This window comes from Achromobacter maghribensis (assembly GCF_057334215.1).
This window is the reverse complement of record NZ_JBHFII010000001.1, coordinates 1-55025: the sequence shown is the minus strand read 5'-3', so window position 1 is coordinate 55025 and position 55025 is coordinate 1. Positions and strand designations below refer to the sequence as shown.

At 65.1% G+C, this 55025-nt stretch carries 55 protein-coding genes and 1 pseudogene (1 of these 56 running past the window's edge); 23 read left to right on the top strand and 33 right to left on the bottom strand.

The window, feature by feature from the left end:
• The 4 genes in view from ACE039_RS00280 to ACE039_RS00265 are tightly spaced (at most 27 nt apart) and all read left to right on the top strand, a layout consistent with a single transcriptional unit that may run on beyond the window.
• Window positions 1-441: the 3' portion of an NAD(P)/FAD-dependent oxidoreductase gene (locus ACE039_RS00280; RefSeq protein WP_485821325.1), read on the top strand. Its footprint begins 744 nt before the window's first position; the window shows 441 of its 1185 coding nt (coding positions 745-1185); the start codon falls outside the window, past its left edge; the stop codon is at window positions 439-441.
• Window positions 442-468: 27 nt separating this feature from the next.
• Entirely contained in the window at window positions 469-795 is a 327-nt protein-coding gene (locus ACE039_RS00275; RefSeq protein WP_485821324.1) for a 2Fe-2S iron-sulfur cluster-binding protein, read from the top strand.
• A gap of 25 nt (window positions 796-820) precedes the next feature.
• Complete coding sequence (locus ACE039_RS00270) at window positions 821-1030, top strand: hypothetical protein (protein ID WP_105556389.1); 210 nt, start codon at window positions 821-823, stop codon at window positions 1028-1030.
• Between the two features lie 17 nt (window positions 1031-1047).
• Window positions 1048-2025, top strand: a complete 978-nt coding sequence (locus ACE039_RS00265) for a 2-hydroxyacid dehydrogenase (RefSeq protein ID WP_485821323.1) — start codon at window positions 1048-1050, stop codon at window positions 2023-2025.
• Between the two features lie 79 nt (window positions 2026-2104).
• Here the strand turns inward: ACE039_RS00265 and ACE039_RS00260 are convergent, their stop codons facing one another.
• Together ACE039_RS00260 and ACE039_RS00255 are read right to left on the bottom strand one after the other, a co-directional pair.
• Window positions 2105-3097, bottom strand: coding sequence for a Bug family tripartite tricarboxylate transporter substrate binding protein (locus tag ACE039_RS00260; RefSeq protein ID WP_310029714.1), 993 nt, complete (start codon window positions 3095-3097; stop codon window positions 2105-2107).
• A 128-nt stretch (window positions 3098-3225) separates the two neighbouring features.
• Window positions 3226-4182 (bottom strand): LysR family transcriptional regulator, encoded by a 957-nt coding sequence (locus ACE039_RS00255; RefSeq protein ID WP_485821322.1) that lies wholly within the window; start codon window positions 4180-4182, stop codon window positions 3226-3228.
• A 137-nt stretch (window positions 4183-4319) separates the two neighbouring features.
• On the opposite strand from ACE039_RS00255, the gene ACE039_RS00250 reads away from it, so the two are divergent.
• Both ACE039_RS00250 and ACE039_RS00245 read left to right on the top strand, forming a co-directional pair.
• The gene (locus ACE039_RS00250; protein ID WP_485821321.1) at window positions 4320-5783 is read left to right on the top strand and encodes an N-acyl-D-glutamate deacylase; all 1464 of its coding nucleotides are present in this window, start codon (window positions 4320-4322) and stop codon (window positions 5781-5783) included.
• Window positions 5784-5819: 36 nt separating this feature from the next.
• Complete coding sequence (locus ACE039_RS00245) at window positions 5820-6779, top strand: tripartite tricarboxylate transporter substrate binding protein BugE (RefSeq protein ID WP_485821380.1); 960 nt, start codon at window positions 5820-5822, stop codon at window positions 6777-6779.
• 7 nt (window positions 6780-6786) lie between these two features.
• Here ACE039_RS00245 and ACE039_RS00240 read toward each other — a convergent pair whose 3' ends face one another.
• The 5 genes from ACE039_RS00240 to ACE039_RS00220 all read right to left on the bottom strand — a co-directional run bounded on the left by ACE039_RS00240 (window position 6787) and on the right by ACE039_RS00220 (window position 11224).
• Window positions 6787-8175 carry a sulfite reductase subunit alpha gene (locus tag ACE039_RS00240; protein ID WP_485821320.1) on the bottom strand — a complete coding sequence of 463 codons (1389 nt, stop codon included), beginning with the start codon at window positions 8173-8175 and terminating at the stop codon, window positions 6787-6789.
• A gap of 4 nt (window positions 8176-8179) precedes the next feature.
• Window positions 8180-9136 (bottom strand): FAD:protein FMN transferase, encoded by a 957-nt coding sequence (locus ACE039_RS00235; protein ID WP_485821379.1) that lies wholly within the window; start codon window positions 9134-9136, stop codon window positions 8180-8182.
• An 83-nt stretch (window positions 9137-9219) separates the two neighbouring features.
• Complete coding sequence (locus ACE039_RS00230) at window positions 9220-10020, bottom strand: DUF4198 domain-containing protein (protein WP_105556383.1); 801 nt, start codon at window positions 10018-10020, stop codon at window positions 9220-9222.
• A gap of 32 nt (window positions 10021-10052) precedes the next feature.
• Window positions 10053-10568, bottom strand: a complete 516-nt coding sequence (locus ACE039_RS00225) for a DUF2271 domain-containing protein (RefSeq protein WP_416029694.1) — start codon at window positions 10566-10568, stop codon at window positions 10053-10055.
• 29 nt (window positions 10569-10597) lie between these two features.
• A complete protein-coding gene (locus ACE039_RS00220) occupies window positions 10598-11224 on the bottom strand; it encodes a PepSY-associated TM helix domain-containing protein (RefSeq protein ID WP_485821319.1) in 627 nt (208 codons plus the stop codon).
• Between the two features lie 188 nt (window positions 11225-11412).
• Here ACE039_RS00220 and ACE039_RS00215 point away from each other — a divergent pair, with 188 nt between their 5' ends.
• Both ACE039_RS00215 and ACE039_RS00210 read left to right on the top strand, forming a co-directional pair.
• Window positions 11413-11964 carry an HdeD family acid-resistance protein gene (locus ACE039_RS00215; RefSeq protein ID WP_485821318.1) on the top strand — a complete coding sequence of 184 codons (552 nt, stop codon included), beginning with the start codon at window positions 11413-11415 and terminating at the stop codon, window positions 11962-11964.
• 5 nt (window positions 11965-11969) lie between these two features.
• Window positions 11970-12362, top strand: coding sequence for a fluoride efflux transporter CrcB (locus tag ACE039_RS00210; RefSeq protein WP_485821317.1), 393 nt, complete (start codon window positions 11970-11972; stop codon window positions 12360-12362).
• 49 nt (window positions 12363-12411) lie between these two features.
• On the opposite strand, the gene hpnE is transcribed toward ACE039_RS00210, so the two are convergent.
• The 3 genes from hpnE to hpnC are packed head-to-tail and all read right to left on the bottom strand — an operon-like array spanning window position 12412 to window position 15465.
• Complete coding sequence (gene hpnE / locus ACE039_RS00205) at window positions 12412-13758, bottom strand: hydroxysqualene dehydroxylase HpnE (protein WP_485821378.1); 1347 nt, start codon at window positions 13756-13758, stop codon at window positions 12412-12414.
• The gene (hpnD, locus tag ACE039_RS00200) at window positions 13755-14618 is read right to left on the bottom strand and encodes a presqualene diphosphate synthase HpnD (protein WP_448708488.1); all 864 of its coding nucleotides are present in this window, start codon (window positions 14616-14618) and stop codon (window positions 13755-13757) included. Before hpnD ends, hpnE begins: the two co-directional genes overlap by 4 nt.
• Window positions 14619-14634: 16 nt before the next feature.
• Window positions 14635-15465, bottom strand: coding sequence for a squalene synthase HpnC (gene hpnC, locus ACE039_RS00195; RefSeq protein ID WP_448708487.1), 831 nt, complete (start codon window positions 15463-15465; stop codon window positions 14635-14637).
• 131 nt (window positions 15466-15596) lie between these two features.
• Between hpnC and alr the strand changes: the two genes are divergently transcribed.
• The 3 genes from alr (at window position 15597) to ACE039_RS00180 (ending at window position 21327) form a co-directional block, all read left to right on the top strand.
• Window positions 15597-16724 (top strand): alanine racemase, encoded by a 1128-nt coding sequence (gene alr, locus ACE039_RS00190; protein ID WP_448708486.1) that lies wholly within the window; start codon window positions 15597-15599, stop codon window positions 16722-16724.
• Window positions 16725-16900: 176 nt separating this feature from the next.
• Window positions 16901-17620: an SDR family oxidoreductase gene (locus ACE039_RS00185; protein ID WP_105556374.1), complete on the top strand. Its 720-nt coding sequence runs from the start codon at window positions 16901-16903 to the stop codon at window positions 17618-17620.
• Between the two features lie 62 nt (window positions 17621-17682).
• Window positions 17683-21327: a transporter substrate-binding domain-containing protein gene (locus ACE039_RS00180; RefSeq protein ID WP_485821316.1), complete on the top strand. Its 3645-nt coding sequence runs from the start codon at window positions 17683-17685 to the stop codon at window positions 21325-21327.
• On the opposite strand, the gene ACE039_RS00175 is transcribed toward ACE039_RS00180, so the two are convergent.
• From ACE039_RS00175 to ACE039_RS00135, 9 genes are all read right to left on the bottom strand, one after another.
• Window positions 21324-22523 carry an EAL domain-containing response regulator gene (locus ACE039_RS00175; protein WP_448708484.1) on the bottom strand — a complete coding sequence of 400 codons (1200 nt, stop codon included), beginning with the start codon at window positions 22521-22523 and terminating at the stop codon, window positions 21324-21326. The genes ACE039_RS00180 and ACE039_RS00175 overlap by 4 nt on opposite strands.
• 27 nt (window positions 22524-22550) lie before the next feature.
• A complete protein-coding gene (locus ACE039_RS00170) occupies window positions 22551-23087 on the bottom strand; it encodes a fimbrial protein (RefSeq protein WP_485821315.1) in 537 nt (178 codons plus the stop codon).
• Between the two features lie 10 nt (window positions 23088-23097).
• Window positions 23098-23607 carry a fimbrial protein gene (locus tag ACE039_RS00165; protein WP_448708482.1) on the bottom strand — a complete coding sequence of 170 codons (510 nt, stop codon included), beginning with the start codon at window positions 23605-23607 and terminating at the stop codon, window positions 23098-23100.
• Window positions 23604-24116 (bottom strand): fimbrial protein, encoded by a 513-nt coding sequence (locus ACE039_RS00160; protein ID WP_448708481.1) that lies wholly within the window; start codon window positions 24114-24116, stop codon window positions 23604-23606. Before ACE039_RS00160 ends, ACE039_RS00165 begins: the two co-directional genes overlap by 4 nt.
• Window positions 24109-24720: a fimbrial protein gene (locus ACE039_RS00155; RefSeq protein WP_485821314.1), complete on the bottom strand. Its 612-nt coding sequence runs from the start codon at window positions 24718-24720 to the stop codon at window positions 24109-24111. Before ACE039_RS00155 ends, ACE039_RS00160 begins: the two co-directional genes overlap by 8 nt.
• 29 nt (window positions 24721-24749) lie before the next feature.
• On the bottom strand, window positions 24750-25499 hold the full coding sequence (locus tag ACE039_RS00150) for a fimbria/pilus periplasmic chaperone (RefSeq protein WP_485821313.1): 750 nt from the start codon (window positions 25497-25499) through the stop codon (window positions 24750-24752).
• A 60-nt stretch (window positions 25500-25559) separates the two neighbouring features.
• A complete protein-coding gene (locus tag ACE039_RS00145) occupies window positions 25560-28022 on the bottom strand; it encodes an outer membrane usher protein (RefSeq protein ID WP_485821312.1) in 2463 nt (820 codons plus the stop codon).
• 41 nt (window positions 28023-28063) lie between these two features.
• The gene (locus tag ACE039_RS00140) at window positions 28064-28501 is read right to left on the bottom strand and encodes a fimbrial protein (protein WP_485821311.1); all 438 of its coding nucleotides are present in this window, start codon (window positions 28499-28501) and stop codon (window positions 28064-28066) included.
• Between the two features lie 193 nt (window positions 28502-28694).
• Window positions 28695-29231 carry a fimbrial protein gene (locus ACE039_RS00135; protein WP_485821310.1) on the bottom strand — a complete coding sequence of 179 codons (537 nt, stop codon included), beginning with the start codon at window positions 29229-29231 and terminating at the stop codon, window positions 28695-28697.
• A 322-nt stretch (window positions 29232-29553) separates the two neighbouring features.
• On the opposite strand from ACE039_RS00135, the gene ACE039_RS00130 reads away from it, so the two are divergent.
• On the top strand, window positions 29554-30195 hold the full coding sequence (locus ACE039_RS00130; RefSeq protein WP_485821309.1) for a response regulator: 642 nt from the start codon (window positions 29554-29556) through the stop codon (window positions 30193-30195).
• Between the two features lie 27 nt (window positions 30196-30222).
• Here the strand turns inward: ACE039_RS00130 and hpaI are convergent, their stop codons facing one another.
• Genes hpaI through ACE039_RS00110 form a run of 4 tightly spaced genes read right to left on the bottom strand, consistent with a single transcriptional unit; the run spans window position 30223 to window position 33672 of the window.
• Window positions 30223-31023 carry a 4-hydroxy-2-oxoheptanedioate aldolase gene (gene hpaI, locus ACE039_RS00125; protein ID WP_310029663.1) on the bottom strand — a complete coding sequence of 267 codons (801 nt, stop codon included), beginning with the start codon at window positions 31021-31023 and terminating at the stop codon, window positions 30223-30225.
• Between the two features lie 15 nt (window positions 31024-31038).
• The gene (hpaH, locus tag ACE039_RS00120; protein ID WP_485821308.1) at window positions 31039-31842 is read right to left on the bottom strand and encodes a 2-oxo-hept-4-ene-1,7-dioate hydratase; all 804 of its coding nucleotides are present in this window, start codon (window positions 31840-31842) and stop codon (window positions 31039-31041) included.
• A 17-nt stretch (window positions 31843-31859) separates the two neighbouring features.
• Window positions 31860-32609 carry a fumarylacetoacetate hydrolase family protein gene (locus ACE039_RS00115; RefSeq protein ID WP_485821307.1) on the bottom strand — a complete coding sequence of 250 codons (750 nt, stop codon included), beginning with the start codon at window positions 32607-32609 and terminating at the stop codon, window positions 31860-31862.
• A 10-nt stretch (window positions 32610-32619) separates the two neighbouring features.
• The gene (locus ACE039_RS00110; protein WP_485821306.1) at window positions 32620-33672 is read right to left on the bottom strand and encodes a fumarylacetoacetate hydrolase family protein; all 1053 of its coding nucleotides are present in this window, start codon (window positions 33670-33672) and stop codon (window positions 32620-32622) included.
• Window positions 33673-33876: 204 nt separating this feature from the next.
• On the opposite strand from ACE039_RS00110, the gene hpaE reads away from it, so the two are divergent.
• Together hpaE and hpaD are read left to right on the top strand one after the other, a co-directional pair.
• Window positions 33877-35343, top strand: coding sequence for a 5-carboxymethyl-2-hydroxymuconate semialdehyde dehydrogenase (hpaE, locus tag ACE039_RS00105; protein ID WP_485810765.1), 1467 nt, complete (start codon window positions 33877-33879; stop codon window positions 35341-35343).
• Window positions 35344-35369: 26 nt separating this feature from the next.
• A complete protein-coding gene (gene hpaD, locus ACE039_RS00100) occupies window positions 35370-36221 on the top strand; it encodes a 3,4-dihydroxyphenylacetate 2,3-dioxygenase (protein ID WP_485821305.1) in 852 nt (283 codons plus the stop codon).
• A 1-nt stretch (window position 36222) separates the two neighbouring features.
• Here the strand turns inward: hpaD and hpaR are convergent, their stop codons facing one another.
• On the bottom strand, window positions 36223-36687 hold the full coding sequence (gene hpaR / locus ACE039_RS00095) for a homoprotocatechuate degradation operon regulator HpaR (protein ID WP_105556358.1): 465 nt from the start codon (window positions 36685-36687) through the stop codon (window positions 36223-36225).
• Between the two features lie 112 nt (window positions 36688-36799).
• Window positions 36800-37432, bottom strand: coding sequence for a hypothetical protein (locus ACE039_RS00090; RefSeq protein WP_448708467.1), 633 nt, complete (start codon window positions 37430-37432; stop codon window positions 36800-36802).
• Window positions 37433-37859: 427 nt separating this feature from the next.
• Here ACE039_RS00090 and radA point away from each other — a divergent pair, with 427 nt between their 5' ends.
• The 3 genes from radA (at window position 37860) to ACE039_RS00075 (ending at window position 40529) form a co-directional block, all read left to right on the top strand.
• Window positions 37860-39221 (top strand): DNA repair protein RadA, encoded by a 1362-nt coding sequence (gene radA / locus ACE039_RS00085; RefSeq protein ID WP_105556356.1) that lies wholly within the window; start codon window positions 37860-37862, stop codon window positions 39219-39221.
• A 97-nt stretch (window positions 39222-39318) separates the two neighbouring features.
• A complete protein-coding gene (locus ACE039_RS00080; RefSeq protein WP_485821304.1) occupies window positions 39319-40098 on the top strand; it encodes a sulfite exporter TauE/SafE family protein in 780 nt (259 codons plus the stop codon).
• A gap of 191 nt (window positions 40099-40289) precedes the next feature.
• The gene (locus tag ACE039_RS00075) at window positions 40290-40529 is read left to right on the top strand and encodes a hypothetical protein (protein ID WP_105556354.1); all 240 of its coding nucleotides are present in this window, start codon (window positions 40290-40292) and stop codon (window positions 40527-40529) included.
• 130 nt (window positions 40530-40659) lie between these two features.
• Here ACE039_RS00075 and ACE039_RS00070 read toward each other — a convergent pair whose 3' ends face one another.
• From ACE039_RS00070 to ACE039_RS00060, 3 genes are all read right to left on the bottom strand, one after another.
• A complete protein-coding gene (locus ACE039_RS00070; protein ID WP_105556603.1) occupies window positions 40660-41616 on the bottom strand; it encodes a 2-hydroxyacid dehydrogenase in 957 nt (318 codons plus the stop codon).
• A 116-nt stretch (window positions 41617-41732) separates the two neighbouring features.
• Entirely contained in the window at window positions 41733-42701 is a 969-nt protein-coding gene (locus tag ACE039_RS00065; RefSeq protein WP_448708465.1) for a Bug family tripartite tricarboxylate transporter substrate binding protein, read from the bottom strand.
• A 74-nt stretch (window positions 42702-42775) separates the two neighbouring features.
• Window positions 42776-43777 carry a Bug family tripartite tricarboxylate transporter substrate binding protein gene (locus ACE039_RS00060; RefSeq protein WP_310029638.1) on the bottom strand — a complete coding sequence of 334 codons (1002 nt, stop codon included), beginning with the start codon at window positions 43775-43777 and terminating at the stop codon, window positions 42776-42778.
• A gap of 220 nt (window positions 43778-43997) precedes the next feature.
• Here ACE039_RS00060 and ACE039_RS00055 point away from each other — a divergent pair, with 220 nt between their 5' ends.
• The 5 genes from ACE039_RS00055 (at window position 43998) to garL (ending at window position 48866) form a co-directional block, all read left to right on the top strand.
• A complete protein-coding gene (locus ACE039_RS00055) occupies window positions 43998-44927 on the top strand; it encodes a dihydrodipicolinate synthase family protein (protein ID WP_310029635.1) in 930 nt (309 codons plus the stop codon).
• Between the two features lie 70 nt (window positions 44928-44997).
• Window positions 44998-45804 carry a FadR/GntR family transcriptional regulator gene (locus ACE039_RS00050; protein WP_369868263.1) on the top strand — a complete coding sequence of 269 codons (807 nt, stop codon included), beginning with the start codon at window positions 44998-45000 and terminating at the stop codon, window positions 45802-45804.
• 24 nt (window positions 45805-45828) lie between these two features.
• Entirely contained in the window at window positions 45829-46941 is a 1113-nt protein-coding gene (locus ACE039_RS00045) for an Ldh family oxidoreductase (RefSeq protein ID WP_105556350.1), read from the top strand.
• Between the two features lie 87 nt (window positions 46942-47028).
• A complete protein-coding gene (locus ACE039_RS00040) occupies window positions 47029-48030 on the top strand; it encodes a tripartite tricarboxylate transporter substrate binding protein (RefSeq protein ID WP_448711440.1) in 1002 nt (333 codons plus the stop codon).
• A gap of 68 nt (window positions 48031-48098) precedes the next feature.
• Entirely contained in the window at window positions 48099-48866 is a 768-nt protein-coding gene (garL, locus tag ACE039_RS00035) for a 2-dehydro-3-deoxyglucarate aldolase (RefSeq protein WP_485821303.1), read from the top strand.
• Window positions 48867-48911: 45 nt separating this feature from the next.
• On the opposite strand, the gene lysA is transcribed toward garL, so the two are convergent.
• A complete protein-coding gene (gene lysA, locus ACE039_RS00030) occupies window positions 48912-50144 on the bottom strand; it encodes a diaminopimelate decarboxylase (RefSeq protein WP_485821302.1) in 1233 nt (410 codons plus the stop codon).
• Window positions 50145-50259: 115 nt separating this feature from the next.
• On the opposite strand from lysA, the gene ACE039_RS00025 reads away from it, so the two are divergent.
• Complete coding sequence (locus ACE039_RS00025) at window positions 50260-51186, top strand: LysR family transcriptional regulator (RefSeq protein WP_485821301.1); 927 nt, start codon at window positions 50260-50262, stop codon at window positions 51184-51186.
• 124 nt (window positions 51187-51310) lie between these two features.
• Here ACE039_RS00025 and rpsT read toward each other — a convergent pair whose 3' ends face one another.
• The 4 genes and pseudogenes from rpsT to ACE039_RS00005 all read right to left on the bottom strand — a co-directional run.
• Window positions 51311-51574: a 30S ribosomal protein S20 gene (gene rpsT / locus ACE039_RS00020; RefSeq protein ID WP_006225453.1), complete on the bottom strand. Its 264-nt coding sequence runs from the start codon at window positions 51572-51574 to the stop codon at window positions 51311-51313.
• Window positions 51575-51883: 309 nt separating this feature from the next.
• Window positions 51884-52846: a FecR domain-containing protein gene (locus ACE039_RS00015; RefSeq protein ID WP_448711450.1), complete on the bottom strand. Its 963-nt coding sequence runs from the start codon at window positions 52844-52846 to the stop codon at window positions 51884-51886.
• 193 nt (window positions 52847-53039) lie between these two features.
• On the bottom strand, window positions 53040-54599 hold the full coding sequence (gene murJ / locus ACE039_RS00010) for a murein biosynthesis integral membrane protein MurJ (protein ID WP_485821300.1): 1560 nt from the start codon (window positions 54597-54599) through the stop codon (window positions 53040-53042).
• A gap of 263 nt (window positions 54600-54862) precedes the next feature.
• Window positions 54863-55025 (bottom strand): annotated as a pseudogene (locus ACE039_RS00005) (3-hydroxyacyl-CoA dehydrogenase); the annotation flags it as partial.

The window sequence follows — 55025 nt, the reverse complement described above, 5'->3', positions numbered from 1 at the left end:
ACCGCGCTGGCCGAGGCGGCAGGCCTGATCTGCCTGGATGGGGTGGTGGTGGACGAGTGCTGTCGGACGTCGGCGCCCGATGTCTACGCCATTGGCGACTGCGCCAGCGCGTTTCGCGGCGAATTGCAGCGCCATGCGCGCATCGAGAGCGTGCAGAACGCGCTGATGCAGGCACGCACGGCGGCCGCTGCCATCGCCGGCAAGAGTCCGCCGGCGCCGCGTCCGCCTACGTTCTGGTCAGAGCAGCAGGGCCGGCGCTTGCAGATGGCGGGCCTGGTCAATCCCGCCGAGGCGTGTCGCGACGTACTACTGCCCACCGCCAAGGGGTGGTTGGTGGAGCGCTATCAACAGGGTCGGCTGGCCGCCATCGAAGCGGTCGACAGCCCGGTGGAATTCATCAAGAGCGTGCCGCGCATCGGCTCGCCCGAATCCGTGTCATGAATCGTAGTGAAGCCACAGGGAGGCATCATGCCCTTTGCCATATTTGAGTTGCCCGACGGCGCCGAACAGGTGCTGGAGGTTCCCGATGATTGGTCGCTGATGGAGGCGGCCCGCCGCGACGGCCTGGATGGCATCGTCGCCGACTGCGGCGGCGGTGCCATCTGCGGTACCTGTCATGTGCAGGTGGACGCCGCCTGGCATGCGCGGCTAGAACCGCCGGGCATGGCAGAGGAAGCCCTGCTTGAGGTGGTGCCGGAGCGTTGCGCCACCAGCCGCCTGTCCTGTCAGGTGATCATGACGCCAGCGCTGGACGGCATTCGCGTGCGCGTGCCGTCTTCGCAGCTGGAACTGTAACGGTGGCGCGACGGAGCAAACCGCCATGGCCGACAACAAATCCATCAACCTTGTCGATCTCCAGGCAGGCGTGCGCGTGCGCATGGCCGGCGGCGCGCTGGCCGAGATCGTAGAGAACCCGCAGGACGGGTTCTGGCTGATTGTCCGATACCTGGAACATCCGGCCGAACCCGCGCTGGTCGACGCCGGTGAGCAGCAGGTGTTCGCCACCGACGTCGAAGCAATCGAACCTTGACCTTACCGGAGCCGTAAATGAATCAAAAGCCCAAAGTCATCGTGTCCGCGCCGCTGCCGGCGGATCTGCGCGAACGCCTCGCCGCACGGTGCGAAATCGTCGATGTGCCCACCGGGCAGAATCCTGCCGAGACCGTGCCGGCGGCGTTGCGCGAGCAAATCGTCGGCATGGTCTGCACCATGCGCACCAAAGTCGATCAGGCGCTGCTGGACGCCTTTCCCGCCCTGACCGTCAGTTCGAATTTTGCGGTGGGCTTCGACAACGTCGACCTGGCCGCCGCTACCCGGCGCAAGGTGCTGATCTGCAACACGCCCGGGGTGCTTGACGGCGCGGTGGCCGACGTGACCATCGGCCTCATGCTGTGCCTGGCCCGCAACCTGGTGGCGGGCGATGCGTTCGTGCGTAGCGGCGAATGGACCAAGGGGGCTTTTCCCCTGACGCGCGACATCCGCGGCAAGACACTGGGGCTGCTGGGCATGGGCCGCATCGGCCGTGTGGTGGCGCGCGCGGCGCACGCGTTCGACATGAACGTGGTCTATCACAACCGCCGCCAGGATCCTCAAGCCGACGGTTTGGCCACCTACGTCGAACGCGACGACCTATTCAAGGTGTCGGATGTGCTGAGCGTGCATATTCCGCTGTCCGCCGAAACGCGCCACTCCGTCGGTCAGCGCGAGCTGGCGCTGATGAAGCCGTCCGCCTACCTGATCAATACGGCGCGCGGCCCGGTCATCGACGAAGCGGCGCTGATCGAGGCGCTGCGCGCCGGAACCATCGCGGGCGCAGGCCTGGATGTGATGGAGCAAGAGCCGCTGCCGGCCGCCAGCCCGCTGTGCCAGTTGCCCAACGTGGTGCTGCAGGCACACGTGGGCAGCGCCACGCACGAGACGCGGCGCGCCATGATAGACCTGGCCGTCGCCAATCTGATGGATGCGCTGGGCAACAAGACGCCGCAGGCCATGGTCAATCCGGAGGTGTGGCAAGCGCGCGCCTGACGGCTTCCCGGGCCGTCGCGCCATGCCGGCGCGGGGTCGCTCCGGCACGGGCCGCCCACGCCGGGGCGGCCCGTGCCGTTTACTTGGCGCCGTAGTCCACGACAACGCCCGCCTGCTTGGCCACCTCGCTCCAGCGCTTGAACTCCGCAGCCGAGAAGGCCTGGAATTCGGCCGAGTTGCGCAGCTTGGGCTCGAAACCGGCGTTGATGATGCGAGCCTGGAATTCAGGCGTCGCAAGCCCGGTCACGATGGTGTCCGACAACTGCGCGACGATGGCGCGATCGATCTGGGACGGCGCGTACATGCCCAGCCAACTGGTCACGTCGAAGTCCGCCATGCCTTGTTCCTGCATCGTCGGCACCTTGGGCAGTTGCCGCGCGCGATAGGCGCTGGTTACCGCCAGGGCCTTCAGGCGCTTGCCTTCCACCATGGGCAGGGTGGGCGGCAGATTCATGAAACAGAGATCCAGGTCGCCGTTGGCCGTGCCTACCAGGGCGTCGGCCGCGCCCTTGTAGGGCACGTGGTCGAACTTCAGGCCGGTACGCATGGCGAAGAGTTCCGCTGTCATCTGCGACGAACTGCCCACGCCATTGCTGCCGTACAGCGGCTTGCGCTTGCTGGCCCGCAGATGTTCGATCAGCTCGGACACCGTATTGGCGGGGTGGTCCGCGCGCACGACCAGCGCATTGACGAATTCCGCGACCTGGGCGATGGGCAGCAGCGCGGTGGGGATGTCGATAGGCAGTCCGCGCAGCGTCGCCGGCGGCAGGACGTTGTGACCGAGGCCGCCGGTGGTCAGGGTGTAGCCGTCTGGCTTGGCGGCCGCTGCGGCCTGCATGCCGATGACGCCGCCGGCGCCGGCGCGGTTTTCGATCACCACGCTCTGGCCATATTTGGCGTAGAGCAGGTCTCCGACCAGCCTCCCCGCAAGATCGGTGGCGCTTCCGGGTGTGGACGAGACGATGATCCTGATGACTCGGGACGGATAAGGTCCGCTCTGCGCCCAGCCCCTGCCTGTCAGGCTCAGGCCGGCTGCGGTTCCGATCAGCTTTAACGCACTGCGACGTTTCATGACGACTTCCCCTTGGGTTAGACCTACTGCTTCACGTGCTGCTCCAATCGATGTGCCTCGGACTTTGTACGATAAACATATTTATCTACGGTACGAGGCAGACGCGAACACGCAAATTGCGGCTAACCCTAGGGAAGCGGCGGCAGGCGCTTGCAGCCGGCCGGCAGCGGCGCATCCCGCAGGTAGTCATGGATGGCGCGGATCAGCGCCTGCGCGGCCGGGCTTAGCGGATATTCCTTGTGCCGGATGATGCAGACCGTGCGCACAACGGTCGGCCGCGTCAGCAGCGCGTAGGCCAAGCCGGGTTCCAGCACGCGTTCGGCGGCCAGCGCCGGCAGTAGCGCCACGCCCAGGCCGGCTTTCACCAACGCGGCCTGCGACGTCGTGCTGGACGCTTCGTAGAACGGCGCGCCCGCCTCGATGGGCAAGTCCGCACGGGCGCGCAGCAGCGCCATGATTCCAGTTTCGTCGACCACGCCCACCAGTTTGCGTTGCGCCAGGTCCGACCAGCGCATGGTGCCGTCGCGCCCCGGCCGCAGGCTGTCGTCGTCGGCGCGGTACAGCACCCCAAACCGGTCTTCCAGTACCGGGTCGAAGCGCAGTCCCGGCGCATCGGCCCAGCGGCTGGTCAACCCGAAGTCCACCTCGCGCATGGCGACCTTGCGCTGGATGCGGCCGGAATTGTCATCGCTCAGGTACAGGCGCACGGCGGGATACTGGGCGGAGAAGCCGGCCGCCGCCGGCGCGATGATCTGCGTGATGGCCGAGGGCGCCGCCGCCACGCCCACGCGCCCGCGCTCCAGTGCGCCATAACGCACCACGTCTTCGATCACGCCGTCGAAATCCGCCAGCAGCCGCATCACCCGGGGTAGAAATTCTTCGCCCGCCGCGGTCAGCAGCACGCGGCGGCTGGTGCGCGCAAAAAGCTGGGTCGCCAGCGCGTCCTCTAGCTGGCGCACCAGGCTGGTCACCGACGATTGCGTCTGGAACAGGCGCTTGGCGGCATGCGTGAAACTGGATTCCTGCGCCACCGCGACAAAGGCGGTCAGGTGCTTCAAGGTGACGTGCTTGGGCAGGCGATTCATTGCAAACCACGATAGATGGATCAGTAAAAACAATTTTCCCAGATTGATCGCGCCGACGATACTAGCGCCTGTTCACACGGCCCGTGAGCGGCTTTTCTCGTGTCAACAGGCCCAGGGCTTCATCTGGCAGGACGATCATGCGGCAGGAAACGATGGATCTGATTATTGAAGGCGGCTGGGTTATCGACGGGCTGGGCGGGCCGCGGCGACGCGCCGACATTGGCGTAGCGGACGAGCGCATCGCGGCCATCGGCGACTTGTCCGGCGTCGCCGCTGTCCGGCGGCTGGATGCCCGCGGCAAGATCGTGGCGCCGGGTTTCATCGATGTGCATGGCCATGACGACTTGATGTTCGTCGAGAAGCCGGGCCTGGAATGGAAGACCAGCCAGGGCATCACGTCCGTCGTGGTGGGCAATTGCGGCGTCAGCGGCGCGCCCGCGCCGTTGCCCGGCAACACCGCCGCAGCCTTGGCGCTGCTGGGCGAAACGCCGTTGTTTGCCGACATGCAGGCCTACTTCGACGAAGTGCGCGTGCAGCGCCCGATGATCAACGTCGCGGCCCTCGTCGGCCACGCGAATCTGCGCCTGGCGGCCATGCGAGACCCGACGGCAGCCCCCACCCCGGAAGAGCAGGCGGCCATGCAACGAATGCTGGCCGACGCGCTTGCCGCCGGCGCAGTGGGGTTCAGCACCGGTCTGGCGTACCAGCCCGGCGGCGTGGCGGAATCCGCCGAACTGGAGGGGCTGGCCCGCGTGGCGGCGGCCCACGGCGCGCTGCATACCAGCCATATCCGCAATGAAGGCGACGAGGTCGAAGCCGCCGTGGACGAAGTGTTGGCCGTCGGCCGCCAGACGGGCTGCGCCACGGTGCTGTCGCATCACAAATGCATGATGCCGCGCAACTGGGGCAAAAGCCGCGCCACCCTGGCCAATATCGACCGCGCCCGCGCCGAAGGCGTGGACGTGGCGTTGGACATCTATCCGTACCCGGGCAGTTCGACCATCCTCATCCCGGAGCGGGCCGAGAGCATCGACGATATCCGCATCACCTGGTCCACGCCGCATCCGGAATGTAGCGGCGAGTCGCTGGCCGACATCGCCGCACGCTGGGGCTGCGACAAGACCACCGCGGCCCGCAAGCTGTGTCCGGCGGGCGCCATCTACTTCGCCATGGACGAAGCCGAAGTGCGGCGCATCTTCCAGCACGAATGCTGCATGGTGGGCTCGGACGGCCTGCCGAACGACGCGCATCCGCATCCTCGCCTGTGGGGCAGTTTCACGCGCGTGCTGGGCCGCTATGTGCGCGAGGCCGAACTGCTGACGCTGGAGGCCGCGGTCGCCAAGATGACGGCGTTGCCGGCGCGCGTATTTGGCCTGGCCGGGCGCGGACAACTCAGCGTGGGGGCATGGGCGGACATCACGGTGTTCGATGCCGACACGGTGGTGGACCGCGCGACATGGGAATCTCCCACGCTGGCGTCCGCTGGCGTCGAGCACGTGCTGGTCAACGGGCATCCGGTGTTTCCGGCGGCAGGCGGCACGGCGCGGCCCGGCAAGATACTGCGGCGGGAACCTGCCGTGCGCGGCCAAGATACTGAATAACAACAGCAACCACCCTTCAGGAGATTCCCCATCATGATGATGCGCAAGACTTGTATGGCCCTGCTGCTGGCCGCCGTGCTGCCCGCCGCCCACGCCGCCTTCCCCGATCATCCCATTACGCTGATCGTGCCGTTCCCGGCCGGTGGCCCCACGGATATCGTCGGCCGCGTGGCGGCAGCGAAAGCGGGCGAGATCCTGGGCCAGCAGATCGTGGTGGAAAACCGCACTGGCGCCTCGGGCACCATCGGCATGGTCGCCACCGCGCGCGCCAAGCCGGACGGCTACACCGTGGGCCTGGCCACCGTCAGCACGCACGGCACCGCGCCGCACCTGTTCCCCAACCTGGCTTACGACCCGGTGAAGGATTTCACGCCCATCAGCAACCTGGTCACCAGCCCCAACATCCTGAGCGTGAACCCGAAGTTCCCCGCGCAGACGCTGGCCGACTTCGTGACGCACGTGCGCGCCAATCCGAACAAGGACGGTTACGCCAATGCCGGTGCGGGCGGCGTGAATGACCTGGGCATGATCTGGTTCCTGCAAATCATCGGCGGCAAGATGAACAGCATTTCGTATCGCGGGTCGGCGCCTGCGCTGACCGACACCGTGGGCGGCGTGGTCCCGGTGATTTTCGACAACTTCCCGTCGTCGCTGCCTTACGTGAAAAGCGGTCACCTGCGCGCGCTGGCCATTACGGGCACCGCGCGCAACCCGCGCCTGCCCGACGTGCCGACGTTCGCCGAGCAAGGCTACAAAGACTACGACGTCACTGCCTGGTACGGCGTGGTGGGACCGGCCGGAATGCCGGCCGATGTGCGCGACAAGCTGGCGCAGGCGTTCGCCCAAGCCGTTCGCGACCCCGCGACCGCGGCAAAGATGGAAGAGACGGGCGCGTTCCCGCTGGGCAACACGCCGGCTGAATTCGCCGAGCAGATCCGCAGCGAACGCGACCGCTGGAAGACCGTGATCGATCGCGCGCAGATCAAGCTTCAGTAAGCGCGCGTCAGTACACGTCGCGGCGGTAACGGCCGCCGTGCTGCATGGCTTGCAGGCGGTCGTCGCCCAGGATGTCTTGCAGGGCGGCGTCCACGCCGCTCGCCATGCCTTGCAGGCTGCCGCAGACATAAATCGCGGCGCCGGCTTCCACCCACGACCTGACGGCGTCCGCCTGTTCGCGGAGCAGGTGCTGCACGTACCGGCGCTGGGGCTGGTCGCGCGAGTACACGGCGTCCACGCGCGCCAGCGTGCCTTCCTGCCGCCAGGCGTCGATATCCGTTTGGCAGAAGTTATCGTGCGCGGCATTGCGCTCGCCGAAGATCAGCCAGTTGCGCCGGTGGCCGGCGGCGCGGCGGGCTTTGATCAGGGCCCGCAGACCGGCCAGTCCGGTGCCATTGCCCACCAAGATCAACGGCCGTCCGTCTTCCGGCGCGTGGAAATTGCGGTTGGCGCGCACGCGCAGCGCGATCTCGTCGCCGGTCTGGGCGATATGGGTCAGCCATCCGCTGCCCAACCCCAATCCGCCGTCGGCGCTGCGCATCTGCCGCACCAGCAACTGGATCGCGCCATCCTCCGGCAAGGACGCGATTGAATATTCGCGGTGCGCCTGCACCGGGCCGCCGCGTGCATGCCGGGGGCCGATCTCTGCGATATCGCCCGCCGTCCATGGCGGCATGCCGCCCGGGGGCGGTGTCAGCGTCAGCAGATAGCAAGGGCCGCCCTGACTCTCGGGATTCATCAGGCGGCGGTCCGCCAGGAGCCAGTTGTCGTAGACCGGCGCTTGCCAGTCAGGCAGGTCGCTGCGGCCGGCCAGCAAACCCAGGTGGTGCTGCCAATGGCGCAGCGCCGCCGGGTCGCCGTTGTCCACGTCCACCCGGTCGAACAGCGGCGTCGCGCCCTGCGCGTGCAGCCAATCGTCAAGCCGGTGGCCAAATCCGCAGAACTGGGTGTATTCGCTGTCGCCCAGCGCCAGCACGGCGTATTGCAGGCCGGCCAGCGCCGGAGCCGTACCGGGGGCAACGGACGCGGCCTGCATCTGGCCGGCGAATGCCGCAGCGGCGTCGGGCGGGTCGCCTTCGCCATAGGTGCTGGCCACGAACAGGACGCGGCGATAGGAGGACAGGCGCGCCAGGTCCAACTGGTCCAACGCGGCCACCCGGACGGGCAGGCCGCCGGCGCGCAGCGATTCGGCGGTCTGGCCGGCCAGCGTTTCGGCGTAGCCGGTCTGGGTTGCGTAGGCGACCAGCAAAGTGTCTTCGGGTGTGGGCGCGTTCAGGGCCTGGAGGGCTTGCGCGTGCAGCGCCTCGTGCCGTCTGGCGCGGCGCCATGCCCACAGGCAGAGCAGCAGCCAAAGCCCCACCACGCATGCCGCAGCGATCAACCGGGTCAGGCTCATGGGCTTAACGAGGGGTCGCCCGCGCCTGGAATGCCGGCGTGGCGATGACGCGATAGGCGCCGGCGTCGCGCAGGATGAAGAGGGCCGCCAGATCATGGCGGCGGGCATAGTCCAGGCCGTCCGTTTCGCCCAGCACCGTCAGCACGGTGGCCAATGCGTCGGCCTGCATGCAGACCGGATGCAGCACGGAAACGGATGCGACGTTGTTGCGCACGGGCTGGCCGGTGCGCGGGTCGATGGTGTGCGCGTAGCGCGCGTCGCCGCGGCCGGCGTGGCGCCGATAGTCGCCGGACGTGGCGATGCTGAGGTCTTCCAGCGGCAAGGCCAGGGCATGGTCGTCGCTGGCGTCGGGCACCTCGACGGCCACGCGCCAGGGCTGACCGTCAGGCCGGCTGCCGCGCGCGCGCAGTTCGCCGCCGACCTCCACCAGGTATTGCGTGATGCCCAGGGCGTCCAGCGCCATCGCGGCGCGGTCGACGCCATAGCCCTTGGCAATGGATGACAAGTCCAGATACGCGCCGCCCGGCTGATAGGCAGCCTGCGTTTCCGCATCCAGCGCCACGCGCCGCCAGCCGCATCGCAGGCGCGCCGCGTCGACGGCGGCGGGCGAGGGCGGTTCAAAGGCGCGTTGATGCGGACCGAAACCCCACACGTTCACGAGCGGGCCCACGGTCGGGTCATAGGCCCCGGCGGTGTCGTCCGCCAGCGCCATCGCATGGCGCAGCACATGGAAAAACGCGTCGGGCAAGGCGCGCCAGCCCGGACCCGCCTGATTGAACTGGCTGATGTCGGAACCGGCTTCCCAGGTGCTCATTTGCGCCACGACCCCGTCCAGCGCAGCCTGGATCGCCAGCCGCGCCGCGTGGTCGCTGCAACCAGCGGGCAGCGCCATGCGCGCCGACCAGGTGGTGCCCATGGTGGCGCCAGCCAACGCGGCCGGGGTCAGTCGCGCGGCCGGCATGGCGCCATAGGCGACGCGGACGGCAGGCGCCGCCGTGCCGCGCGGCGCATAGGAAGGAGAGGTGACCACGCGCCCGTCGCGTCTTAGGGCTGCAGCACTTCGACCGTGCCGGCGTACGACAAGCGGCGCTTCTTGGCTTGCGGCACGGTGATCTTGGCGTCTTCCATGCCGGCCTCGATCCAGTACAGGCCCGGTTGCGCCCACTTCACGGAGAACTTGCCGTCCTTGTCCGTCTTCAGCTTGATCTCGCCGACTTTGTCGCGATAGCGGCTGCCGCCGGGCACCACGTTCACATCCAGTTCCGCAGCCGGCTTGCCATCCACCAGCATCTGGAAGGTGGCTTCTTCACCCGTGAACAGATCGTTCGGGTGCGTGATGGGCGCCAGTTCCAGGCCCCGGCCCACCGGCTTGATGGCGGTCGGTTTCCCGGCCGTCACGAACGTCTCGACGCGGCCCAGGCTTTGCGACACCTCAAGCTCTTGGGCATTGGCGGGCACGGCCTGCGCCATGCCTTCCACCTTGCCGAAGTAGCGCTTGTTCTTGCCGTCTTCCTTCCAGCGCGCGAACACGCCGTCATTCACGACCGCCACGCGATAGGTGCCGCTTTGCTTCAGTTGCAAGTCGAAGGTGCTGCGCAGCTTGCCGCGGTTCAGGTTTTCGGCCTCGGCGGCGTTGCCGTCCGGGGCGACGATGGCCAGGCCGTCCAGGCGCATCGGCGCATGGTTGAAATAGAACTTGTCATTGCCCACGGCCGCGTCGACCGTGATCCAGCTGTCGGTGCCCGACAGCACGGTGGAGGACGGCACGATCCAGACATCATGCGCGTGCGAGGCAAAGGGCAGGCACAGCGCCAGGGCGGCGGCCAGTTTGGCGGCGGATTTCATGGTTGCGCTCCTTGAAGGCGATTCGATGGGCATCAGGGTTTGAGGTCGAGCGCGATGGCGCCCAGTTCATGTTCGCCGCGCGCCGTCAGTTGCTCGGCTTTCTGCGGTGGCCACTGGAAGGGGATGCGCAGCAGTTCACGGCCGCCGACTTCGCGGGCGGCTTCGACAACCACGGCGTATTGGCCGGGCTTGAGCGTGGACAGGGGCTTGCTGGCCGCGTCGAAGCTCAGCGCGTGCTTGCCCACGGGCTTGGTCGCGCCGCTGACGCCGTCCACCGGAAACTGTTGGTTGCGGCCGCTGCGGCGCCACCATTGGCGCATGTCTTTCAGCCACTCGGCGCCTTCGTTGTTCTTCTTGGCCACGTCGTACCAGACGGCCAGGTCGGCCGCGACGCTCTGGTCGGGGTTTTCGATCCAGATCGCCACGTAGGGACGGTGGTACTCGGCCACGTCCAGGCGCGGCACTTCAATGTTCAGGCCGATATCGGCCGCGTGGGCCGTTCGGGCGATCAGGCCGGCCAAGAGGGCGGGCAAGAGCAGTTTGCGCATGGAATTCTCCAGGGGCGGATCGGATGGAATCAATGGATGAACAGTAGGGCCAGCACCAGGGGGATCACCACGCCCATCCCGACCATGGGCCAGGTCGCGCTGCGGTTGCCTGCGTGCATCTTCAGCAGTACCAGCCCGGTCAGCGAAAAGACCAGACAGGCGACGGCGAAAATATCCAGGAACCAGCTCCAGGCCAGACCGGTGTTGCGGCCCTTGTGCAAGTCGTTCAGGTACGAGATCCAGCCACGGTCGGTGCGTTCGTATTCCACCTCGCCGCTGGCAAGGTCGATGGAAAGCCAGGCATCGCCGCCGGCGCGCGGCAGCGACAAATACACCTCGTCGGCCGACCATTCGGCGGTCTTGCCGGCCGTGGCGGCATCCAGCGATTCATCCAGCCATCGCGCCACGGGAGCCGGCAGCGGCGCCTTCTTTTGCCCGGCGGGCACGGACAATTGCTTCAACACGGGTTCGGGCAATTGCGTCTGCCGGCTGGTCACCACGGCTTTCGATTCGATGTGCGAGGCGTTGTTCAGCGTCAAGCCAGTGACGGCGAACAGCAGCATCCCCAGCAGGCATAGCGCCGAGCTGATCCAGTGCCATTGATGCAGCGTCTTGAGCCAATAGGCCCGGCGCCGTGGGGCGGGTTGACTGTCCATGAGGGATTCGATTTGAAGGCGCGGATTCTAACATTTAATGAGAATTACTCTTATAAAACCCCAGTCCCGGCGAACATGGAAATTTCAATCTGTTTCGCTGGGCGCCATCGATCCGGCCGCCCGCGGCGTGGCGGCTGCGGTTCGGCGGGGATAAGATAGGCCACCGTTACCAACACCGGAGGTGCGTCATGCTGGAACCGCAATGGGGGGATATCGGTCGTCATTGGGGGTGGGTCGCCTTGCGCGGCGTCGTCGCCATCCTGTTCGGATTGATGGCCTTGTTCATGCCGGCCATCACCTTGTCGGCGCTGGTGCTGGTATGGGGGGCGTTTGCGCTGGTGGATGGCGCGCTGGCCCTGATCGCCGGAGTGCGCATCCGCGAGAACGGCAAACCGCTGTGGGCCCTGATCATCGTTGGGCTGCTGGGCGTGGCGGCGGGTATCGTGACCTTCCTGTGGCCCGGGCTGACGGCGTTGCTATTGCTCTACATCATCGCGTTCTGGGCGCTTGCCGCCGGTGTGTTCCAGGTCATCGCCGCCATCCGCTTCCGCAAGGAAATCCGCAACGAATGGCTGCTCGCGTTGTCCGGCGTGGTGTCGATCCTCTTCGGCGCCATGCTGATCGTGCAGCCCGGCGCGGGCGCGCTGGCGCTGGTATGGGTCATCGGCATCTACGCCGTGTTCTTTGGCATACTGCTGCTGGTCTTTTCCCTGCGGCTCAAACAGCACCGCGCCTCTTGACGACCATGTCCGCCTACCAAACCCTGATTCCCCTGAATTTCCTGGCCGTCGGTCTGGGCGCCGTTCTTGGCGCCTGGACGCGTTGGCTTGTCAGCCTGTGGCTGAATGTCGAGTCCTGGCCGTGGGGCACGTTTGCCGTCAACCTGGCGGGCGGATATCTGGTGGGATTGCTGCTGGCGATGGTGGCGGGCCACCCTGAATGGCCGGCCTGGGTGCGCTTGGGCGCCATCACCGGCTTCATGGGCGGCCTGACCACGTTTTCGACGTTCTCGGCCGAAACCGTGGGCATGCTCGAACGCGGCGCCTACGGCAGCGCGTTGGGTTACGCCGGGCTTAGCCTGGCCGGATCGCTGATCCTGACGGCGGCGGGCATCGCCACGGCGCACCTGCTGCGCTAAGCGTCTAAGGCATCGTGGCAAGCGGCGGCGCGCACGATGCGCCGCCGGATCAATCCGCTGCCAGATCCGCAGCCAGGTCCGCGCGCGGATTCAAGACCCGGGCAGCCTGCAGGCCGCTTTGCACCGCGCCTTCCAGTACGCCCGGGTAACCCGTGTCGGTCCAGTCGCCGGCCAGCGCCAAGGTGGACCAAGGCGTCGAATTCAGCGGGCGGGTCAGGCCAGGCACCGCGGCGAAGGTGGCGCGCTTTTCAATCAGCAGTTCGGATGCCGTCACTTCCGGCATGGCGGGCAGCCGCGCGGGATGGCGCGCCGCCTGCTCGGCCACTTGGTCGATCAGGGCCTCGATCACCTGATGGCGGTTGCGCTCGGCGATGCTGGTGGCGGCGCTGGCCACGACAGCCAGTTCGCCCGCCTTGGTGTCGCCCGCCAATTGCGCGCGGTCGAACAGCCATTGCCCGACGTGGCCGCGCGCGGCTTCCTCGCGCAGCATCATCATGGGCTCGGGCAGGCGCCACGGTTCCGCCAAGCGCAGGTTCAGCGTGGCGATGGGCAGATAGGTGAACGCCTTCAGCGCATTCAGCAACCCCGTGGCGCCGGCCTGCCGCAGGGGCGCGTCCAGCAATCGCGCCGCGAAAGCCGGCGGCACTGCAAGCACGGCGGCATCGAAGCGTTCCTGGTTGACGACGATGCCGTCGTCGGAAGGGTCCAGCTGGCGCACGGTGCTGCCGTAGCGCATCGTCACCTGGCGCGCCGCGGCATCGGGCCACAGGGCGGACAAGTCGGTGCAGGGCAGCAGCAAGTCGCTGTCTTCGCGGGTGCCGGCCAGGCTGTCGCGCAGTACGCGGGCAAAAAGCGCCGCGCTGGCCGTGGCGGCTGGCGTGTTCAGGGCGGCCAGGCAAAGTGGTTCCCACACCTGGCGGATCAAGGCGTCCGATTGCGCGTGGTAATGCAGCAGATGCTGCACCGTCCAGTCGCGAGGCGGCATCCATGACATCGTTTTCAGGCCGCGCATCAGGCGCAAGGTCGCGAAACGGTCTGCCCACGACAGGCCGCGCGCCCGCAGGATCGCGATCGCCATGTGCAGCGGCGCGGGCAGGCGCGGGGCGGACAGGCGGAAATGGCCGTCCAGGGTGGCCAGCCGTAGCGGGCGGCGCATCAGTAGCGCATCGGGGTTGCGGCCCACCCGGCGCATCAGCGCCAGCGTCTGCTTGTAGGCGCCCGACAGCAGATGCTGGCCATTGTCCAGCGGCGCGTCGAAATCGCCGTGGAACACGCGGCGGGCACGGCCGCCGGGCGTATGGCCGGCCTCGAACACAGTGACCTTGGCCCCGGCTTCACGCAGGGCGACGCTGGCCGCCAACCCTGCCCAACCGGCGCCGATGACCGCCGCCTTCACCGCGCCAACCGGCGGACCAGTCCGCGTCCGCCGCCCACCCACGTTTTCCATGCCAGCCACAGCTTGCGCAGCGGCGTCAGCGAGATGCGCTGGTGCAGTACCTGCCAGTTGTCCCGCTCGATTTCGTCCAGCAAGGCGTGATAGATGGCAGCCATCATCAGTCCCGGGCGTTGCGAACGGCGGTCAACCTCGGGCAGATTGCGCATCGCTTCCCGGTAGAGCTCGCGTGCGCGGTCGGCCTGGAACTTCATCAGGGCGGTGAAACGTTCCGAGTATTCGCCATTCAGGATGTCCGAGGCCTTGACCTCGAATTGCTGCATCTCGTTGACGGGAATGTAGATGCGGCCGCGGCGCGCGTCGTCGCCCACGTCCCGGATGATGTTGGTCATCTGGAACGCCAGGCCCAATTTTTCGGCATAGACCAGCGTCTTGGGGTCGCTGTAGCCGAAGACGCCGGCGGACAGCTCGCCCACGACGCCTGCGGCGTGCCAGCAGTATTTACGCAGGCCCGGCCAATCCAGGTAGCGGGTCTGGTCCAGGTCCATCTCCATGCCGTCGACCACGGCCAGCAGGCGCTCGCGGGTGATCGAACAGCTTTGCAGATGCGGCTGCAGCGCCCGCGTCACGGGGTGGTCCGGTGTGCCGTCGAACATCTGGTCGACCTGCGTGCGCCACCAGGCCAGCTTGACGCGGGCCAGCGACGGGTCGGTGCATTCATCGACCACATCGTCCACTTCGCGGCAGTACGCGTACAGCGCGGTGATCGCGCGGCGGCGTTCGGGCGGCAGGAACAGGAAAGAATAGTAGAAGCTGGAACCGCTCTTGGCGGCTTTCTCCTGGCAGTATTCGTCAGGGGTCATAGATAGGCAGGGCCTGTTACTTGATAGAGCGCCACAGCATGATGGCCCAGTCTTTGGCGCCCAATTCGGGGCGATTCATGAATACATCGTAGCCGCTCGCCTCGATACGCTCCAGCACGCGCAGCCCGCCTTGCACCACCAGGCGCAACTCCAGGCCGATGCGGCCCGGCAGGCGGCGCGCCAGCGGAGCGCCGAAGTGTAGCAGCGCGCGCGTGCGTTCGACCTGGAAGGCCATCAGTTCGCGCCAGGCCGGCGTCAGCCGGCAGGCGGCCAGGTCGTCTTCAGAGACGCCATGGCGGCGCAGGTCTTCCTGGGGCAGATAGACGCGATGCTTGTGCCAATCCACCCGCACATCCTGCCAGAAGTTCACCAGTTGCAGTCCCGAACAGATGGCGTCGCTTTCCGCCGTGTCCTGGGGGGTGGTGGCGTCGAACAAATGCAGCATCAGCCGGCCGACCGGATTGGCCGAGCGCGTGCAGTAGTCGGCCAGCGCGGCGTAGTCTGCATAGCGCTTGACGGTGATGTCCTGCTCGAAGGCGGACAGCAAGTCGAAGAACGGCGTGATCGGCAACTGGTGCCGGGCGATGGTCCGGGCCAGCGGCGTGAAGATGTCCGCCAGCGGCGGCAGGCCGGGCGGGGGCGTCGTGCCGGGTTCGGCGCCAATGCGGTGCAGTTCCGTGCGGAACGCCGCCAGCTGGGCCAGGCGTTCGTCGTCGGTGGCGCTGCCTTCATCGGCGATATCGTCCGCGGCGCGGGCGAACCGGTAGATATCGGTCACGGCGCCACGCAGCCGGCGCGGCAGCAGCACCGAGGCGACGGGAAAGTTCTCGTAGTGATCGATAGACATAATAAGCAGCTCGGGCGGGGTCCCCGGGGACCCTGTCCGCATCATTTTAGAGTAGTCGTTTCGCCAAGGCACGATGCCGTGCCGGCGGGGGGCGCGATCAGTTAGACTTAAGCGCCACAGGATCTCACATCATGCCGCGCCCAATTTCAGCCACCGTCTCCGTTTCTGCCCTTGCGCACAATCTTGCCGCCGTGCGCCGCCACCTTGAACAGACCGCCGCGGCTGCCTCCGGCCTGCCGCCCTCCATCTGGGCCGTCATCAAGGCCAACGCCTACGGGCATGGCATCGAGCAAGCGGTAACGGGGTTTTCCAAGGCGCAGGGCCTGGCGATGCTGGACCTGGATGAAGCCGTGCGCTGCCGCGAGGCCGGCTGGGGCGGGCCCATCCTGCTGCTTGAAGGCTTCTTCAATCCGTCGGACCTCGACCTGATCGATCGCTATCACCTCAGCACCACGGTTCACAACCGTGAACAACTCGACATGCTGGCCCGCGCGCGCTTCGCACGCCGGGTGGACATCATGCTGAAGCTGAACAGCGGCATGAACCGGCTGGGCTTCAGCCCCGCCGCCTATCCCGCCGCGCACGAACGCGCCTTGCTGCTGCAACAGCAGGGCACGGTGGGCTCGATCGGAAAAATGACCCATTTCGCCTGCGCCGACGGCCCTCAGGGGGTGAACGAGCAATTGGCCGTATTTAATTCGGTGACGCATAAGCTGCCGGGCACGATCAGCGTATGCAACTCCGCGGCCACGCTACGTTTCGCCGACATCGCCATCGGGTCGCCGACGCAGACCCATTGGGTGCGTCCCGGCATCTGCCTGTACGGCGCCTCGCCGTTCGCCGACGCCGACGCCGCGTCGTTCGGCCTGAAGCCGGCCATGTCGCTCAGTTCCGAGATCATCGCGGTGCAAGAGCTCAAGGCGGGCGATTCCGTCGGCTACGGCGCCATCTTCCGCGCCGAACGCGCCATGCGCATCGGCATCGTGGCCTGCGGCTATGCCGACGGCTATCCGCGCCACGCCACCACCGGCACCCCGGTCGTCGTGGCGGGCATCCGTACCCAATTGGTCGGCCGCGTCTCCATGGACATGCTGATCGTCGATCTGGACCCCATCCCGGCGGCGGGCGTCGGTGCACCCGTGATGCTCTGGGGCGAAGATGGCCCGTCCGTCGACGAAGTGGCCCAAGCCGCCGGCACGATCGGCTACGAGCTTCTCTGCGCCTTGGCGCCGCGCGTCCCGGTCACCCGCGACGCCTGATCGCGCGGGTTTTCCGCCCGCCCGCCCGGCAAGACGGCTGCCGTTCGGGAGTGTCCGGCGTGCAAGATTTGCTACGCAATTTACAAGACAGCCGACGCCGGATGGTGTCTACTTGGAACACCGGGCGCTCAAGCGCCCGTTTTTGACCCAGAAAACAGACTGCGAGGTTTCCACCCATGAAGGACAAATGCGTGCTCATTACGGGCGCCACGAAAGGCATCGGCTGGGCGCTTACGCAGCGGCTGTCCGACATGGGCTGTCACGTGGTTGGCATTGCGCGAAACACCACCGACGTCGACTTCCCGGGGTATCTGTATGCCTGTGACCTGGCCGACGCCGGACGCACTGAAGAAGTCCTGCGGGAAATCCGCGAGAAATTCCCCGTCGACGCCGTGGTCAATAACGTCGGCATCGCGTCTCCACAGCCGTTGGGCGAGATCGACCTTGCCACGCTGTACAACGTGCTGGATTTGAACGTCCGCGTCGCGGTGCAAGTCACGCAGGCTTTCGTCGAGTCCATGAAAGTGCGCCGCGCCGGCCGCATCGTCAACGTGGTCAGCCGTGCCATCTACGGCGGCCTGGACCGCACGGCCTATTCCGCCGCCAAGAACGCGCTGGTCGGCTGCACCCGCACCTGGGCACTGGAATTGGCCGAATACGGCGTCACCGCCAACGCGGTCGCGCCAGGCCCGATCGAGACCGAAATGTTCCGCGCCACGCGTCCGGCGGGCAGTGACGGCGAAAAGCGCGCGCTGGCATCGGTGCCCATGAAGCGCCTGGGCACGCCGGCCGAAGTCGCCGCCGCCATCGCTTTCCTGCTGTCGGATGACGCGGGTTTCATCACCGGCCAGGTGCTGGGCGTGGACGGCGGAGGCAGTCTGGGCGGACGCTCGTAAGCCGGCACGGGGACGGCGGCGCTTTTCCCCTCCGCATTGCAATTCGAAGAATGGGATTGCCCATGAGGTCGTTTGTCATCCGGGACTCGACCTTGTGGCGACTCCTGCTCGTGAGCCTGCTATGGATGGCGGCCGCCTTGTTGCCCGCAAGGGCCGCCGAGCCGTCAGGCCTTTCCTTGCTGACGCTGCAAAGCCAAGTGCATTGGCAGCATGCCACCCCCGCGATTTCCGAAAGCGATTGGGTCTGGTTGCGCGAAAAGCGCGAGTTGGTGCTGGGCGTCGTCGACAAGGCGCAAGCGCCTTTCGAAATGGTCTACCGCGACGGCACCTACAAGGGCATCAACGCCGACGTGACCTCGCTGGTGGCGCAACTGCTTGGCTTAAGCGTCCGGCTGGTGGCGTTTCCGGACGACAAGGCGGCGCTGACCGCGTTGGCCGACAAAAAGATCGACCTGCTGGCTGGAGACCTGGAGCCCGCTGCCGCAGCCGGCTTTCTGCCCAGCACGCCCTATGTAACCGACAAGATCGCGTTGTTCCGCCGCACGAGCGAAACCCGGCAATTCCGGGCGGATTTGCGCGGCATGACAGTCGCGGTCGCGGGCGCCGCAACGGCGGCTGAAGCCTCCCGGCGCTATCCCGACGCCAAGATCGTGGAGTACGGCACCGACGATCAAGCCATCGCGGCGCTGGGTTTTGGCCACAGCGACGCCTATCTGGGAGGCGTGCTGACGGCCTATCACCGGGTCAATGGCGCGTTCTACGGCTATGTCCAGTTTGATCGTTTCACGGACATGTCCACGCAATACCGTTACGCGTTGAACGCCGACGACGCGCGCTTGCGCCAGGTGATCAACGAGGCCATCGCGGCAATCGGCGGCGCCTTGCCGGAGATCACCCGCAGTTGGGCGGGAAGCGGTTTTATCCCCGATAGCCGGAATATTGCCCTCACGCCAGACGAACTGCGCTGGATCGCGCAGCATCCCCGTTTGCGCCTGGTGATCAACGATGATCTGGCGCCGATCGCGTTCTTCAACGTCAACGGCCATTTCTCCGGCCTGGCGGCCGACCTGCTTGAAATGGTGTCCTTCCAGACAGGGCTGACGTTCGATGTGGTCAGCCGCCGGGGCAGTTTTCCCGCCCAGATCGACCTGATCCAGCAACGCGGGGCCGACGTCGGCATCATGACCGTCACGGCCGAGCGCGAACAGTCTCTGCGCTTCACCAAACCGATCTCCCTGGATCCGATGGTGCTGGTCATGAGGCGCGGCGCGCGCGACGCGGGCGTGCCGCCGGATCCGCGCCGCATCGCCATTGCCGAAGGACATTTCGCAACCGCGTTTGTCGGCCAACGTTATCCGCAGGCCGCGATTTCCGGCGTCGGCTCCTCGCTGGACGCTTTGCACAAGGTCGACACCGACGAAGCGGATGCTGCCGTCATGGCGCTGCCGTCAGCGCGTTACTACAACGGCCGCTTGTTTGGCGACCGCCTGGTCGTGAGCGATATGCTCGACCTGGCTCCTATCGGCATCAGCTTTGCCGTGCGTCGCAGCGATCCGGAACTGCAGTCGATCCTGGACAAGACGCTTGCCGTGCTGACCCCTTATCAGATCAGCGCGTTCAACAATCGCTGGAAGGCAATCCCCGGCATGGCGGGCGAGACCTGGCGCGACTACGCTGTCATCATCGCCGAAGTCATTGCGGCCGCGGCCTTGCTCTTGCTGATCGCATTGGCCTGGGCGGTCTCGCTAAGACGGACCGTCCGCGCCAAGGAGCACGCCAAGAAGCTGCTGAAAGACCAGTTGCAATTCGTAAGAACGCTGATGGACAGCATGCCGCCGCCGATTTACGTGCGCGACACCGAAGGGCGCATGCTGGCGTGCAACCGAAGCTACCTGGACAGCGTCGGGTTGACTGCCGAAGACGTGTTGGGCAAGACCGCGCTGGAAATGCCCAGCGACGCGTTCGAGGCCGCCGAACGCTTTCACGCGAGCTATCTCGAAGCGTTGAAGACCAACCGAAGCACGACCGGCGTACATGCCGTCCGCCTCCATGGCAAAGAGATCTGGATTCAGCACTGGATCCAGCCTTTCCAGGACTCCGCCGGCGTGAACGGTGGCGTGATCTGCGGGTGGATCGACATTACCGAGCATCGCCACCTGATCCAGGAGATCGAAGCCGCAAAGGACCAGGCGCTGGCGGCCAGCCGGGCCAAGACGACCTTCCTGGCCACGATGAGCCACGAGATACGCACGCCGATGAACGCCATCATCGGCACGTTGGAGCTTGCGCTCAAGCGCGCCGATGCCAAGCCCATCGACCGTCACAGCATCGAGATCGCTTTCGCCTCGGCGCAAAGCCTGCTTGCGCTGATCGGTGACATCCTGGATATCGTCCGGATCGAATCCGGACGCCTGAGTCTCACGCCGGGGCGCGCCAATTTGCGCGAACAGGTGGAATCCGTGGCGCGGGTATTTGAAGGGCTGGCGCGGCAGAAGGGCCTGAGCCTGTTGCTGGAGATCGATGCCGAGGCCCAGGCCGACGTGCTGATCGACGCACTGCGGTTCAAGCAGATCCTGTCCAATCTGGTTGGTAACGCGATCAACTACACGGACTCGGGATTCGTCAGGGTGCGTGTGCAGACCGTGCAAACGGAAACGTCGCTCCTGCAGGTCAGCGTCGTCGTCGAGGACACCGGCGTCGGGATTTCCGACGAAGACCAACAACGCCTGTTCCGGCCGTTCGTCCAGGTTGACGGGGGCGAGCGGGGCGCCGGCGGGACGGGACTGGGTCTTGTCATCAGTCGCTCATTGTGCGAAATGATGGGCGGGCGTTTGACCTTGTCGAGCGTTCCAGGACGCGGCACGACGGTCTTGGCGGAGCTGCGCTTGCAGGTCCTTGACCCGGTGATGGTGGCGCCAAAACCGGCGCTGGCGCCGCCGGGAAGCGAACGCGTCTTGCAGATCCTCGTGGTGGACGACCATGCGGTCAGCCGGCGCATATTGACGCAGCAGCTGACCTTCCTGGGCCACGATGTGCAAGAGGCGCCGGACGGGATCGCGGCCATGGCCCGATACGCGACGCATCCGTTCGACGTGGTGTTCACCGATTTCCGCATGCCAGGCATGAGCGGTGCGGAACTGGCAAGGGCCATCAGGCAGGGGGAACAGGAACGCGGCGAAGATCGGGCCCTGATCATCGGCGTGACGGCGGACGCCCAACCGGAAGAGATTGCACGCTGCGTGCAGGCGGGCATGGACGAATGCCTGATCAAGCCGGTCGGTCTGGACGCGCTGGCGGCACGCCTTGCGGGCATCGTCCCGGAAAGCCGCGATTCTCTTGACGCCCAGGCCGACGCGCCCTTATTCGATTTGCGGCCTCTGCAGGAGGTGTCGGGCGGCAATCTCGATCAGCAATGGCTGCTGCTGGACGAGTTGGTGCGCGCCAACCGCGAAGATGCGCAGCGTTTGGAGGCTTACGCGTCGACGGGGCGGGTCGGTCAGATGGCGGAAATCGCCCACCGTATCAAGGGGGCGGCGAACGTGGTCCGGGCGGAAGGCGTGGTCCAGGCGTGCAGCGAGCTTGAGCACGCATGCGGCGCCGGGCGCACCAATGACGGGGCATTGGCGCGCGCGGTCGACGGTTTGCAATTGTCTTTGCGTCAATTGGAGCAAGCATTGATCAGGCTGCGAGGCAGCCAACGCAGCTAGTGCGGTCTGTGCAACGCGCCAGGCGGGTGCGTCTGGCAATATCCCAGGAATTGCGCCTGGTCCATCGGGCGGGCGTACAGATATCCCTGGGCGATCTTGCATCCCAGCTGCTGTAGCTGCGTACGCTGTTCCAGCGTCTCCACGCCTTCCACCACCAGGTCCAAGCCCAAGGCCTCGGCCATGCTGGCAACGCCGCGGATCACTGCGGCGGTGCGTGGCTGGATTTTCAGCCGGCGCACGAAGCTGGCGTCCAGCTTGATCTGGCTAAAGGGAAAGGCGCATAGGCGATCCAAGGACGAATAGCCCGCGCCGAAGTCGTCCATGGCCAGGCCGCAACCCATGACGCGCAACCGCACCAGGTTTTCCAGCGTGGCGGCGGGCGTGCTCTCCAGGCCGTCTTCGGTAACTTCCAGGGTAATGTCGTTTGCCGATAGCTGGCGCTGGGCCAGCGCGTGCTCGATGCCCGTGGTCAACAGCCGCGAGGCAAGTTGGGACGGGTGCAGATTGAAGGCGAGTGTGGCGGGAGGATGGGTGCGTTTCTGCTGTGCCTGAAGTTCCAGTCCTTGATCCAGCATGCGCCAGAACAGCGGCTCCATCAGGCCGTGGGTCTGCATCGCGGGAAGGAAATGCGACGGGGGCAACACGCCGTGTTGCGGGTGATGCCAGCGCGCCAGCACCTCGGCTTCCACCAGAGATTCGCCATTGATACTGACCTTGGGCTGGTAGTACGCCTTGAATTCGCCGCGCGCCAACCCTTGCCGCACCTCGCTTGCAGGAGGCGGCTCGACCGGAGCGGCGTGCGCCCGTCGACGGCTGCGCTGGAACGTCGCCAGCAGCGCGGTCAGGCCATTGATGTCCAGCGGTCTGGCAAGTTCGCCCAGAAAATTCAGGCCCAGGCATTCGATCATGGCAGCCGAAGCCTGGCGCAGCGCCGGCTCCAACGCGCTGTTGAGAATGACGGAATGCACCAGCCGGGCGTGGCCGGATTCTCGCAGGAATTCCAGGCCGTCCTTGCCCGCCATCTGCAAGTCGCAGATAGCGATGTCCACGCCACCGCAGGCCTTTAGCAGCGACAAGGCTTCGCCGCCTTCGGATGCTTCGTAGATCCTTCCGGTGATGGCGGATCGCAGGGCAGTGACCACCATCAATCGCTGAAACGGGTGATCTTCCAACACCAGCACGCTAAGGTTCTTCATGGAACGGGTCTCGAACGCGAATGCCGTTCAGTCATAGCTGAACGCGAATGTCACGGTGGCGTTGATGGCGCCGTGTTGGATCGTCCTGTTGGCCAGCGCTGCCGGCTCACCCCGCAAGAACGCATTGATGACAATGTCGGTGCCGCCGGCGGTAAGCGTCCCGATGGCATTGGCTTGGTTCAACGGCAAAGCAATGCCGTGGCTGGTCTCCAAGCCGATTGCCACGCCGGCGGCGCCGCCGGCATTCAGGTTCAGATGCCCCGGCAGTGGAGTACTGGGGGCCCCGGTCAACGTCACCTTGACGCGCGTTCGGCCTTCGCTGATATCGCAGTTCTGCAAATGCAGCGTGATCGGGCGGCCGGCGCTGCGGCCTTTGGCATAGATCTCGCTTGTCGCGACGCCGCGGAAATTCAGCTCGTGCTTCGTGTCAGCGGGGTCCAGGGTGCAGGGCTCGGCTACCAAGCGCCCGGAAAAAGACATATTGTTCGGCCCGGCAGATTGAGCCGACGCCGCGCCTGCTGCCATTGCCGCCAGGAAAGCCGCCGCTATGGTGAGGATCCGCATTCGTGGCCTCCTAGTAAAGTTCAGCGATCAGCAGCGCCGTCGCCTCGAAGCTCTCTTCAGGCAAGCGCGATCCAAGCCTCTTCACGGGCACTGCCTCCAGGAGGGGGGGGCGGTTCCGGTCGGTCATCTCGACGGTCTTGGGGCGATTAAGCGCCAACGCCTCGCCGTTCAACCAGATCTGAATGCCCAGGTCTTCGATGGACGTCTGCACGGCGGGAGGATCGAATTTCGTTTCGGGAGCAATCAGCGTCATCTTCATCCGCCACGGGGCACTGCCCGGACAGTCGATCTGGTAGGGGATGGTCTGCCGATAGTTCTCGCCATTGATTTTTTCAATACCCAGGTTGGTCTTGAATGCCACATTGATGCGCCCACCCTTGTCGCTGACGGTGCATCCCGGCGTGATCAGCGTTCCGGTGAATCGCATGTTCTCTGCGGCGGCGGCCGGGGGCGGGCTGGCCGCAAGCAGGGCGAACAGCACCAGGGCGGAAAGCGAATGTCTGTCGCGGGAGCGTTTCATCGATATTCCACCACCAGAGTGGCTCCGACGTTGAAGTGGCCGGCCTCGATGTCGCCTGCGGGGTCTTTCACCAGCACCGCCCGCAATAACGGAGGCACGTTGCTGTCGAAATCGAACCACTTCTTTGGCGCAATCGGTGTATTGCCGTTTTTCAGGGCGATGGCCAAATGGGGGTTGGACGCGATGCTCAAAAATTGTCCGTCGCCGAAGCCGGCGATATTGCCGGTAATCTGCATGCGCAGAGAATTTGTCGAGGCGTTGCGGCAATCCAGGCCGTAAGGAATGTCCTTGGTCAGGTAAGCGCCGTCAACCCGTGTCGTCAGGACTTCGCCAAACGGGACGTTGATCATGCTGCCTTGATTACCGGTGACGACGCACGGAATGGGCGCAAAGATCTTTCCCTTGATTGAGATGCGGGTCTGGGCCGGCACGGGCGCGGCAAAAGCCAAGGCGACCGCCAAGCCGGCCAGCCGCAGATAGGCAGGCTTATGGAGCAGGCGCTTAGTCATAAGTCAGGAAGAGATTGATATAGGCTTGAAAGTGGCCGGGTTGCAGGGCCGCGGACGTGCGTTCCGGGGTGATGTAGTAGGTCAGGGTGGAATCTCCGGGCGCAACGAACCAGGCGCGCGTTTGCTGGCCCACGGCAATGCGCCGCCGACTGGCGTCGCTTAAACGCAAGCCAAATCCCGAGGCGCCGCGCACCCCCACCAGTTCGGGCGTGTCGGGGTCCGTTTGTGCCCGGAAGGTGACGCCGACCACGGGTTCAGCGCCGCTCCAGGCCAGCGCCCCGCCGTTTGCCTCGCGCCTGCCGCCCTCGGTTCGGACGCAGCCGCGCAGCTTCAGCTGCACCGCGACAGATACGCCTTGGTCGCCAGGCCGTGGCAGGTCCGCAGTGCTGATTTCACCTAGCGCGACTTCCTGGTAGGCCGAACTCATGTCCAGATGGCAGGCGCTCTCCAAGAGGGAGCCGATTACATGGAACTGGGCGTTGAAGTCATCGGAGTTACCGAACTCCGTGGCGGCGGCCGCGCTTGGGATGGCGGCGGCCACACAGATCAGGGCGGCGTGCAAGCCGGCGCGGGTATGGGTTCTACGACGGGAGTTTGTGGTCATGGGAAGGCCTGCCAGCGTTAAGGGCGCGATCAGTTACTGATTTGCTTTGCCGTGCACTCCTGCCCGGTGCAGCGGAATTCCAGCTTGGGCCGGCCACCATAGTCATTGATGTAGGTCAGCACGGGCGCGTTGCCGAGGCTGCCGGCCCCGAGGCCCAGCGGGGCTTGCGAGTACGGCGCGATCATCAGCGGTTCAAAGTTTGCGATCGATGATCCGCTCGCGTTCTTTGAGGCGTCGATCAGTGTCAGGTAGTAGGGGGTAGGGTTGTCGACGGTGTACCGGTCACCCTCACGCGTCAGGCGGATGCGTTCTTGCCAGAGGGCTGCCGACGAGCCGGACGGAATGTCCAATGCCTCGGGGCGATAAAAAAGCTTGACCCGCGTCTGCAGCGCGATCTGCAAGCTATTGGCTTGATCGCTGCGGGGCGGGACTTCGCGTAGATTGAAATAGAAGAGGCTTTCCCGGTCTTGGGGCAATTGCTTGGCAGCGGGCAATGCCTGGATCTTCACTTGGCTCCTGGCGCCGGGCTCAAGCCGTTGCAGCGGAGGCAGCACGACCAGTGGACCGGTGATCTTTTCATCCTTGTCGTTCTCGATCCAGGCTTGTGCCAGATAGGGCAATCGATCGTTCTGATTGCTGATGTTCAAACTGACGGATTTGTCCTGGCCAGGAAAGACGATGCGTGTCCTGTCCAGGGAGACCGCCGCCAAGGCAGGCTGCGAGGCGAACAGGCAGACCAGGGCGGTGGACGCGAATTTCTTCAAGGTAAGAGGGGTCATGGTAGGTGGGACTGGTTGAATGTTGCGTGTTTCTTTTCGGATCGATTCGGGTGCCAGGCCTTACGGCGTGGGGTGGCAGAGGAACCGTTCAGGCGGCCCGGCGGCATCCGCCTTGGGAATGTCGAACGAGCATTGCGGCTTGCCGTTCCATTGCAGCGTCATGGTTTCGCCGGGCTTCATGCCGCTCAGGTAGACAACCCCTTCATCGCCGACGATGCCCGTGGCCTGGTTGCGGCTGTTGCGCACGGTCACGCCAAACGGAGGATGCGCGCCGTCGCTCAGCTGGATAGTCGTCATGGCCTTTTCTCCGGAAATCAAATCCAGGGAGCGGTAGCCGATGGCGCCTTCGGTCAGCGTCGCCTGCACCACCGATTGGGTCGCTTCGACGTCATCGGCAAGCGCGTCGAGGTCGATGCTGGCCTGATTGCGGTAGTAACTGTTGACGTCGGTAATCACGGCGGTGCCGAACAGGTTCGACTTCGTTGTCATGCCGTAGCCGCGCACCGGCACGCCGGCGACACCATTGGTGTCGATCATCAGGCGGGTGCCGCCTGCGACGGACGTCCGGTGCAGGGCGGCGCCCTTGGCGGTAAGGGTGGCGCCGCCCTGCATGGACAGACCGCCCGAGCTGTAGGCGCCCGATTCATGGCTGACACTGGCCACGACCTGCGCCAGCGTGCCTTCGTGCGTCAGGTAGCCGCTGGCCTTGCCGCCGCCGCCCACGCCTGCGCTGATCATGTAGTTGTTGCGTTCGTCCAGGCGGTCGTAGTAGCTCACGTTGTGCGTGGCGTTGCGGCGGTCCACCGACGCGCTGTAGCTGACGGATGCGCTGTTGCCCAATGGAATGCTCAGCGACAGATACGCGCCACGGTCCGACGCGCCGTCGGCTTGCGTCTGGTAGCCCGTGATCGACAGGCTCAAGTTCTTCAGGCTGCCCAAGTCGAAATAGCGTGATGCCGACAGGCTGTAGCGGTCGCTTGACCGGCTGTTCCAGTAGGTCTGATGGTTGAGGTTGGCATACACGCTGGTATTCGCGCCACGGAACTGCTTGCTGACCGTGGCGGTATACATGGCCTTGCTCTGGTTCACCGGCGTGCCGCCGTGGCGAGCGTCGATAAACTCGTTCATGGTCATGAAGTCCCGTTGCGAAAACCGATAGCCGGCGAACGTGACCTGGCTATCGAATTCCTCGAAGCGCTTGGAATAGCTGGCGCGGTAGGACTTTCCGGAAAGGATGCGGCGGCCTGGCAACACGGCGCGCGATTGCGTGACGTCAACGGACAGCGCGCCGAACGCCATCAGGTCACGGCCCACGCCGACGGCAACCGCGGCATAGTCCTTCGCGCCCAGGCCACCCCCGTAAAGCGACCAGCCGTTGCTGACGCCCCAAGAGAACTCGCCGGATCCGAATGCCGGACCGTTCATGCGGTGGTTCCATTCGGAAGGCTTGCCCCCCGCGAATTGAAACCGCACCGAACCGGGACGGGTCAGGTAGGGGATGTTGGCGGTATCGACCTGAAATTGCTGGCTGGTGCCGTCTTGTTCTTCCACTCGCACGTCCAGTTTGCCGCTGACCGCGTCGTTCAAGTCCTGGATGCGGAAAGGGCCGGGAGGCACTTGGGTGTCGTAGAGCACGCGGCCCAGCTGCCGTACGATGACGCGCGCGTTGCTGCGGGCAACGCCCGAAATTTCGGGTGCGTAGCCGCGCAAGTTGGGCGGCAGCATGCTGTCGTCACTGGTCAGGCTGGCGCCTGTATAGCGGAAGCTGCCGAACAGATTGGAGTTCAGGTAGTCTTCGCCCACAACCAGGCTCGAGCGCATCGAGGGAACGGCCCGCATGGCGTAAAAGCGGCTCCAGTCGAAGCTCTGGCGGCGCGTTTGTCCGGTGGTGCGGTCTGCCTGCGCCTGCCAGTCGGCACGCATGCGCCAGGCGCCCAGGTTCATGCCCAGCGTGCCATAGCCGCTTAGGTGTGTGGAGTTGCCCTCGCCGCGAGTGCGTCGCGTGGATAGCGCATTCAAGTTGTAGTCCAGCAATACGCCGGGAATGCCTTCATCCCAGCGCGACGGTGGATCCCAGTTTGGGGCGCTGTACTCAAGTGCGGCTTGCGGGATGACCACGTGGAGCCCTGAGGTGCCGAGATCGGCGCGGACCGTCATGCCGGGAACACTATCGGTATCCAGGCACTTGTCGCCGTTCCACCACGTCAGCCTTCGCGCTGCGCTTGCGCGCAGGCCCAGCTGGGCCACCACCTCCGGAGACAGGCACGCCGCGCTACCCTTCGGATCGCCGGCAGGCGCCAGGAACGAGACGTCATGGTCGTTCAGCTGATTTTGATTGACGTGCAGGGTCAGGTTGTACGTGCCCGGCATGATGTAGTTCGCCCGCGCGAAGACGCTCAGGTCGAAGTTCTGCCTGTCCTTGATGTCCAGGACGTCCGTGTTGAATTCGAGCTCCTCGGCAGCTTCAGCGGCGCAGGCAACCAGCATCAAAACAACTATGTTCAGCACCCTGAGGCGAATCACGTGAACGGCGTCCTTTAGCGTCTCAACAAAAATGTGGCGGCTCAGAAGTAGTTCATTCGGAGCCGGATGGTGATCTGGTAATCGCCCGCGTGAAGCGCGGCGCCCGTGCCGGTCAAGCTCAGCGCGTAGTGCAATGCCAAGTCGCCGGATGACGGCAAGCGCTGTTGCACGGGGACGCCGGGCACCACCTGTTTGCCGCGGCTGTCTTTGATTCGAATCGCGATGCCTTTGGCCGACCCTCGGGCCAAGAACCCTTGGCGGTCTCCGGTGCCTTCGAATATCAGCGTGAATGTGTTGCTGCCGAGGTCGCCGGATTGGGTCCGCGGGGGGCTGCAATTAAGCAGTTGGACTTTGAACGGTTGTTGTAGGGTGGCTTCGCCATTTATCAGCCCGCTGATGGCGGCGGGCGCCATGCTGACGGTTTGATCCTTGGACTCCACCTGTAGCGAGCATGGCGAGCTCACAATGGCGCCGCTCATGCTGACCTTCGCCGTCAGTGCATGCGCACTGGCCGTGCCTGCCATGCAGGCGTTCAGGGCAATGAGCAGAATCAGCAGGCCAGGGCGTGAGGCAGACTTGAACCGATGCATCGACTGTTTCCCCTAGTTCTCCAAAAAGGCGCCCGACGCGCGCAAACCTCGCGCGCTTCGGGCAGTTGGATCCCCGAGGGACTTACTGGTAATTCAGGGTGAAGGTTGCGGACGTGGTGAAGTCGCCCGGAACGACGGTGCCGCCGGTTTGGCCGTCGCCTTGCAGATAGGCCTGGAACTGCAGCACGTTTTCGGTGTAGATCAGCTTCGAGGCCGGGGACGGGGTGTTGGCCTTGATCAGGTTGCCGTGGCTATCCGCGATCGCCAGGCTGGCGCCGGAAGCCACGCCGCTGGTGAAGGCCAGCAGGTCGGGCTGAGGAACCGAGGTCTGGCCGCTGAACGTGGCCGTGACGTTTTTCTTGGCATCCGTCAGGTCGCATTCGGTCAGGCGAATCTGGAAGGTCTTCGGCGCGGACTTGCCGCCATCCTTCAGTGCGGACTTCGTGATCTTGTCCATTTGCACGGTCTGATTCGCGCTTTCGGCGGTGATCGAGCAAGGGGCTTCGATGATCGAGCCCTTGAAAGTGATTTCGCCGCCATCATTGGCGGCAAAGCTTGCCGACGAAGCGGCGCCCAGCGTCATCGTTGCGAGGAGCAGGGCCAGTTTATTGAGTTTCATCACGGTGTCCATGTAAAGGGGTTTCAGCCTTCAGGACAGCGATCATGTGGCGATGCAGTGATACTTCAATCTACCGCCACATTCGCCTTTTTTTCGACGCTGTCTTTTAGCTGAAATCAGTGTATGGACCGTGGCAATGGGGGAAAATAGGATGGGTAGCAGTCGCTTGTAGGAAATTTCCTAATCGGCCCGTCGACTCCGTTGTGTTTCTAAAGGAATACGCTGTGCGACTAGAATTAGAGGTCCCGATACGTGACGCTGGCAGGTCGAGGCCTGAGGCGCGACTGCGGATGCTTACTCAAAGGAAGTGCGGTAGCCGGCCATGAATACGATCCTGATTGTCGATGACCATCCTCTGGTACGGCTCGCGGTGCGGATGCTGCTTGAGACGAACGGCTTTCACGTTGTTGGTGAAGTCGGCAACGGTATTGATGCCGTGCAAGCGCTGCGCGACTTGTCTCCCGACGTGGTGATCCTGGACATCGGCATCCCCAAGCTGGATGGCCTGAGCGTCATCGCGCGCATGTTGGCCATCAACCCCGATTGTCATGTCCTGGTGCTGACGTCACAGTCGTCGGAGGCGTTCTGCCATCGGTGCATGCAAGCGGGCGCCAATGGGTTCATCAGCAAGGATGAAGACCTGAACAAGCTGGTCAACGCCATCAAGGCCGTGATGGCGGGCTATAGCGTCTTTCCGTCGATGGCGGTGGCGGCCGAGCATGGGCGCCTGTCGGACTCGGACATGGTCAAGCGCTTGTCCGACCGCGAAATGGTGGTGCTGCAATATCTGGCGCAGGGCCGGTCGAACAAGGAAATCGGCGAACTGCTCTTGCTTAGCAACAAGACGGTCAGCACATACAAGACGCGCTTGCTGCAAAAGCTGGGGATGGAATCGGTGCTGGAACTGGCCGAATTCGCCAAGCGCAATGCGTTGCTTGGCGTGCCGGGCTCCGAGGGCGTCTGAATCCCCGGGGCCGGCTCCGAAGGCGGTTTAGTACGGGCCTTTGCCCGCCGCCACCGTTTTCACGTCTTTGAATTCTCCCGCCAGGCTTTCCGCCGCCCGCGCAAGCAGCACGGCGTCCACGCCCACCGCCACGAAGGTGGCTCCCAGTGCCAGGTAGTGCTTGGCCTGCGAAACGCCGCTGTGCAGGATGCCGGCGGCCTTGCCGCTGCGCACGATGCGGGTGATGGCGTCATCGATGGTCTTCAGGACCTCGGGGTGTTCAGGCTGACCCAGGTAACCCATGCTGGCCGAGAGGTCGGCGGGGCCGATGAAGGCGCCGTCCACCCCGTCCACCGCCAGGATTTTGTCCAGGGCGTCGATGCCACGCGGCGTTTCGATCTGCACCAATACGCACATCTGGTCGTTGGCACGTTCCAGGTAATCGGGAATGCGGTTCCAGCGTGACGAGCGCGCCAGGGCGCTGCCCACGCCCCGGATGCCCGCGGGCGGGTAGCGCACGGCGGCGACGGCGGCTGCCGCTTCTTCCGCGGATTGGATCATGGGGACCAACAGGGTTTGGGCGCCGGTGTCCAGGATCTGCTTGATCTGCACCGGGTCGTTCCAGGCCGGGCGCACGACGGGCGCCACCGGATAGGCCGCCACCGACTGCAGTTGCGCCAACGTGGTCTGCAACGTGTTGGGAGCGTGTTCGCCGTCGATCAGCAGCCAGTCAAAGCCCGCGCCCGCGACGATTTCCGAGGTATAGGCGCTGGCCAGGCCGGCCCACAGGCCGATTTGGGGCTGACGGTCGCGCAAGGCTTGCTTGAAGGTATTGGTGAGGATGTCCATGGACTGCATGCCGTGTTAAATGAAATGACAGTTGACGGAACCCAGCACGCCGTAATCGACATTGAACGTGTCGCCGGGCCGGGCGGCTACCGGTCGAGTGAAAGACCCCGACAGGATGATTTCTCCGGCCTCCAGCGCCACATCGTGGGCGGCCAGCTTGTTAGCCAGCCATACTACGCCATTGGCGGGGTGATTCAAGACGCCCGCGGCAACGCCCGTTTCCTCGATGGTGGCGTTGCGCGACAGGATGGCGCCGATCCAGCGCAGGTCCAACTCGCCGATCTTCACCGGGCGTCCGCCCATGACCACGCCCGCGTTGGCGGCGTTGTCCGCGATCGTGTCGAATACCTTGCGCGGACGCTTGGTGTCGGGATCGATACCGTGCGAACGCGCGTCAATGATCTCCAGCGCGGGGATTACGTAGTCGACGGCGTCATAGACCTGAAACAGCGTCAAGCCGGGGCCTTGCAGGCGCTTGCCCAACACGAACGCCAGTTCGACTTCCAGCCGCGGCAGGATGAAGCGGCTGGCCGGGATGTCGCCGCCGTCCTCGAAGAACATGTCGTCCAGCAGCATGCCGAAGTCGGGCTCGTCGATCTGTGACGCCTGTTGCATGGCGCGGGACGTCAGCCCGATCTTGTGGCCGCGTTTGACGCGGCCCTCCGCCAGTTTCAGGTCCATCCACGCGCGCTGGATGGCATAGGCGTCGGCAATGCCGATGTCCGGATGTTCCAGCGAAATCTGGCGGATTTGCGTGCGGGTGCGTTCGGCGTCGTGCAGGCGCGCGGCAAGGGCGCGCACGGTTTGGATGTCTAGCATCGGGTGTCCACGGTGAATCAGGAAGGGAAGGGGGCCAGCGTGTTGACGAGTCGTCCCACGCCTTCGATCTCGGTCACGACTTCGTCGCCGGGCATGACGTTCACGATGCCGTCGGGCGTGCCGGTCAGGATCAGGTCGCCGGGAGACAGTGTTATGAAGCTGCTGAAGTACTCGATCAGCGCGGGCACGTCGAACACCATGTCGCGCGTGTTGCCGCGCTGCGTCTCGATGCCGTTGACGGTGGTGCGCAGGGCCAGGTTCATGGGGTCGGGCACGTCGTCGCGGTCCACCAGCCAGGGGCCAAGCGGCGTGCAGGTATCGCGGCTCTTCACACGCAAGTTGGGGCGATACCAGTTTTCCAGGTAGTCGCGTACCGCGTAGTCGTTGGCGACGGTGTAGCCCGCGACGTAGTCATAGGCCTGGTCGCGTTTGACACGGCTTGCAGGTTTTCCGATGACGACCGCGAGCTCGCATTCATAGTGCATGAACGCGGCGTCGGACGGGCGCAAGGTTTGTGCGCGGTGTCCGACGAATGTGTTGGCTGCCTTCAGGAAACCCAGCGGCTCGTCGGGCGCCTTGAAGGCCAACTCGCGGGCATGGTCCGCATAGTTGATGGCCAGCGTGAAGGTGGTGCGGGGTTCGATGGGCGGCAACCAGGCCACGGCGTCTTCGGCCAGGATGCGGCCGTCGGCCAGACGGATCTGGCCTGGCTCCGCTTCCGTCGCCGCGTGGGTGACGTCCTCGTAAACGATGCGTGCGTGCTTCATGGCGGCTTCCTCAAGCGGTGGCGGCGGCAAGCAGGTTGCCCAACGTGCCAATCTGCGGGATTCGGATGTCATAGCGCTGCCCGGCGCGCAGGCGCGGCGCGTCGTGGGGGGCGCCGACCAGCAACATGTCGCCCGCCTCGAAGCTCATGAACTGTGTGACGTCGGCGATCAGCCGAGCAATCGGCCGGACCAGGTCGGCGGTGCGGGTCCGTAGCGCCAGGATGCCATCCACATGGATTTCGATCTCCAGCGCGTCGGGATCGGCGATGGATGCGGCCGGCGTCATGCCGTGGCCGATAGGGCAGAATCCATCACGGCATTTCTGCTTGAGCGCGGGCCGGAAATAACTGGCGTGCGGCACGGAAAGGTCGGCGACGACGCGGTAGCCTGCGACGTAGCGCAGCGCTTCCGCCTCGCTGACCCGGGTGGTGCGACGCGAGAACACCACACCCAGGCAGCCGCCCACTTCGACCTCGTCCACGTCGGCAGGTAGCGTGATGACGGCACCGTCCTGCGCATAAGTGTTGGCGGGCTTGATATAGAGCACCGGCTCCTTGGGGGGAGCGTTGTACGGTGGTGCGTGCATGGCGCCGCCCAGCGCTTCCAGGGACTGCCGCGTGTTCAGGGCAGTGCCCACCACGGTTCGAGGGAGCGCCGCCCGGGCCGCGGCCGCTTCTGCGGCGCGCGCGGCGAGATACTCGCGGTAGTTGTTCACTTTGTAGTTCAGTACCGGGTCGGCTTCTTCGATTTGCATCGAAATGCCCAATGGATTCGCGGCCATGTGCGGCGCCAGCGCGGTGGTCAGGGCCTGGAACACCCGTTCGCCCAATGCCGCCTTTTGCGCGTCGCTGCGACCGTGCCCGACGCGCAACACGACGTGAACAAAGGCATTGTCCGGGTGGCCGTCGACAATCAGGCAATCGTCCACGCGCAAGGCTCGCGTACGGGCGCCGGCCAACGGGAAAAGGGTGCCGTCGCCGACGGCGGCGTCCTGCACGGTACGCATCAGCGCGGGCGTGTCCAGCTTCAGATTGCCGGAGTACTCAATCCAGATGTGGGGCATGTCGTCTCGCTGAACATATAGTTAGCATGTTAATTATCATAGTGAAAAAGCACGAACACGGCAACGCGCGGCGGGTGTAGGACCGGTTCAACCGGGATGGGGGTTTCCCGCCGTTGACAGCGCTACACCGTCCGCATATTGTTAACGTGTTAATTATAAGGGCTGGACGAAATTCACCGTTCCGGTCACGCACGAGGAGCGCACGTGAGCGTCAAACACTGGATAAATGGCAAGCAGGTCGATAGCGCCGACCATTTCGTGACCTATAACCCGGCCACCGGCGACGCCATCGAAGACGTCGCCGCGGGTGGCCAGGCCGAGATTGATGCCGCGGTGTCCGCTGCGGCCAATGCCTTCCCGAAGTGGGCCAATACGCCCGCCAAGGAGCGCGCCCGGTTGATGCGCCGGCTGGGCGAACTGATCGAACAGAATGTGCCGCAACTGGCCGACCTGGAAACTCGGGATACGGGTTTGCCCATCTCGCAAACGCGCAAGCAACTGATCCCGCGCGCCGCCGAGAATTTCAGTTTCTTCGCCGAGGTCTGCACGCGGATGAACGGCCATACCTACCCGGTGGACGATCAGATGCTGAACTACACGCTGTACCAGCCGGTCGGCGTGTGCGCGCTGGTGTCGCCCTGGAACGTGCCGTTCATGACCGCCACCTGGAAGACCGCGCCATGTCTGGCGCTGGGCAATACCGCGGTGTTGAAGATGTCGGAATTGTCGCCGTTGACGGCCGACCAACTGGGCAGGCTGGCACTTGAGGCCGGCATCCCGGCGGGCGTGCTGAACGTGGTGCAGGGTTACGGCGCCACGGCGGGCGACGCGCTGGTGCGTCATCCCGGCGTGCGCGCCATTTCTTTCACGGGTGGCACCGTGACAGGCAAGAAAATCCTGGCCAGCGCTGGTGGCATCAAGAAGTACTCGATGGAGCTGGGCGGCAAATCGCCGGTCCTGATTTTTGACGATGCGGACGTGGAGCGCGCGCTTGACGCGGCATTGTTCACCATCTTTTCGCTGAACGGGGAACGTTGCACGGCCGGCTCGCGCATCTTCGTCCAGCAGCGCATTTACGACGACTTCGTGCGCCAATTCGCCGCGCGCGCCGAGCGGCTGGTGGTGGGGGATCCGGCGGACGACGCCACCCACGTGGGTGCGATGATCACGCGCCAGCATTGGGAAAAGGTGACGGGCTACATTCAGTTGGCGGAACAGGAGGGCGCCCGCATCCTGGCGGGTGGCGCGGGACAGCCCCTGGGTCTGCCGGCCCATCTGGCCGGCGGCAATTTCGTGCGCCCCACCGTGCTGGCCGACGTCGACAACCGCATGCGTTGCGCGCAGGAGGAAATTTTCGGCCCCGTGGCCTGCCTGATCCCGTTCAAGGACGAGGCCGAGGGCCTGGCGCTGGCGAACGACGTGAAATACGGGTTGGCCTCTTATATCTGGACAAGCGACATCGGCCGCGCCCACCGCCTGGCGCGCGGGATCGAAGCGGGCATGGTGTTCATCAACAGCCAGAACGTGCGCGATCTGCGCCAGCCGTTCGGCGGCACGAAGGAATCGGGTACGGGGCGAGAGGGCGGGGAATACAGCTACGAAGTGTTCGCCGAAATCAAGAACGTGTGCGTGTCGCTCGGTGGCCACCACATCCCGAAATGGGGCGCATGAGCGCCGGGTACCAGGAGACAACCATCATGGGTAAGCTTGCACTGGCGGCCAAGGTGACGCATGTGCCGTCGATGTACCTGTCGGAACTTCCCGGCAAGCACCACGGCTGCCGAGAGGCGGCCATCCAGGGGCACCGCGTCATTGGTGAACGCTGCCGTGAGCGGGATGTGGACACGATCGTGGTGCTGGACGTGCATTGGCTGGTCAATGGCGGCTATCACGTGAATGCCAATGGGCGATTCCAGGGACGCTACACCAGCAACGAGCTACCGCATTTCATCAAGGATATGGACTACGCGTACCGAGGCAATCCCGAATTGGGGCGGCGCATCGCCGAGTGCGCCAACGCGGCCGGGGTGGGCACGCGCTCGCACGAGATCGACAGCCTGGAGCTGGAATACGGCACGCTGGTGCCGATGCGCTACATGAACGGCGACGGTCGCTTCAAGGTCGTGTCGGTGGCGGGCTGGTGCGCGTGGCATGCGCTGGACGACAGCCGACGTTTCGGAGCGGCGTTGCGCCAAGCCATCGAGGCCAGCGACAGCCGAGTTGCGGTACTGGCCAGCGGGTCGTTGTCGCATCGCTTCAATGACAATGGCAGTCCGGAGGCCGCCATGCATCGGATCAGCCGCGAGTTCTACCGTCAGGTGGATCTACGTGTGGTCGAGCTGTGGCGCCAGGGAGACTGGAAGACGTTCTGCGCGATGCTTCCCGAGTACGCCGACCTGTGCGTGGGCGAGGGTGGGATGCACGACACGGCGATGCTGTTGGGATTGCTGGGCTGGGATGGCTATGACAAGCCGGTGGAGATCGTCACTGATTACTTCACCAGCTCCGGTACCGGGCAGATCAACGCGATCTTCCCGGTGCCGGCCTGAGTCACGGCTCGCCGGATTCGCGCGAGGCGGGCGCGTCGCGCTTGATCAGGTCAACCATGGCGTCCACGTCGCGGTACAGGCGCTCGAGCAGTTCCTTGCCGATCTTGCCTTCGATCTCTTGATATTTCGCATCCACCTGAGGGCGCATGCGGTCGATCAGCTTATTGCTTTTAGGGGTCAGGGAGATTTCCTGGCGCCGCTGATCGGCGCTGGAGCGCACGCGCTTGATCAGGCCCTGCTCTTCCATGCCGGCCAGCATGCGGGTCAAGCTGGGGCTGAGGATCTGGCAACTACGGGCGATCTGGTTGGGTTCCATCGAGCCGACTTCGCTCAAGGTGCGCAACACGCGCCATTGTTGTTCGGTGACGCCCGCCGCATGCAGCACAGGGCGGAAATGCGCCATCAGGGTTTCGCGCGCGTAAAGCAGCAGATGGGGAAGATTGCGGTGGTGGAAGCTCGGACTCATGGCGGCTATGTTAGCAAGAAGCCGCCCATTTTTTGACCAAATATTTGCGTGCGTCTTGCGCGCCACACCTCCCATCGGACTGGGGCCGATGAGAGGTGCTGGGGGACGGGGATCAGGCCGGGTTTTGCTGCGCCAGTTCCTGCAGGTCGTCCGGCAAGGTCAGGTCAGGGGCGCCCTGCTGCAATTCGCGCAACGCCTGGACGGCTTCGTCCTGCCTGTCGTCCTGGACCAGGGCGCGGATGTGGGCCACGCGGGCCTCGAGGTCCTGTTCGCTGAAGGCCACGATTTCGGTCGCCGTGGCTTCGCCTTGCTGCGCCGATTCGGCGGCCGCGGTTTCCGGAACGGCGGGCGCGGCCTGAGACTGGGGCGCGGGGGCCTCGTTCGGGGCGGCGGAGACACGTTGGGCGGCAACCGGCGCGGCCTGCATGCTCACCAGCGTTTCGGCCGATACGGCCGAGGCGGGGGAGCGTTCAGCGCTGGCGCTGACCTCGTGGGGAGCCGCCAGTTGGGCGTTCATTTCCTGCATGTCGGCGTTTTCGCGCATGTCGGTCCAGGCGAACAGGCCCGCCACCATCGCGGCGCAAGCGGCCGCGGCCCAGCCGGGATGCCAACTGTGACCGGGGTGCCAGGTACGGCGCACCGCCGCGTCAAGTTCGGGACTGGTCCCGGGTCTGGGCTTACGGTACAGGGCGCGCAGATCCCGTTCATCGTCTTCGTCGAAAGGGGGGCGATAGGTAATGCTCATGCGCGTACTCCTCGCGCATACGTCCGGTGGCAGGACATATCCGCGTTTGACCTTTGCTGGGCGCCGCGCCGGTGGTCCGGCGGTCTCGTCGTGGCTAGGGTCTTGTTCCGGTTTATGCGGCCTCGGCAAAGACCGCAGGTCGATTGCGCCGCGATTCCCGTTGCTGCGCCCGTAAAGGGCGTCTGGCGTCGGGTATGCCATCCTGACCGGACGGTTCGACAATGCGCTGCACCCGTTGATTATGCGCGATTTGCAGAAATCCGGCAGAGAATTTCTTCTATTTGCATGATGTAACTTTGGACTGTCCCCGTTAGTGAAAGCGAAATGACAGATTCGCGCACCGGGACGGCGCAATCAGGGCGCGGGCGCGCCTTTTTGATGCCTGCCTTGCAGGCTGAAAAGACAGGTTGCCGGTACACTTTCGCGCATGGCCAAATCCCGAACCGTATATGTGTGCGCCGACTGCGGCGGCACCACCCCGAAGTGGCAGGGCAAATGCCCGCATTGCAACGCCTGGAACACCCTGGAAGAAACGGTGGAATCGTCGACGCCCGCTGCGTCGGCGCACCGCTACGCGCCGCTGGCCTCGGCCAGCCCGGTGCGCAGCCTGTCTGAAATCGAAGCCCGCGAAACGCCGCGCCAGCCTACCGGGCTTGACGAGTTCGACCGGGTGCTGGGCGGCGGCCTGGTGGCCGGTGCGGTGGTGCTGATCGGTGGCGATCCGGGCATCGGCAAGTCCACGCTGCTGCTGCAGGCGCTGGCATCGATGTCCCAGAGCACCAATGTCCTGTATGTCACGGGCGAGGAATCCGCCGAGCAGGTCGCGCTGCGCGCCCGCCGGCTGGACTTGCAGACCGGCAATGTCAACTTGCTGGCCGAGATCCGTCTGGAGGCCATCCAGGCCGCGGTGTCCGAGCAGAAGCCGACCGTCGCGGTGATCGATTCGATCCAGACCCTGTACAGCGGTGAACTCAGCGCCGCGCCCGGCTCGGTGTCGCAGGTGAGGGAGTGCGCTGCGCAATTGACGCGGCTGGCCAAGCAGACCGGCATTGCCATCGTCATGATCGGTCACGTCACGAAAGACGGCGCGCTGGCGGGCCCGCGCGTGCTGGAGCACATCGTGGACACCGTGCTGTATTTCGAAGGCGACACGCATTCGTCGTTCCGGCTGGTGCGTGCATTCAAGAACCGCTTCGGCGCGGTGAACGAATTGGGTGTCTTCGCGATGACCGATCGTGGCCTGCGCGGCGTGGCCAATCCATCCGCGCTGTTCCTGTCGCAGCACGAACAGCAGGTGGCCGGTTCCTGCGTGATGGCCACGCAGGAGGGCACGCGGCCGTTGCTGGTCGAGATCCAGGCGCTGGTCGACAGTTCCCATGCGCCCAACCCGCGCCGTCTGACCGTGGGTCTGGAAGGCAATCGCCTGGCCATGTTGCTGGCGGTGCTGCATCGGCACGCCGGTGTCACCACTTTCGATCAGGACGTTTTCGTCAATGCGGTGGGCGGGGTGCGCATCACGGAACCGGCGGCGGATTTGCCGGTGCTGCTGGCCATCATGTCGTCGCTGCGCGACAAGCCGCTGCCGCGCGGTTTGATCGCCTTCGGCGAGGTCGGCCTGGCGGGCGAGATCCGGCCCGCGCCGCGTGGGCAGGAACGCTTGCGCGAAGCGGCCAAGCTGGGCTTTTCCATTGCGTTGATCCCCAAGGCCAACGCGCCGCGCCAGCCCATCGAAGGCCTGGAAATCTGGGCGGTGGACCGCTTGGACGCCGCATTGGACAAATTGCGTTGACGTCCCGGTCCGGCGCAAGCCGGGCCCGGTCCGCTTGAATCTCCCTTTTTTTTCGAATCGCCCATCCTGGACAAGGCCGGGTCTGCTGGAGCAAGACGTGAGTCTGTTTGTGATTGCCGCGTGCCTGGCCGCGGGTGGCCTGATTGGTTTCATGGGCGGCGTGCTGGGCATCGGAGGCGGACTTATCGCCATCCCCGCGCTGGTGCTGTTGATGGGGATGTCTCAACAACTGGCTCAAGGCACGGCGCTGATCATGGTGCTGCCGGCGATCACGATGGCCGTGCGCAAGTACAACCAGCAAACGCGGATCGACAAGCGCGTCGCCGCGGCGGGCGCGGCGGGCGCCGTGGTATTTACCTGGGTGGGAGCGCGACTGGCCCTGGGCATCGATTCCAGCGTGCTGCGTCAGAGCTTCGCCGTATTCTTGTTCTTCATCGCCTTGTTCTACGTCTGGCAGACCTGGCGCGCCGCGCGTCCCGCAGCGAGGCGCACGCAGGCCAACAAGGCGCCGGCTCCGGTCTTCACCCCGCGGCGCGCCAGCGTGCTGGGCATGCTGTGCGGCACGCTGGGCGGCTTCTTTGGTGTGGGCGGCGCGGTACTGGCCGTGCCCATCATCACGTCGGTATTCCGCTTGCCGCAGACGATGGCGCAAGCCTTGGCGTTAAGCATGGTGATCCCCGGGTCGACCATCGCGCTGATCACCTACGCGTGGGCGGGGCAAGCGGACTGGATGGTCGGCCTGCCGCTGGCCATCGGCAGCCTGCTGTTCGTGCCGGTCGGCGTGAAGCTGGCGTATCGCCTTCCTGAACGCAAGCTGAGAATCAGCTTTGCGGTGATGCTGTTCGCCACCGTCGCGCTGCTGGCCTTCGAGGCGTAGACGAGTCAGCCTCATTCATGACCCGGTGCGCATCGGCGCTTTTCTATTTCCAAGCGTTAGCGTCCGAAATTTTATGGTTCCAGGTTGAACCTTCTGGATGGGCCGACTTCAAACGGAGTACGGGGTAAGCGGCGATGTTGCCGCCCCGTGTCGGAAGAGGCTTCGGCCTTTTACATTCAGGAGTTCATGAAATGACGACTCACTCCCGTATTGCTGCGTTCTTGTCCACCTCGGCCTTGTGCCTCGGTCTTGCTGCTGCGCCTTCGGCGTTCGCGGCGGGCGCCGATGCTTCGGCCAAGGCGGGCGATACCAAGACCCAGGCGCAGCACAAGCATCACAAGTCTGACAAGACGTCCGCCAAACCGGCGGCCGCCAAATCGGGCACAGCATCGAAGATGGACCATTCCGGCGCCACGACGCCGGCGAAGTAGGCAAGGGGCTGTAAAGCCCGATATCGTTCCTTTGCAAGAAGACTGCCGGCCCCGCGGGACCCGGAAAGTCGAAAGCCTCTCGGTATGGGCACCGAGAGGCTTTTTCGTTTCTACCGTGACGCCAGGCGCGTCATTCCACCGGCGTGATCACGCGACCGGTGTCGAAGTAGGCCTGAAGATTGTCCAGCATCAGGTTTTCCATCGCAAGGCGCGTCTCCAGCGTGGCGCTGCCGATGTGCGGCAATACGACGGCGTTGTCGCTCGTGGTCAGCGCGTCCGGCACCTTGGGTTCGTGTTCGAACACGTCCAGCGCGGCGCAGCCCAGCTTGCCCGATTCCAATGCGGCCACCAGGGCGGTCTCGTCAATGACGGGCCCGCGCGCGATGTTGACGATGATGCCCTTGGGACCCAGCGCTTCCAGGACCGGCTGGTTCACCAGATGGCGCGTGCTGGGGCCGCCCACCGTGGCCACGATCAGGAAGTCCGCCCACGTGGCCAGATCGACCAGCGAGGCCTCGTAGCCATAGGCGATGTCGTCGCGCTTGCGGCGGTTGTGATAACGCACGTCCATGTCGAACCCGGTGCCGCGCTTGGCAATCGCTTCACCGATCCGGCCCAGGCCCACGATGCCCAGTTTCTTGCCGCTGACGCGCTGGCCCAGCGGGATGCTGCCGTGCACCTGGCCCCACTGGCCGGCGCGCACGAATCGTTCGCCCTGGCCCATGCGACGAGCGCCGGCGATCAAGAGGCCCCAGGCCAGGTCCGCCACGCAGTCCGTCAGCACGTCCGGTGTATTGCTGACCTGCACGCCGCGCTTGCGGGCCGCGTCCACGTCGATCGTTTCGTAGCCCACGCCCCAGCTGCAGATGGCTTTCAGGTCGGGCAGCGCGTTGATGAGTTCGGCGTTGGCGCCGAAGTTGGCCGACGTGACGACCGCCGTGATGCCCTTGCCGTGTTCGGCCAGGGCGGCTTGGCGGTCGGGGAATTTCCACAGCTCGACAACGTCGTACCGGTCGGCGAGGTTCTTGTTGGCGGAGGGGGAGCCGGCCAGCGAGCCGACCTGGATGATGCGATGCTTAGTGGTCATGTTGTCGTACGGGTGGGTGGCGAAAATGGTCATGCTACTTGATTCGGCCTTGAAATCCGCAAAGGGGATGCCCGCAGGCACCCCCTTTGCGTGTTTCCTGTTTGGCTTGCCGGTGACTATTCCAGCTGGATATTGGCTTTCTGGATGACGTCCTTCCAGCGCTTGACCTCGCCTTGCTGGAATGCCGTGAACTGCTGCGGCGTATTCGCGACGACTTCGAAGCCCAGGCCTTGCAGCGTCTGCTCGGTCTTCGGGTCGCGCAATGCGGTCTGCAGCGCCTTCGACAGTTGCTGCACGACCGCCGGCGGGGTGCCCTTTGGCACGGCGAAGCCTTGCCAGGAATACACCACCATGTCCTTGATGCCGGCTTCGCTCAGCGTGGGCACGTTGGGCAGGTCGGACGCGCGCGCATCGCCCGTGATGGCCAGGGCCTTCAGCTTGCCGGCCTTGATGTGATTCTGCACCGCGCCCAGGTTCTGGAACGACACATTGACCTGCCCGCCAATCAGGTCCGCGATGGCCGCGCCGCCGCCCTTGTAGGGGACATCCACGCCCGTGCTGCCCGTGCGCTGGCGGAACAGCACGGCGGACAGGTGGTCGGACGAGCCCGTGCCCGACGACGCGTAGGAGACGCTGCCGGGATGCTTCTTCGCATAGTCGACCAGTTCGGCAACGGTGCTGGCGGGAAAGGAGTTGGCGGCGACCAGCACATTGGGATTGCGCACGGCCTGCGTCAGGTATTCAAAATCCTTGCTGGGGTTGTAAGACAGGTTTTTGTAAAGCGCTTCGTTGATGGCGAAAGTGCCGATCGAACCCACCATCATGGTGTAGCCGTCGGGCGTGCTGCGAGCCAGGGCCTGCGCGCCGATGGCGCTGTTGGCGCCCGGCTTGTTTTCGACCACGAAGGTCTGGCCCAGCAGTTTCGACAGCGCGGGCGTGACCGACCGCGCGGTGATATCGGATGAGCCGCCCGGCACGAAGGGCACGATCATGGTGATGGGCTTTTCGGGGTAGCCGGCGGCCTGGACCGCCGGCCCGCCAAGCAGGGCGGCGCCGGCCGCAATGGCGCAGATCAGTTTATTCATGGTGTCTCCTGGTTCGCGTGATGCTGGGAAGCCCGCCGCTCACGCGTTGCGCGCGGGCCTGGATCTGCGCCAGGTCAGTCGACCTTGGCGCCGGATGTTTTCACGACTTCGGCCCACTTCACGGTTTCTTGCGCCATGAACTGTTTGAATTGCGTCGGAGTGTTGCCCGAGGGCGTGGCGCCCTGGGCCTGCAGTTGCGCGCGCACCGGCTCTTGCTGCAGCGCGGCCGCCACGTCGCGCTGGATCTTGTCGACGATGGCGGGTGGCGTGCCCGCAGGCGCCAGCAATCCGAACCAACTGGAGGCCTCATACCCTTTCACGCCGGCCTCGGCCAACGTCGGCACATCCGGCAGCGCGGGCGAACGGGCGGTCGTGGTGACCGCCAATGGCCGCAGCTTGCCGCCCTTGATGTAGCCCATGGAGGAGGGCAAGTTGTCGAAGATCAGGTCGGCGGAGCCGCCCATCACATCCGTCAGGGCGGGGCTGCTGCCCTTGTACGGAACGTGCGTCATGCGCGTGCCCGTCATGCTCTGGAACAGTTCGCCCGACAGGTGCGTGGACGTGCCGTTGCCGGTGGACGCCATGTTGACGGTGTCCGGATTGGCCTTCAGGTACTTGATCAGGTCCGCCACGGTGCGGATGCCGTGTTTGTCGGCGAACTTGGGATTGAGCTCAAGGATGTTCGGCACCGGGATGACGAGCGTCACGGGAACGAAATCCTTGACGGGGTCATAGGGCAGCTTGGCGTAGACGGACTGGTTGATTGCGTGCGTGCTGACGGTGCCCATCAGCAACGTGTAGCCGTCGGCGGGCGCGCGCGCCGCCTCGGCCGAACCGACGTTGCCGCCCGCGCCCGCCTTGTTGTCCACCACAACAGATTTGTTCCAGCTCTTGCCCAATTCGGCCGCCACGACACGCGCGGCGATGTCCGCCGTGCCGCCGGCGGGGAAGGGCACGATGATCTTCACGTCGCGTTCGGGGTAGTCGGCCAGCGCAGGGGCCGCCGGAAGCAGAAAGGCGGTGGCCGTCAGCATGGCGGCGGTAAACAGCCGGTTGCGCAGGGGAGCTGCTTGCATGGAACGTGTCTCCTTGGTGTGCGCGTGGCCGCGCATCGTTTGTGGGGAATTCCAACCCTGGCGGGGCCCGGGCTTAAAGCCGCAAGGCGCCCGCGGCACCCTGCGTTTTGCTGCCGTCTTACTTGTAAAACAAATATAGGTATTGAGGTTATGGTTGTCAACCAAGTATACTTTTTTCACCTCACTCATCTAACAACTGGATCAGCCAGGAGCCCCGTCCATGAAAACTTCCCCGGTATCCGCCCAGGACTTGCAGCGTTCGGTTATCGCCGTGCCGCCGTTGGCCCGCCACGACGACCTTTCCCTGAACGAAGCCGCCAACAAGGCGTTGCTGGGCCACCTGGAAGCCGGCGGCGTGCGCAATGTGATGTATGGCGGCAACGCCAACTTCTACAACGTGGCAGTCAGTGAATACGCGCGCATCGTTGACATGCTGGCGGGCCTGGCAGGGTCGGATACGTGGATACTGCCGTCGGTTGGCCCCGACTACGGCAAGATGATGGACCAGGCGGCGATCCTGCGTTCGCGCGCCTTCCCCACGGCGATGCTGCTGCCCATGTCATTCCCGTACACCGACGCCGGGCTGGCGGATGGCGTGCGGCGATTTACCGACGCGTTGGGCAAGCCCGCCGTGGTCTACATCAAGTCGGCGGATTATCTGGCGCCGGACACGGCGGCGCGCCTGATCGAGGAAGGCCGCATCGTCGCTTTCAAGTACGCGGTCGTGCGTGACGACCCGTTGAAGGATCCGTACCTGTCGGCCTTGTTGCAAGCGGTGGATGCGCGCTGGGTCGTCAGCGGTATCGGCGAACGCCCGGCCATCGTCCATTACCGCGACTTCGGGCTGAAGAGCTTCACGTCGGGTTCCGTATGCGTGGCGCCGCGCGGATCGATGCGCTTGCTTCATCTGCTGCGCGAAGGCCGCTACGACGACGCCGAGGCCGTGCGCGAACATTACCTGGGCCTGGAGGATTGCCGCGATGGCATCAGCCCGATCCGCGTGCTGCATGACGCCGTGACCTTGTCCGGCGTGGCGGACATGGGCCCCATGCTGCCGCTGTTGACCGGCATTTCCAGCGCGGAACGCGAACGCGTGGCGCCGGTGGCCCGCGCGCTGGCGGCATGGGACAAGGAAGCCGTGGCGGCCTGAGCTTGAACGCGGCGGCCGGGCGCCTCCCGTCGGACCGCCTGTTGGCGGTACGATGGGCGCTGTTCACGGAATGGTGAGCAGGCCTAAGCACTCAGGAGGTTTCGTGGCCCGATCCAAAGCATCAACTTCATCCGAGCCGCAGGCGCCCGTCGAGTCCGAGGCGCCGGGTTCGCCCCCGCTTGAACGCGGGCACCGGGTGCGGCTGGCGGATCAGGTCTACGGGCAGGTTTTCGAACAGATCGTGTCCGGCGGCTTGAATGTCGGCGACAAGCTGCCCTCTGAAAACGAGATCTCGGAACGCTTTGGCGTATCGCGGCCCGTCGTGCGCGAAGCGTTATTGCGTTTGCGCGCCGACGGTCTGATCACCGCGCATCAGGGGCTGGGCACGTTCGTCAGCCATCAGCCCGCGCCGCGTCTGAAGACCTTCAACGACGTGCAGAACGTCAGCGCCTATCTCCGCGCGCAGGAGGTGCGGGTGGCGCTGGAAGGCGATGCGGCCCGGCTGGCCGCGCTGCGCCGCACGGACGAGCAATTGAAGAAGATCACCGATGCGCATGCGGCATTCGCCGACAGTCTGACGCACGGCCAGGTCTCGCCCGAGGCCGATCTGGCGTTCCACGCCAGCATTGCCGAGGCCAGCGGCAACGACTTCTATCTGGGGGTGCTGGAAAGCATCCACGAATCCATCAACGGTTTCATGCGGCTGACGTTGAGCCTGACGCGCACCGGCTCCCGGCAGCGCGCCCAACGCGTCGTGGACGAGCACGCGACCATCCTGGATGCCATCCGCGAACAGGACAGCGAGCGCGCACGCGTTGCCATGCAATTCCATCTGGGGCAGGCGCGTCACCGGCTGGTGGATCGCGAGCGCGACTGACATCAACAATATCGGAGACAACGAGTGCAAGCGAACGGAACAATAGCGAAGACCGTGCCGGTCGAGCAGGTCCGCGAACAGATCCTGCAGGTGCTGCAAGCCTGGGGCATGGACGAAGACCTGGCGCACACCACGGCCGGCCTCATGGCGCAGACCGACTTGCTGGGCATCGATTCGCATGGCATTTCGATGCTGCCGTCCTATGAGGAAAAGCTGCGCGCCGGTTCTTTGCGGCTGGATGCGCGCGCGCGGATCGTGCGCGATGGCGGGGCCAGCGCATTGATCGACGGCATGGGCGGCCTGGGCTACCCGGTGGCGTCGCAGGCCATGCACCTGGCGGTCGACAAGGCCCTTGAGCATGGCGTGGGCGCGGTGTCGGTCTGCAATTCGCATCATTTCGGCGCAGCCGGCGTGTATGCGCGCATCGCGGTGCAACGCGGCGTGGTCGGTCTGGTGACCAGTAGCGCCAATGGCATCATCATGGTGCCCACGCGCGGCGCCATGCCGATGCTGGGCACCAATCCCATCGCGTTCGGCGCGCCGGCGGCCCATAACGAGCCCTTCGTGCTGGACATGGCGACGACCACGGTCGCGGCCAATAAAGTGAAGGTCTACGACTTTCTGGACAAGCCGCTGCCGCCAGGATGGGCGGTCGACGGGCAGGGCGGGGCGGTCACCGATGCCGACGCCGCGATGCAGTTCATCTTCAAGCGCCCGGAAGGCGGCCTGACGCCATTGGGCGGCACCTCAGCGATGAGCAGCCACAAGGGCTACGGCCTGGCGATGATGGCGCAGATCCTGGGCGGCACGCTCAGCGGCAGCGCGTTTGCCGCCCGCCGCGCGCCGACCCGCCGCCCCGGAGAGCCGGACGACGTCGGGCATTTCTTCCTGGCGCTGAACCCCGACGCGTTTCGCGCCGCGGGCTCGTTCGAATCCGATATGGATGACATGATCGACGCGCTGCACGACACGCCGCCCGCCAACCCTGACGAGCCCGTGCTGGTGGCGGGCGAACCCGAGGCGGCCGAACGCGCGCGCCGGCTGCGCCAGGGCATCCCGATTTCCAGCGCGTTGGCCGAGCGCCTGCGCGGCATCTGCGAGCGTGCTGGCACGCCGTATCTGCTGGAAGATAGTTGAATCGGCTGAAGCGGCGTGCCGCGGCAAGCGATAAGCACAGACCCGGACACCGGGCGATAACGCGATAAAAACCATGAGGAGACAACCATGCGACAGAACCCACCCGTGGCGCGCAGGCGCCTTGCCATCCTGGCCGTTGCGGCGGCCGGGGCGCTGACCCTGCTGCCCGGGGCTGCGGCTGCCCAGGCCGGCGCCTGGCCCGCGAAGCCCGTCAAGTTGGTCGTGCCGTTTCCGGCTGGCGGCAGCACGGATTCCGTGGGCCGATTGCTGGCGGCGGAGCTATCCAAGGAATTGGGCCAAAGCGTCATCGTGGAAAACAAGGGCGGCGCCAACGGCAATATCGGCTCTGACGTCGTGGCCAAGTCCGAACCGGACGGCTACACCTTGCTGCTGTCCGGCGTCGGGTCCAACGCCATCAGCTATGCCGTCTACCAGAACATGCCCTACCGCAACAGCGACTTCGCGCACATCTCGCTGCTGGCAACGGGCCCCAATGTACTGGTCGCCAACATGGAGTTTCCCGGCAAGACCTTTGCGGACTTCATTCGCCTGGCGCGGGAGAATCCGGGCAAGTACACGCACGCCAGTTCGGGCAGCGGCTCGTCGGGCCACCTGGCCATGGAGATGCTCAAGCAGGACGCCAAGATCGATCTGGTGCACGTGCCATACAAAGGGGGCGCGGCGGCCATCACCGACATGATCGGCGGACGCGTTTCGGTGATGTTCCTGAACCAGGACACGCTGTTGCCGCAGGTGACTTCCGGCAAGCTGCGCGCGCTGGCCGTCGCCAGCGCCAAGCGCAATCCGGCGTATCCCGACACTCCCACGGTGGCCGAATCGGGCTATCCCGGCTTTTCGGCCGAGTCCTGGTTTGGCTTGTCCGCGCCCGCCAAGACGCCGCCCGCCGTGATCCAGCGCTTGAACCAGGCGACGGTGAAGGCGCTGGCGTCGCCGGAAATCCGGCAGAAGCTCGAAAGCGTGGGCTTTGTGGTGGTGGGGGATGACCCCAAATCGTTCTCGGCATTCGTCGACAACGAAATCACGAAGTGGGGCAAGGCGGCCAAGGCATCCGGCGCCCGCATGGACTGAACAGCGTGTCGCCGGGCCCCGGCCCGGCAGTTATCCGTGTTTTTCTTTTCTGCAAAACGAAGGCGGCAATGAACTCACCCTTACCCAACCGTTTCCGGCAACGCATCCTGGCCCGCGAACGGCTTATCGGTTTCTGGATGTGCATGTCCAGCCACATCACGGCAGAGCTTGTCGGGCTGGCGGATTTTGACTGGCTGCTTCTGGACGGCGAGCATTCGCCTAATGAAGTGCCGATGTTCCTGCAGCAACTGCAAGCCCTGCAGGGCAGTGCCAGCGCCGCCGTGGGCCGGCCATCGTGGAACGATCCCGTGCAGATCAAGCGTCTGCTGGATATCGGTTTCTACAACCTGCTGATTCCGTTCATCGAGTCGGAGGCCGATGCGCGGCTGGCCGTGGCCGCAACCCGCTATCCGCCGCAAGGCATCCGCGGCGTGGCCGGCGCGCAGCGTAGCAACCGCTATGGCACGGTGCCCGATTACCTGCAGACCATCAACGACAACATCTGCGTGCTGCTGCAGATCGAAAGCCGGCCGGGCATCGACGCGGTCGACGAGATCGCGTCCGTCGAAGGCGTGGACGGCGTCTTCATCGGGCCGTCGGACCTGGCTGCGGCGCTGGGCCATATTGGCAACCCGGGCCACCCCGAAGTGCAGGAGGTCATCCGTCACCTGCACCAGCGCGTGACGGCCCAGGGCAAGGCCGTGGGTATCCTGGCACCGGTGCACGCGGACGCGCGCCGTTACCTCGACATGGGCATGCATTTCGTGGCGGTCGGCACGGACCTGGGTGTGTTCAAGCAGGCGACCTTCGCGCTGCGCGACGCGTTTCCGACCTGACGCGTTTTTGCAAACAGCCCCGCATATTGTTGCGGGGCTGTTTGCTTATTCCTCCAGCGCCAGCAATTCACTGACGGTCTGGCGGCGCCGGATCAAGCGGGCGTTGCCCTGGTCAAGCAGCACTTCCGGCGCCAGCGGCCGGCTGTTGTAGTTCGAGGACATCGACGAGCCGTAAGCGCCCGCGTTGTGGAACACCATGAAGTCGCCAATGCGCGGCTGCGGCAACAACTGGTCCGACATCACGCCGCCTTCATCCTGCGTGAACACGTCGCCCGATTCGCACAGCGGGCCGGCGACCGCGATGCGGGTTTCGGCCACGCCCTGCGGCGCCGAGCCGTCGGGCGCGTGCACCGAGATGCGGTGATAGCTGCCGTACATGGCCGGGCGCATCAGGTCGTTGAAACCGGCGTCCACCAGCGCGAAGTCGCGCTCGGGGCGGCGGTTGATCGAATGCACTTCGGACACCAGCACGCCGGCTTCGGCCACCAGGAAACGGCCGGGCTCGATTTCCAGCCGGACCGGGTGCCCCAGGAATTGTTCGATGCGCTTGCGGGCTGCGTCCCATTGCTCGAAATAGTGGTCGCAATCGATGCGCGGTTCGCCGTCGCGGTAGGGGATGGACAAGCCGCCTCCGGCCGAGATCGCTTCAAGATCATGGTCCAGCGAGCGCACCACGTCGACCATGGCGTCGCAGACGCTGGACAGGTGGCCGTAGTCGACGCCCGAGCCGATGTGCATGTGGATGCCCACGAGCTTCAGGCCATGGCGGCGCACGATGGAGACGGCTTCGGCCACGTCGTCGATCCAGATGCCGTGCTTGCTTTGCGGGCCGCCGGTGTTGGTCTTGTTGCTGTGGCCATGGCCGAAGCCGGGATTGATGCGCAGCCAGACGCGGTGCCCGCGCGAGGCCTGGCCCACACGCTCCAGCATGTCCAGCGATCCGGCATTGACGGTGATGCCGTGGCGAAGCACGGTGGCCAGCGTGGCGTGGTCGATCAGGTCGGCCGTGAAAACCATGCCTTCGGGTTCGCCCTTGGGATCGAATCCCGCGGCCAGGCTGCGTTCGATCTCGCCCAGCGATACGGCGTCGACCACCGCGCCTTCTTCGCGCATCAGACGCAGGATGTGCAGGTTGGAGCAGGCCTTCTGCGCGTAGCGGATGGTGTCGAAGCGTCGCAGTTGCGAGATGCGTTCGCGGATGACGTTGGCGTCGTAGACCCACAGCGGCGTGCCGTGCTGGGTGGCGAGTTGGGTGAGTTGGCGCGGATCGAATGCCATGACGGACGGGGACCTTGATTGGAGATTGAAGCCAGGCGGCATGATGCCCGGTCGCGAGCATCCAGTAAAATGCTTATCTTTGGAAGACCCATTCAGTTTTGATATGGAGTGGCGCATGTTGACGCATCGGCATATCGAAGTGTTCCGCGCGGTGATGATCGCCGGCAGCGTGACCCGGGCGGCCGAACTCTTGAGTACCTCGCAGCCCACCGTCAGCCGCGAGCTGGCGCGCATGGAGCAGGGCATTGGCTTTGCCTTGTTCGAGCGCGTGCATGGGCGGCTGCGGCCTACCATGCCGGCACTGGCGCTCTACGACGAGATTCGGCAGTCCTATGCCGGCCTGGAGCGCGTGGCGTCCGCCGCGGCCCGGCTGCGCGCGTTCCGGGGCGGTCAGTTGTCGGTGATCGCCTTGCCGGCATTTTCGCATTCCATTTTGCCGGACGCGTTCCGGCGTTTTCATGATCAGCATCCTGGTGTCAGCCTGTCGCTCGAGGCGCAGGAGTCGCCGTTTCTGGAGGAATGGCTGACCGCGCAGCGATACGACCTGGGCTTGACGGAACACGACGCCGCGCCCGCCGGCACGCGCGTGCAGCTGCTGTTGCAGGTGGATGAGGTATGCGTGCTGCCTGACGGGCATGCGCTAGCGGCCAAGCCGGAGATCGATCTGCCCGATTTCGAGGGCCAGGCCTTCGTCAGCCTGTCGTCCAGCGATCCCTACCGGATACAGATCGACGAAGCCTTCGCCGAGGCAGGGGTGCTGCGGCGGTCCATCGTGGAAACACCCACGGCGGTGTCCGTGTGCACGTTCGTGCGCCAGGGGCTGGGCCTGGCGATCGTGAATCCGCTGACGGCGCTGGATTTCGCGGGCCGAGGCCTGCATATCCGCCCGCTGCGGCGGTCGTTCCCGTTCCGCGTGAACGTGGTCTTTCCCGAACATCGTCCGGCGAATCCGCTGGTGGACGCGTTCATGGCGTCGCTGGCCGCGGCGGCCGACGCCATCAAGCGTCAGCTGGCATCGTGCATGGCGCAAGGCGCCGCATAGGCGGGTCGCCTCGATGCCGGCTATCTTGGTCGTGCTTCGAGCAGGCAACAAAAAAGGATGCCCTGGGGCATCCTTCTTCATTTGCCGTATTCATGACGCCCCAAAAAGCAGGGGCGGCAGAATCTTAGGCCAGCGCCTTGATAGCGGCAGCCAGGCGGCTCTTGTGGCGAGCGGCCTTGTTCTTGTGGATGATGTTCTTGTCAGCCACGCGATCGATCACGCTCGAGGCCTTCTGGAACACTTCGCCAGCCGAAGCCTTGTCGCCAGCGGCGATGGATTGGCGAACGCGCTTGATGGCGGTGCGCAGCATCGAGCGCAGGCTGGAATTGTGCTTGTTGCGCTCAACGGATTGGCGAGCGCGCTTGCGGGCTTGGGCGGTATTGGCCATGTTGCTATATAAGTTGAATTCGGCAAAGTCGAACATTGTAGCAAGTCCCTGCGGGATTGCAAGCTTTTAATGTTTGATCTACCGATGAAGCGCCCGTCAACCGGGCGGGGGGCGCTAAAGGTTAAGGTTCCTGGGCCGGAGAACCCGTCGCTGGAAATGATTCCAAGCTTGAGCACTCTTAGCTGGACAACCCTGGCGGATGGTCCTCAAAAAGCCTTGAGGAAAAACCCGCGGCGCCTACTGGATAAAAACACGGTACTGAGTATACAACGAAGCGGGCCGCAGGCACAGGCCCGAGGCGCGGCGTTGTCAGGCGGCGACGTTGATCGACACGAACCAGGGCGTGAAGCGCCGCACGCTGATCGGCATCATGTCTTCAAGCGTGTCCAGCGCGGCATTGGTATCGTCCAGCGGGAAATGGCCCGACACGGGCAAGCCGCCGGCGGCCATCGACAGGCGCAGCGTGCCGGTCCGATAAGGCCGCAGCGCCGCGATCACCTCGGCCAACGGTCGGCCGCGGGCGTCGACCCACCCGGATTCCCAGGCGGCTTCCGCCATGAGCTCGGCGCGAGGGGTATCCATGCGGGATGCGTCGAAACGGGCGCCGGTGCCGGCGCGCACGGAACCGTGGGCGCCCGACATGGTTTCCACTTCGACTTCATGTTCGTGCACCACGACGACCGTGCGCTGCGCCTGCTGGCGCACCATGTAACGGGTGCCCAGGGCGCGTACGGTGCCTTCGGCGGTCTGCACCAGGAACGGGCGGCGCGCATCGGGCGCGACGGAAACCGTCACGGCGCCATCCAGCAGGCGGACCTGCCGGTAGGCGGGCGTGAAGTCCAGATTGACCCGGCTGCGCGCATCCAGCAGCAACTGGCTGCCGTCCGACAATACATACCGGCGCCGCTCGCCCGTGGCCGTCGCGGCGTCCGCCGCGACATTGTTCAGGGGATAGAAGGCGTTGCCGACATAGGCGGCGCAAGCGCCGGTACTGGCGAGCGCCAGCGCGCCGGTCAAAAAGCGGCGGCGTGCCGGCATGATGGCCGGGGGCGGAGGGATCAAGGGCTGCGCGGGCGATCCGGCGGCGTACCCGGCAGGGTAGGCATCGCCAAGCCGGCCGAACGACGATCCTGAAAGCGTGCCTGTCAGTTGCTGCCAGGCATTTTCATGCACCGGGTCAGCCGCTCTCCACGCCAGGAAGTCGTTGTAGTCCTGCGCAGTCGCTTTGCCGGACCGCAGCAGCAGCAACCAATTGATCACCTGGTCCGCCATGGGTTGTCCTTGGGCGTACTTCACTTCATCATCCCGCATGCAGTGCCGGCGGGGATCCTCTCGATGGCAATTTGTAAATAATAAAGGTTTTTTACCAAAGATTACGGCCCGATTGTCGATTCTTGACGAATCTACGGCAAAAAAGCCGGCGGAAGCCGGCTTTTTGACGGGGAAGTTACGCCAAGGCATGAATTTACCGGGTGGGGCGTCGTCCAAAGTCCTTAGGGCGGAACCCAAAGAGTAACAACGTTCCGAAGTAGACCAGTCCGCTGGCGGCCAGGACACCCCCCAGCCAAGCGGCCCGCAGGCCCGCATGGGCTTGCATGGCGATCCAGTCGATGCGCCCGTCCGCGTACCAAAGCAGGGCCGACAGCGCGACCAGCGCCGGGATCAGGCGCAGCATGAATACCGTCCAGCCGGGACCCGGCTGATACACGCCGCGGCGCCGCAGGCCGATCAGCAGCGCCAGCGCGTTCAGGCAGGCGCCCAGCCCGATGGCCAGGGCCAGGCCGGCGTGGGCCATGAACGGCACCAGCGCCAGGTTCATCAGCTGCGTCAACACCAGCACGCCGATGGCGATCTTGACCGGCGTCCGGATGTCTTGCTTGGCGTAAAAGCCGGGTGCGAGGATCTTCACCGACAGCAGGCCGATCAGGCCAACGGAATAGGAAATGACGGCCAGGCGCGTCTGCAGTACGTCCTGGGCGCCGAAGGCGCCATAGTGGAACAGCGTGGCGACCAGGCCGTCCGATAGCAGCGCCATGCCCACCGCGGCGGGCAGGCCCAGCAGCAATACCAGGCGCAGGCCCCAGTCCAACAGGGCGCTATAGCCGCCGTGGTCGTCCCGTGCGTGGGCGGCCGACAGGCTGGGCAGCAGCACCGTGCCCAAGGCGACGCCCAGCAGCGCAGTGGGGAATTCCATCAGGCGGTCGGCGAACGACAGCCAGGTCACGCTGCCCGGCGTCAGCCAGGTGGCGATGTTGGTGTTGATCAGCAAGGAAATCTGCGCCACCGAGACCCCCAGCGTGGCAGGGGCCATCTGCTTGAGAATGCGCTGGACGGTCGGATCGGCCCAGGCTTCGCGGAAGCGCAGGGAAAAGCGTGGCGTCAGGCCCAGCCGCGACAGGGCGATCCATTGCACTGCCAGTTGCGCCACGCCGCCGATCATGACGCCGATGGCCAACGCGTAAACGGGGACGTCCATGCGGGGCGCCAGCCAGATGCAGGCGCCGATCATGGTCAGGTTCAGCAGCACCGGCGTGAATGCCGGCACGGCGAAACGGCGCCAGGTGTTCAGCACGCCCGAGGCGAAGGCGATCAGCGACATGCAGAAGATGTAGGGGAACATCATCCGCGTCATCCAGACGGCGGCGCCGAATTCGGTGTCCCTGGCGGCCCCGCGCAGGCCGCTGGCCATGGCGGACACGACCCAGGGAGCGGCAACGATGCCGATCAGCGTGATCAGCATCAGCGTGGCCGTCAACAGCAAGGCTACGCGGTCCAGCAGCGTGCGGACCTCTTCTTCAGACCGATTGTTGCGCGCGCTGCCCAGAATGGGTACGAAGGCCTGGGCGAAAGCGCCTTCGGCGAACAACCGCCGCAACAGATTGGGAATACGGAAGGCGACCCAGAAGGCGTCGGTGATGGGGCCGGCGCCAAAGGCGCGAGCAACCAGGATGTCGCGGATCAGGCCGGAAATGCGGGACAGCAGCGTGAAGCTGCTGACAGTGGCCGCCGAACGGAACAGGCTCATGGATGGACTACGTAAAAAAGGGGCCATCTGGCCCCGCAAACACAATGCCCGTTGAAAGGGGCCATGCCGCGCTGCACACCGCTCCAGGCAAGAATGTCTTTTCCCCGCCGGGCCGCCCCAAGGGGAAAAGCGCCCCCTCGGGGGGCAGCAAGCGTGCGAAGCATGCGCGGCGTGGGGGCATCATTTCCCGCCGGGCCGCCCCAAGGGGAAAAGCGCCCCCTCGGGGGGCAGCAAGCGTGCGAAGCATGCGCGGCGTGGGGGCATTACTTCGGCGGCATGCGGATGGCGCCGTCGAGGCGAATGGTCTCGCCGTTCAGCATATCGTTCGTGACAATGCTATAGACCAGTTTGGCGTAGTCTTCCGGACGGCCCAGGCGGGCGGGGAAGGGGATGCTGGCGGCCAGCGAATCCTGCACTTCCTGGGGC

What these genes read in the sequence shown, in the direction of transcription:
- ACE039_RS00275 (WP_485821324.1), top strand. Translation starts at nt 469, where the DNA reads ATGCCCTTTGCCATATTTGAGTTGCCCGACGGCGCCGAACAGGTGCTG.
- ACE039_RS00270 (WP_105556389.1), top strand. Translation starts at nt 821, where the DNA reads ATGGCCGACAACAAATCCATCAACCTTGTCGATCTCCAGGCAGGCGTG.
- ACE039_RS00265 (WP_485821323.1), top strand. Translation starts at nt 1,048, where the DNA reads ATGAATCAAAAGCCCAAAGTCATCGTGTCCGCGCCGCTGCCGGCGGAT.
- ACE039_RS00260 (WP_310029714.1), bottom strand. Translation starts at nt 3,097, where the DNA reads ATGAAACGTCGCAGTGCGTTAAAGCTGATCGGAACCGCAGCCGGCCTG.
- ACE039_RS00255 (WP_485821322.1), bottom strand. Translation starts at nt 4,182, where the DNA reads ATGAATCGCCTGCCCAAGCACGTCACCTTGAAGCACCTGACCGCCTTT.
- ACE039_RS00250 (WP_485821321.1), top strand. Translation starts at nt 4,320, where the DNA reads ATGCGGCAGGAAACGATGGATCTGATTATTGAAGGCGGCTGGGTTATC.
- ACE039_RS00245 (WP_485821380.1), top strand. Translation starts at nt 5,820, where the DNA reads ATGATGCGCAAGACTTGTATGGCCCTGCTGCTGGCCGCCGTGCTGCCC.
- ACE039_RS00240 (WP_485821320.1), bottom strand. Translation starts at nt 8,175, where the DNA reads ATGAGCCTGACCCGGTTGATCGCTGCGGCATGCGTGGTGGGGCTTTGG.
- ACE039_RS00235 (WP_485821379.1), bottom strand. Translation starts at nt 9,136, where the DNA reads ATGCCGGCCGCGCGACTGACCCCGGCCGCGTTGGCTGGCGCCACCATG.
- ACE039_RS00230 (WP_105556383.1), bottom strand. Translation starts at nt 10,020, where the DNA reads ATGAAATCCGCCGCCAAACTGGCCGCCGCCCTGGCGCTGTGCCTGCCC.
- ACE039_RS00225 (WP_416029694.1), bottom strand. Translation starts at nt 10,568, where the DNA reads ATGCGCAAACTGCTCTTGCCCGCCCTCTTGGCCGGCCTGATCGCCCGA.
- ACE039_RS00220 (WP_485821319.1), bottom strand. Translation starts at nt 11,224, where the DNA reads ATGGACAGTCAACCCGCCCCACGGCGCCGGGCCTATTGGCTCAAGACG.
- ACE039_RS00215 (WP_485821318.1), top strand. Translation starts at nt 11,413, where the DNA reads ATGCTGGAACCGCAATGGGGGGATATCGGTCGTCATTGGGGGTGGGTC.
- ACE039_RS00210 (WP_485821317.1), top strand. Translation starts at nt 11,970, where the DNA reads ATGTCCGCCTACCAAACCCTGATTCCCCTGAATTTCCTGGCCGTCGGT.
- hpnD (WP_448708488.1), bottom strand. Translation starts at nt 14,618, where the DNA reads ATGACCCCTGACGAATACTGCCAGGAGAAAGCCGCCAAGAGCGGTTCC.
- hpnC (WP_448708487.1), bottom strand. Translation starts at nt 15,465, where the DNA reads ATGTCTATCGATCACTACGAGAACTTTCCCGTCGCCTCGGTGCTGCTG.
- alr (WP_448708486.1), top strand. Translation starts at nt 15,597, where the DNA reads ATGCCGCGCCCAATTTCAGCCACCGTCTCCGTTTCTGCCCTTGCGCAC.
- ACE039_RS00185 (WP_105556374.1), top strand. Translation starts at nt 16,901, where the DNA reads ATGAAGGACAAATGCGTGCTCATTACGGGCGCCACGAAAGGCATCGGC.
- ACE039_RS00180 (WP_485821316.1), top strand. Translation starts at nt 17,683, where the DNA reads ATGAGGTCGTTTGTCATCCGGGACTCGACCTTGTGGCGACTCCTGCTC.
- ACE039_RS00175 (WP_448708484.1), bottom strand. Translation starts at nt 22,523, where the DNA reads ATGAAGAACCTTAGCGTGCTGGTGTTGGAAGATCACCCGTTTCAGCGA.
- ACE039_RS00170 (WP_485821315.1), bottom strand. Translation starts at nt 23,087, where the DNA reads ATGCGGATCCTCACCATAGCGGCGGCTTTCCTGGCGGCAATGGCAGCA.
- ACE039_RS00165 (WP_448708482.1), bottom strand. Translation starts at nt 23,607, where the DNA reads ATGAAACGCTCCCGCGACAGACATTCGCTTTCCGCCCTGGTGCTGTTC.
- ACE039_RS00160 (WP_448708481.1), bottom strand. Translation starts at nt 24,116, where the DNA reads ATGACTAAGCGCCTGCTCCATAAGCCTGCCTATCTGCGGCTGGCCGGC.
- ACE039_RS00155 (WP_485821314.1), bottom strand. Translation starts at nt 24,720, where the DNA reads ATGACCACAAACTCCCGTCGTAGAACCCATACCCGCGCCGGCTTGCAC.
- ACE039_RS00150 (WP_485821313.1), bottom strand. Translation starts at nt 25,499, where the DNA reads ATGACCCCTCTTACCTTGAAGAAATTCGCGTCCACCGCCCTGGTCTGC.
- ACE039_RS00140 (WP_485821311.1), bottom strand. Translation starts at nt 28,501, where the DNA reads ATGAGCGGCGCCATTGTGAGCTCGCCATGCTCGCTACAGGTGGAGTCC.
- ACE039_RS00135 (WP_485821310.1), bottom strand. Translation starts at nt 29,231, where the DNA reads ATGAAACTCAATAAACTGGCCCTGCTCCTCGCAACGATGACGCTGGGC.
- ACE039_RS00130 (WP_485821309.1), top strand. Translation starts at nt 29,554, where the DNA reads ATGAATACGATCCTGATTGTCGATGACCATCCTCTGGTACGGCTCGCG.
- hpaI (WP_310029663.1), bottom strand. Translation starts at nt 31,023, where the DNA reads ATGGACATCCTCACCAATACCTTCAAGCAAGCCTTGCGCGACCGTCAG.
- hpaH (WP_485821308.1), bottom strand. Translation starts at nt 31,842, where the DNA reads ATGCTAGACATCCAAACCGTGCGCGCCCTTGCCGCGCGCCTGCACGAC.
- ACE039_RS00115 (WP_485821307.1), bottom strand. Translation starts at nt 32,609, where the DNA reads ATGAAGCACGCACGCATCGTTTACGAGGACGTCACCCACGCGGCGACG.
- ACE039_RS00110 (WP_485821306.1), bottom strand. Translation starts at nt 33,672, where the DNA reads ATGCCCCACATCTGGATTGAGTACTCCGGCAATCTGAAGCTGGACACG.
- hpaD (WP_485821305.1), top strand. Translation starts at nt 35,370, where the DNA reads ATGGGTAAGCTTGCACTGGCGGCCAAGGTGACGCATGTGCCGTCGATG.
- hpaR (WP_105556358.1), bottom strand. Translation starts at nt 36,687, where the DNA reads ATGAGTCCGAGCTTCCACCACCGCAATCTTCCCCATCTGCTGCTTTAC.
- ACE039_RS00090 (WP_448708467.1), bottom strand. Translation starts at nt 37,432, where the DNA reads ATGAGCATTACCTATCGCCCCCCTTTCGACGAAGACGATGAACGGGAT.
- radA (WP_105556356.1), top strand. Translation starts at nt 37,860, where the DNA reads ATGGCCAAATCCCGAACCGTATATGTGTGCGCCGACTGCGGCGGCACC.
- ACE039_RS00075 (WP_105556354.1), top strand. Translation starts at nt 40,290, where the DNA reads ATGACGACTCACTCCCGTATTGCTGCGTTCTTGTCCACCTCGGCCTTG.
- ACE039_RS00070 (WP_105556603.1), bottom strand. Translation starts at nt 41,616, where the DNA reads ATGACCACTAAGCATCGCATCATCCAGGTCGGCTCGCTGGCCGGCTCC.
- ACE039_RS00065 (WP_448708465.1), bottom strand. Translation starts at nt 42,701, where the DNA reads ATGAATAAACTGATCTGCGCCATTGCGGCCGGCGCCGCCCTGCTTGGC.
- ACE039_RS00060 (WP_310029638.1), bottom strand. Translation starts at nt 43,777, where the DNA reads ATGCAAGCAGCTCCCCTGCGCAACCGGCTGTTTACCGCCGCCATGCTG.
- ACE039_RS00055 (WP_310029635.1), top strand. Translation starts at nt 43,998, where the DNA reads ATGAAAACTTCCCCGGTATCCGCCCAGGACTTGCAGCGTTCGGTTATC.
- ACE039_RS00050 (WP_369868263.1), top strand. Translation starts at nt 44,998, where the DNA reads ATGGTGAGCAGGCCTAAGCACTCAGGAGGTTTCGTGGCCCGATCCAAA.
- ACE039_RS00040 (WP_448711440.1), top strand. Translation starts at nt 47,029, where the DNA reads ATGCGACAGAACCCACCCGTGGCGCGCAGGCGCCTTGCCATCCTGGCC.
- garL (WP_485821303.1), top strand. Translation starts at nt 48,099, where the DNA reads ATGAACTCACCCTTACCCAACCGTTTCCGGCAACGCATCCTGGCCCGC.
- lysA (WP_485821302.1), bottom strand. Translation starts at nt 50,144, where the DNA reads ATGGCATTCGATCCGCGCCAACTCACCCAACTCGCCACCCAGCACGGC.
- ACE039_RS00025 (WP_485821301.1), top strand. Translation starts at nt 50,260, where the DNA reads ATGTTGACGCATCGGCATATCGAAGTGTTCCGCGCGGTGATGATCGCC.
- rpsT (WP_006225453.1), bottom strand. Translation starts at nt 51,574, where the DNA reads ATGGCCAATACCGCCCAAGCCCGCAAGCGCGCTCGCCAATCCGTTGAG.
- ACE039_RS00015 (WP_448711450.1), bottom strand. Translation starts at nt 52,846, where the DNA reads ATGGCGGACCAGGTGATCAATTGGTTGCTGCTGCTGCGGTCCGGCAAA.
- murJ (WP_485821300.1), bottom strand. Translation starts at nt 54,599, where the DNA reads ATGAGCCTGTTCCGTTCGGCGGCCACTGTCAGCAGCTTCACGCTGCTG.